General features: G+C 58.8%; 52 protein-coding genes (2 of these 52 cut by a window edge). 31 read left to right on the top strand and 21 right to left on the bottom strand.

Annotated features, from left to right (window positions below; translation table 11 throughout):
* Positions 1 to 327, top strand: the 3' portion of a protein-coding gene (locus GE107_RS18360; protein ID WP_219641506.1) for an EVE domain-containing protein. 216 nt of this gene lie to the left of the window's left edge; the window shows 327 of its 543 coding nt (coding positions 217–543); the start codon falls outside the window, past its left edge; it ends in the stop codon at positions 325 to 327.
* Entirely contained in the window at positions 233 to 679 is a 447-nt protein-coding gene (locus GE107_RS18355) for a MarR family winged helix-turn-helix transcriptional regulator (protein WP_219641448.1), read from the top strand. Before GE107_RS18360 ends, GE107_RS18355 begins: the two co-directional genes overlap by 95 nt.
* Positions 680 to 820: 141 nt before the next feature.
* On the opposite strand, the gene odhB is transcribed toward GE107_RS18355, so the two are convergent.
* Together odhB and GE107_RS18345 are read right to left on the bottom strand one after the other, a co-directional pair.
* Complete coding sequence (odhB, locus tag GE107_RS18350; RefSeq protein WP_219641447.1) at positions 821 to 2143, bottom strand: 2-oxoglutarate dehydrogenase complex dihydrolipoyllysine-residue succinyltransferase; 1323 nt, start codon at positions 2141 to 2143, stop codon at positions 821 to 823.
* Positions 2136 to 5048 (bottom strand): 2-oxoglutarate dehydrogenase E1 component, encoded by a 2913-nt coding sequence (locus GE107_RS18345; RefSeq protein ID WP_219641446.1) that lies wholly within the window; start codon positions 5046 to 5048, stop codon positions 2136 to 2138. The genes odhB and GE107_RS18345 overlap by 8 nt, the downstream gene beginning before the upstream one ends.
* Positions 5049 to 5158: 110 nt before the next feature.
* Between GE107_RS18345 and GE107_RS18340 the strand changes: the two genes are divergently transcribed.
* From GE107_RS18340 to GE107_RS18330, 3 genes are all read left to right on the top strand, one after another.
* Positions 5159 to 5383, top strand: coding sequence for a hypothetical protein (locus GE107_RS18340; RefSeq protein ID WP_219641445.1), 225 nt, complete (start codon positions 5159 to 5161; stop codon positions 5381 to 5383).
* 406 nt (positions 5384 to 5789) lie between these two features.
* Positions 5790 to 7007, top strand: coding sequence for a lysophospholipid transporter LplT (lplT, locus tag GE107_RS18335; RefSeq protein ID WP_219641444.1), 1218 nt, complete (start codon positions 5790 to 5792; stop codon positions 7005 to 7007).
* Between the two features lie 472 nt (positions 7008 to 7479).
* Positions 7480 to 8151 (top strand): DUF559 domain-containing protein, encoded by a 672-nt coding sequence (locus GE107_RS18330; RefSeq protein ID WP_219641443.1) that lies wholly within the window; start codon positions 7480 to 7482, stop codon positions 8149 to 8151.
* Between the two features lie 870 nt (positions 8152 to 9021).
* Here GE107_RS18330 and GE107_RS18325 read toward each other — a convergent pair.
* From GE107_RS18325 to GE107_RS18315, 3 genes are read right to left on the bottom strand one after another with little or no spacing between them, the layout of a single operon-like run.
* Positions 9022 to 10578, bottom strand: a complete 1557-nt coding sequence (locus GE107_RS18325; protein ID WP_219641442.1) for a DUF3369 domain-containing protein — start codon at positions 10576 to 10578, stop codon at positions 9022 to 9024.
* Between the two features lie 4 nt (positions 10579 to 10582).
* Positions 10583 to 12097: a HAMP domain-containing sensor histidine kinase gene (locus GE107_RS27245; RefSeq protein WP_219641441.1), complete on the bottom strand. Its 1515-nt coding sequence runs from the start codon at positions 12095 to 12097 to the stop codon at positions 10583 to 10585.
* Positions 12098 to 12121: 24 nt separating this feature from the next.
* On the bottom strand, positions 12122 to 12499 hold the full coding sequence (locus GE107_RS18315; protein ID WP_219641440.1) for a hypothetical protein: 378 nt from the start codon (positions 12497 to 12499) through the stop codon (positions 12122 to 12124).
* Positions 12500 to 12708: 209 nt separating this feature from the next.
* Here GE107_RS18315 and GE107_RS18310 point away from each other — a divergent pair, with 209 nt between their 5' ends.
* Positions 12709 to 12996: a late competence development ComFB family protein gene (locus tag GE107_RS18310; RefSeq protein ID WP_219641439.1), complete on the top strand. Its 288-nt coding sequence runs from the start codon at positions 12709 to 12711 to the stop codon at positions 12994 to 12996.
* 135 nt (positions 12997 to 13131) lie between these two features.
* Positions 13132 to 14373 (top strand): flagellar filament capping protein FliD, encoded by a 1242-nt coding sequence (fliD, locus tag GE107_RS18305; protein WP_219641438.1) that lies wholly within the window; start codon positions 13132 to 13134, stop codon positions 14371 to 14373.
* A gap of 166 nt (positions 14374 to 14539) precedes the next feature.
* Here the strand turns inward: fliD and GE107_RS18300 are convergent, their stop codons facing one another.
* Positions 14540 to 15244 (bottom strand): Crp/Fnr family transcriptional regulator, encoded by a 705-nt coding sequence (locus GE107_RS18300; RefSeq protein WP_219641437.1) that lies wholly within the window; start codon positions 15242 to 15244, stop codon positions 14540 to 14542.
* Positions 15245 to 15471: 227 nt separating this feature from the next.
* Here GE107_RS18300 and GE107_RS18295 point away from each other — a divergent pair, with 227 nt between their 5' ends.
* From GE107_RS18295 to GE107_RS18255, 9 genes are all read left to right on the top strand, one after another.
* The gene (locus GE107_RS18295; protein ID WP_219641436.1) at positions 15472 to 16341 is read left to right on the top strand and encodes a DUF72 domain-containing protein; all 870 of its coding nucleotides are present in this window, start codon (positions 15472 to 15474) and stop codon (positions 16339 to 16341) included.
* A gap of 14 nt (positions 16342 to 16355) precedes the next feature.
* Positions 16356 to 17924: an NAD(P)H-hydrate dehydratase gene (locus GE107_RS18290; RefSeq protein ID WP_219641435.1), complete on the top strand. Its 1569-nt coding sequence runs from the start codon at positions 16356 to 16358 to the stop codon at positions 17922 to 17924.
* Between the two features lie 113 nt (positions 17925 to 18037).
* On the top strand, positions 18038 to 20023 hold the full coding sequence (locus tag GE107_RS18285) for an ATP-binding protein (RefSeq protein ID WP_219641434.1): 1986 nt from the start codon (positions 18038 to 18040) through the stop codon (positions 20021 to 20023).
* Positions 20024 to 20030: 7 nt separating this feature from the next.
* Positions 20031 to 20699: a PAQR family membrane homeostasis protein TrhA gene (gene trhA, locus GE107_RS18280; RefSeq protein ID WP_255570613.1), complete on the top strand. Its 669-nt coding sequence runs from the start codon at positions 20031 to 20033 to the stop codon at positions 20697 to 20699.
* A gap of 15 nt (positions 20700 to 20714) precedes the next feature.
* A complete protein-coding gene (locus GE107_RS18275; protein WP_219641433.1) occupies positions 20715 to 21677 on the top strand; it encodes a metallophosphoesterase family protein in 963 nt (320 codons plus the stop codon).
* 380 nt (positions 21678 to 22057) lie between these two features.
* Complete coding sequence (locus GE107_RS18270) at positions 22058 to 22204, top strand: hypothetical protein (RefSeq protein WP_219641432.1); 147 nt, start codon at positions 22058 to 22060, stop codon at positions 22202 to 22204.
* 19 nt (positions 22205 to 22223) lie between these two features.
* Positions 22224 to 22394 (top strand): hypothetical protein, encoded by a 171-nt coding sequence (locus GE107_RS18265; protein ID WP_219641431.1) that lies wholly within the window; start codon positions 22224 to 22226, stop codon positions 22392 to 22394.
* A 736-nt stretch (positions 22395 to 23130) separates the two neighbouring features.
* Positions 23131 to 23622, top strand: a complete 492-nt coding sequence (locus GE107_RS27240) for a DUF1904 family protein (RefSeq protein WP_219641430.1) — start codon at positions 23131 to 23133, stop codon at positions 23620 to 23622.
* A gap of 58 nt (positions 23623 to 23680) precedes the next feature.
* Positions 23681 to 23944, top strand: coding sequence for a DUF1294 domain-containing protein (locus tag GE107_RS18255; protein ID WP_255570612.1), 264 nt, complete (start codon positions 23681 to 23683; stop codon positions 23942 to 23944).
* Positions 23945 to 24004: 60 nt separating this feature from the next.
* Here the strand turns inward: GE107_RS18255 and GE107_RS18250 are convergent, their stop codons facing one another.
* The 3 genes from GE107_RS18250 to GE107_RS18240 all read right to left on the bottom strand — a co-directional run bounded on the left by GE107_RS18250 (position 24005) and on the right by GE107_RS18240 (position 26447).
* Positions 24005 to 24832, bottom strand: a complete 828-nt coding sequence (locus GE107_RS18250; protein ID WP_219641429.1) for a hypothetical protein — start codon at positions 24830 to 24832, stop codon at positions 24005 to 24007.
* Positions 24833 to 25041: 209 nt separating this feature from the next.
* The gene (locus tag GE107_RS18245; protein ID WP_255570611.1) at positions 25042 to 25440 is read right to left on the bottom strand and encodes a bactofilin family protein; all 399 of its coding nucleotides are present in this window, start codon (positions 25438 to 25440) and stop codon (positions 25042 to 25044) included.
* Positions 25437 to 26447 carry a M23 family metallopeptidase gene (locus tag GE107_RS18240; protein WP_219641428.1) on the bottom strand — a complete coding sequence of 337 codons (1011 nt, stop codon included), beginning with the start codon at positions 26445 to 26447 and terminating at the stop codon, positions 25437 to 25439. Before GE107_RS18240 ends, GE107_RS18245 begins: the two co-directional genes overlap by 4 nt.
* 138 nt (positions 26448 to 26585) lie before the next feature.
* Here GE107_RS18240 and GE107_RS18235 point away from each other — a divergent pair, with 138 nt between their 5' ends.
* Positions 26586 to 27044: an MFS transporter gene (locus GE107_RS18235; protein WP_219641427.1), complete on the top strand. Its 459-nt coding sequence runs from the start codon at positions 26586 to 26588 to the stop codon at positions 27042 to 27044.
* On the opposite strand, the gene GE107_RS18230 is transcribed toward GE107_RS18235, so the two are convergent.
* The 5 genes from GE107_RS18230 to GE107_RS18210 all read right to left on the bottom strand — a co-directional run bounded on the left by GE107_RS18230 (position 27011) and on the right by GE107_RS18210 (position 34073).
* Positions 27011 to 30202, bottom strand: coding sequence for an ATP-binding protein (locus GE107_RS18230; protein WP_219641426.1), 3192 nt, complete (start codon positions 30200 to 30202; stop codon positions 27011 to 27013). The genes GE107_RS18235 and GE107_RS18230 overlap by 34 nt on opposite strands.
* Positions 30203 to 30263: 61 nt before the next feature.
* Positions 30264 to 30947, bottom strand: coding sequence for a response regulator transcription factor (locus GE107_RS18225; protein ID WP_219641425.1), 684 nt, complete (start codon positions 30945 to 30947; stop codon positions 30264 to 30266).
* Positions 30948 to 31243: 296 nt separating this feature from the next.
* Positions 31244 to 32452, bottom strand: a complete 1209-nt coding sequence (nagA, locus tag GE107_RS18220) for an N-acetylglucosamine-6-phosphate deacetylase (protein ID WP_219641424.1) — start codon at positions 32450 to 32452, stop codon at positions 31244 to 31246.
* Entirely contained in the window at positions 32449 to 33177 is a 729-nt protein-coding gene (gene nagB, locus GE107_RS18215) for a glucosamine-6-phosphate deaminase (protein WP_219641423.1), read from the bottom strand. The genes nagA and nagB overlap by 4 nt, the downstream gene beginning before the upstream one ends.
* Entirely contained in the window at positions 33174 to 34073 is a 900-nt protein-coding gene (locus GE107_RS18210) for a MurR/RpiR family transcriptional regulator (protein WP_219641422.1), read from the bottom strand. Before GE107_RS18210 ends, nagB begins: the two co-directional genes overlap by 4 nt.
* A 183-nt stretch (positions 34074 to 34256) precedes the next feature.
* Here GE107_RS18210 and GE107_RS18205 point away from each other — a divergent pair, with 183 nt between their 5' ends.
* Complete coding sequence (locus GE107_RS18205; protein WP_219641421.1) at positions 34257 to 35060, top strand: IucA/IucC family C-terminal-domain containing protein; 804 nt, start codon at positions 34257 to 34259, stop codon at positions 35058 to 35060.
* A gap of 135 nt (positions 35061 to 35195) precedes the next feature.
* Here the strand turns inward: GE107_RS18205 and GE107_RS18200 are convergent, their stop codons facing one another.
* Complete coding sequence (locus tag GE107_RS18200; protein WP_219641420.1) at positions 35196 to 35696, bottom strand: hypothetical protein; 501 nt, start codon at positions 35694 to 35696, stop codon at positions 35196 to 35198.
* A 262-nt stretch (positions 35697 to 35958) separates the two neighbouring features.
* The gene (locus tag GE107_RS18195) at positions 35959 to 36792 is read right to left on the bottom strand and encodes an ABC transporter ATP-binding protein (protein ID WP_219641419.1); all 834 of its coding nucleotides are present in this window, start codon (positions 36790 to 36792) and stop codon (positions 35959 to 35961) included.
* A gap of 210 nt (positions 36793 to 37002) precedes the next feature.
* Here GE107_RS18195 and GE107_RS18190 point away from each other — a divergent pair, with 210 nt between their 5' ends.
* The 9 genes from GE107_RS18190 to GE107_RS18155 all read left to right on the top strand — a co-directional run bounded on the left by GE107_RS18190 (position 37003) and on the right by GE107_RS18155 (position 47922).
* The gene (locus GE107_RS18190) at positions 37003 to 37683 is read left to right on the top strand and encodes a hypothetical protein (RefSeq protein WP_219641418.1); all 681 of its coding nucleotides are present in this window, start codon (positions 37003 to 37005) and stop codon (positions 37681 to 37683) included.
* 89 nt (positions 37684 to 37772) lie between these two features.
* Positions 37773 to 39047: a stalk domain-containing protein gene (locus GE107_RS18185; RefSeq protein ID WP_219641417.1), complete on the top strand. Its 1275-nt coding sequence runs from the start codon at positions 37773 to 37775 to the stop codon at positions 39045 to 39047.
* Between the two features lie 86 nt (positions 39048 to 39133).
* Entirely contained in the window at positions 39134 to 40147 is a 1014-nt protein-coding gene (locus GE107_RS26675; RefSeq protein WP_255570609.1) for a FecCD family ABC transporter permease, read from the top strand.
* On the top strand, positions 40144 to 41187 hold the full coding sequence (locus GE107_RS18180; protein ID WP_255570608.1) for a FecCD family ABC transporter permease: 1044 nt from the start codon (positions 40144 to 40146) through the stop codon (positions 41185 to 41187). The genes GE107_RS26675 and GE107_RS18180 overlap by 4 nt, the downstream gene beginning before the upstream one ends.
* 171 nt (positions 41188 to 41358) lie before the next feature.
* On the top strand, positions 41359 to 42393 hold the full coding sequence (locus tag GE107_RS18175) for a LacI family DNA-binding transcriptional regulator (RefSeq protein WP_219641415.1): 1035 nt from the start codon (positions 41359 to 41361) through the stop codon (positions 42391 to 42393).
* Complete coding sequence (locus tag GE107_RS18170; RefSeq protein ID WP_219641414.1) at positions 42390 to 43082, top strand: ABC transporter ATP-binding protein; 693 nt, start codon at positions 42390 to 42392, stop codon at positions 43080 to 43082. Before GE107_RS18175 ends, GE107_RS18170 begins: the two co-directional genes overlap by 4 nt.
* Positions 43057 to 44088, top strand: coding sequence for an efflux RND transporter periplasmic adaptor subunit (locus tag GE107_RS18165; RefSeq protein WP_219641413.1), 1032 nt, complete (start codon positions 43057 to 43059; stop codon positions 44086 to 44088). The genes GE107_RS18170 and GE107_RS18165 overlap by 26 nt, the downstream gene beginning before the upstream one ends.
* 55 nt (positions 44089 to 44143) lie before the next feature.
* Positions 44144 to 47029, top strand: a complete 2886-nt coding sequence (locus GE107_RS18160) for an ABC transporter permease (RefSeq protein WP_370636451.1) — start codon at positions 44144 to 44146, stop codon at positions 47027 to 47029.
* A 5-nt stretch (positions 47030 to 47034) separates the two neighbouring features.
* On the top strand, positions 47035 to 47922 hold the full coding sequence (locus GE107_RS18155) for an ABC transporter ATP-binding protein (protein WP_219641412.1): 888 nt from the start codon (positions 47035 to 47037) through the stop codon (positions 47920 to 47922).
* A 20-nt stretch (positions 47923 to 47942) separates the two neighbouring features.
* Here GE107_RS18155 and GE107_RS18150 read toward each other — a convergent pair whose 3' ends face one another.
* Genes GE107_RS18150 through GE107_RS18135 form a run of 4 tightly spaced genes read right to left on the bottom strand, consistent with a single transcriptional unit; the run spans position 47943 to position 52116 of the window.
* Positions 47943 to 49058, bottom strand: a complete 1116-nt coding sequence (locus tag GE107_RS18150; RefSeq protein ID WP_219641411.1) for a GerAB/ArcD/ProY family transporter — start codon at positions 49056 to 49058, stop codon at positions 47943 to 47945.
* 18 nt (positions 49059 to 49076) lie between these two features.
* On the bottom strand, positions 49077 to 49307 hold the full coding sequence (locus GE107_RS18145) for a hypothetical protein (RefSeq protein ID WP_219641410.1): 231 nt from the start codon (positions 49305 to 49307) through the stop codon (positions 49077 to 49079).
* A 5-nt stretch (positions 49308 to 49312) separates the two neighbouring features.
* Complete coding sequence (locus GE107_RS18140; protein WP_219641409.1) at positions 49313 to 50524, bottom strand: Ger(x)C family spore germination protein; 1212 nt, start codon at positions 50522 to 50524, stop codon at positions 49313 to 49315.
* Between the two features lie 41 nt (positions 50525 to 50565).
* The gene (locus GE107_RS18135) at positions 50566 to 52116 is read right to left on the bottom strand and encodes a spore germination protein (RefSeq protein ID WP_255570605.1); all 1551 of its coding nucleotides are present in this window, start codon (positions 52114 to 52116) and stop codon (positions 50566 to 50568) included.
* A 206-nt stretch (positions 52117 to 52322) separates the two neighbouring features.
* On the opposite strand from GE107_RS18135, the gene thrC reads away from it, so the two are divergent.
* On the top strand, positions 52323 to 53717 hold the full coding sequence (thrC, locus tag GE107_RS18130) for a threonine synthase (protein ID WP_219641407.1): 1395 nt from the start codon (positions 52323 to 52325) through the stop codon (positions 53715 to 53717).
* Positions 53718 to 53813: 96 nt separating this feature from the next.
* Here the strand turns inward: thrC and GE107_RS18125 are convergent, their stop codons facing one another.
* Entirely contained in the window at positions 53814 to 54488 is a 675-nt protein-coding gene (locus tag GE107_RS18125) for a cyclase family protein (RefSeq protein ID WP_219641406.1), read from the bottom strand.
* A gap of 206 nt (positions 54489 to 54694) precedes the next feature.
* Between GE107_RS18125 and GE107_RS18120 the strand changes: the two genes are divergently transcribed.
* The 3 genes in view from GE107_RS18120 to GE107_RS18110 are tightly spaced (at most 24 nt apart) and all read left to right on the top strand, a layout consistent with a single transcriptional unit that may run on beyond the window.
* Positions 54695 to 55714, top strand: a complete 1020-nt coding sequence (locus tag GE107_RS18120) for a substrate-binding domain-containing protein (RefSeq protein WP_219641405.1) — start codon at positions 54695 to 54697, stop codon at positions 55712 to 55714.
* Between the two features lie 24 nt (positions 55715 to 55738).
* Entirely contained in the window at positions 55739 to 57556 is a 1818-nt protein-coding gene (locus tag GE107_RS18115; protein WP_219641404.1) for a cache domain-containing sensor histidine kinase, read from the top strand.
* A 3-nt stretch (positions 57557 to 57559) separates the two neighbouring features.
* Positions 57560 to 57671 carry the start of a response regulator gene (locus tag GE107_RS18110; RefSeq protein WP_219641403.1) on the top strand. The gene runs 1109 nt beyond the window's last position, so 112 of the gene's 1221 nt are visible here — the first part of the coding sequence; the start codon lies at positions 57560 to 57562; its stop codon lies beyond the right edge, outside the window.

Below are 57671 nucleotides of genomic sequence, written 5' to 3'. Positions count from 1 at the left end.
GACGAGGCCGTCTATCCTTATCGGATGTCCGACGATTTTGTACCCTTCCGTCGCAACATTCGTTATACTCAGTGTAAGGAAACGAGGATCGGCGGCCTGCTGGACCGCCTGAGCTTCACGCGCGGCAATCGGAACTGGGGCTATCTGTTTCGGACGGGACATTTCGAGATCGGGCGGGAAGACTTCCTGACGATTGCGCGCTGCATGCTAAGCGAGTTGCCGGAGGAATCGAATGGATTCGGAATTCAAAGAAGCGAAGCAAAGCCCGGGTTTCTTGCTCTGGCAGGTGACGAACCTGTGGCAGAGAGAGATCAGGCGGGCCCTTGATCCGCTCGAGCTGACGCATCCCCAGTTCGTGCTGCTTTTCTCGACGAAGTGGCTCAACGAACGCGGGGGCGATGGGGGCGTGACGCAGGTGCAATTGGCGCAACACGCGAAGATGGACGTGAACGTGACCTCGCAGGTGCTGCGCACGCTCGAGAAGAAGGGATACATCAAGCGCAGCCCGCATCCCCGCGATACGAGGGCGAACGTGATTACCACGACCCCGGCCGGAAGCGAATTGGCTTCGCGGGCCGTCCAGGCCGTGGAAGCGGCGGACCGGTCGTTCTTCTCGGGCATCGGAGAAGGCAAGCGGGAATTCATGGGCGTGTTGCTTCAGCTTTCGCAAAGGCCATAAACGATCGGCTGACAAACGATAACGTTGCCTGAGCGTCTTATTTCCGCCTTCTGCTGGATCAAGTGGGCTTGTAGTGAAAATAAAACGGAAGGCCGGGTTCATGCGGAAACATGTCCGGCCTTCCGTTTTTGTTTTGGCTGCCTAACCCTCGAGCAGAAGGGTTTCCGGGTCTTCCAGCATTTCCTTCACCTTGACCAGGAACTGTACGGCTTCCGCGCCGTCCACGATGCGGTGGTCGTACGATAGAGCGATGTACATCATCGGCCGGTTGGCCATCCGCTCCTGGTCGATGGCGACGGGGCGGAGCTGGATTTTGTGCATGCCCAGAATGCCGACCTGGGGAGCGTTCAGGATGGGGGTCGACAGAAGCGAGCCGAATACGCCGCCGTTCGTGATGGTGAACGTGCCTCCCTGCAAATCGGAGAGCTCCAGCGAGTTGCTGCGGGCTTTGGCCGCCAGCTGTCCGATCGTCCGCTCTATTTCGGCGAAGCTGAGGCGGTCGGCGTCTCGGACGACGGGGACGACGAGCCCTTCCTTCGCCGCGACGGCGATGCCGATGTCGTAATATTGCTTGGTGACGATGTCCTCGCCGTCGATCTCCGCGTTCAGAAGCGGGAAAGCCTTGAGCGCGCCGACAACCGCCTTCGTGAAGAAGGACATGAAGCCGAGATTCACCTCGTACTTATCCTGGAACGACTGCTTGCGGCGTTTGCGGACATCGAGGATGGCCGTCATGTCCACTTCGTTGAACGTCGTCAGCATCGCGGCGGTGCGCTGCGCTTCGACGAGGCGCCTGGCGATCGTGGCCCGCCGGCGGGACATGCGCTGACGCTGCTCCGGCTTGCCCGGGGCAGCGGGGAGGCCAACCGCCGCGGAAGGCAGCGCCTGCGGCGGCGGCGTTCGCCCGGCGGGAGCCGGCTGGGCGGCGCCCGCCGAGGAGCGGACGTCGGCCGGGTAGACGCGGCCGAGCGGATCGCGGGCATCGACCCGGTTCAGGTCGATGCCTCTCTCCCGCGCCAGCTTGCGGGCGGCCGGCGAAGCGGACGGTCCCGCCGCAGCATCGCCGGAGGGCGGCGCGTCGATCCGGGCGGCCTGCGTATCCGCCGCAGAAGCCGCCGGTGTTGCCGGGACCGGCGCCTCCGTGGCGGGTGCCGCTGAAGCCGGGCGTTCCGTTGCCGCAACAGGGGCCGAAGGCACCGCCGCGGCGGACGCCGTCCCGACGCCCTCCCGCGCGGAGCCGAGGACGGCAACCACTTCCCCGATCTGCACGGTATCGCCTTCCTGCCGGAGGATCTGTTGCACGAACCCGCTCTGCTCCGCGCTGATCTCCAGGTTCACCTTGTCCGTTTCCAGCTCCAGCAGGAGGTCGCCTTCCTTGACTTCATCGCCGGCCCTGACGGCCCATTTGGAGATGGTGCCCTCGGTAATCGATTCGCCCATGGCCGGCACTTTGACCTCAAACATCCCCGTTCCCTCCCGTCGTCTGAGCAGCGCGCGATTTCGGCGGCGTGAGCGCCTGCGACACGATGAGCTGCTGCTCGAAGCTGTGTACTTGCTGAAAACCGCTGGCCGGACTCGCGCGCTCCGGCCTCCCGATATACCGGACGGCAGCGGCGGCCGGCGTCAACGTGCGGATGCGGGACTCCATGTAGCCCCAGGACCCCATGTTCTGGGGCTCTTCCTGCACCCAGCAAATCTCTTTCACGTTCGGAAACCGCGTGAGCCTCGACGCGATTTCCTCGGCCGGAAACGGATAGAGCTGCTCGATCCGAAGAATATGCAGCCAGTCCTTCGTGTCCTCCGGATCCGCGGCCGTTTTCTCGAGTGCCTCGGCGAGGTCGATCGCGATTTTGCCCGTGCACAGGACGAGCCGCTCCACCCGGTCCGGCCGTTCGCCCAGGCCGGGCTGCTCCAGCACCTTGCGGAAGGTGCCGCCGGTCAGCTCCGACGCGGGCGAGGCCACACGGGGATTGCGGATGAGGCTCTTGGGCGCCATCAGCACGAGCGGCCGTGCGGCTTCGGTTCCGCAGATGGCCGCCTGGCAGCGCAGCAGGTGAAAATATTGGGCGGCGCTGCTCAGGTAGGCCACCGTCCAGTTTCCTTCCGCGGACAGCTGCAGGAACCTCTCGAGCCGGGCGCTCGAGTGCTCGGGGCCCTGTCCTTCGTAGCCGTGCGGCAACAGCAGCGTTAAGCTGGAGCGCTGCGCCCATTTGGAATAACCCGCCGAAATGAACTGGTCGATCAGCACCTGCGCGGCGTTGGCGAAGTCCCCGTACTGCGCCTCCCAAATGACCATCGTGTCGGGCGCGTACACGTTATACCCGTACTCGAATCCGAGTACGCCGGCTTCGGACAGCGGACTGTTGTGGATCGCGAAGGAAGCTTTCGCCTCCGGCAGCAGGTGCAGCGGGCAGAACGATTCGCCCGTCGCGTAGTCGTGCAGCACGAGGTTGCGGTGGGCGAAGGTCGCCCGTTCCGCGTCCTGGCCGCTCAGCCGGATCGGCCGCCCGTCCGCCAGAATGGCGGCGAACGCCAGCGTCTCCGCATGGCCCCAGTCCACGAACTCGCCCTCATCCAAGGCATTCGCCCGGCGTTCCAAAATCCGCTGCAGCTTCGGATACATTCGGAACCCTTCCGGCCTCTTGAGCAGGCCTTCATTGAGGCGGCGAAGCATCCCCGGGTCGACGGCGGTTTCGATTTCCGGTTCCGGCTTGAAACCCGCAACCGGCTGCGTTTGATGAACGGGATCCCGGTGCTCTTGCCGTTTCACCTGCTCGTAGGCTTCCCGGAGGCGGCTTATCTCGTCCTGCTTCATCCGCTCCACGTCGTCGGCGGTTACTGCGCCTTCGCGGACCAGCTTGTCGGCATACAGGGAGGCGACGGTCGGGTGGGCGTTCACTTTGCGGTAGATAAGCGGCTGCGTCGTTTCCGGGTCGTCCGTTTCGTTATGGCCGTACCGCCGGTAGCCGACCAGGTCGATCAGGAAATCCTTGTGGAACCGGGTACGGTAGGCGGCAGCCAACCGCGCGGCTGCGATGCATCCTTCCGGGTCGTCCGCGTTAACGTGAACGATCGGGATTTCGAAGCCTTTGGCCGGATCGCTCGCATAATGGGTCGAACGGGCATCGAAGGTGCCCGTGGTGAAGCCGATCCGGTTGTTCACGATGACATGGATCGTTCCGCCGGTCGAATATCCGCGCAAATCGCTCAGGTTCAGCGTCTCCGCCACGATGCCTTCTCCGGGGAATGCGGCGTCCCCATGTAGGACGATGGCGGCGGCCGCATCCACGTTGCGGACGGGGGCTCCCTTCCGGCTTCGGTCTTCCTGGGCGGCACGCGCGAAACCCGCGACGACCGGGGCGACGAACTCCAGGTGGCTCGGATTGTTCGCCAGCGTCAGTCGGGTTTCGGCCGTCTCGCCGGACGGAATGAACCGGTTCGCGCCCAGGTGATATTTGACGTCGCCTGTCCACCCGTAATTGATGCCGATGGAGCCTTCAGACGGAATAAGGGTTTTATTGGGGGAATGATGGAATTCCGAAAAAATGTTGCCGTACGGCTTGCCCAGCACGTGAGCCAGCACGTTCAACCGTCCGCGGTGGGCCATTCCCATCAGGATGTGGCGCGCCCCGTCGTTCGTCAGCTCGTGCACGATTTCTTCCGCCATCGCGACCAGCACGTCGACGCCCTCCACGGAAAACCTTTTTTGGCCGACGAACGTCCGCTGCAGGAACTCCTCGAACTGTTCCGCCGCGACGATCCGGGCCAGCAGCGCCCGCCGCTCCTCCGGGCCGAGCGAAGCCGACGGGATTTCCGCTTCCGCTTGCCGGTTGAGCCATTCCCGTTCTTGCTCGTCATGGACGTGGCTGAATTCGTAGGCGATGGTGCCCGAATAGGCCTCCCGAAGCTTGCGGATCGCTTCCCACCCGTTCTCCAGGGGATATGGAGCATCCCGCCAAACCCATTCCGCCGGAAGCGCTGCGAGATCGGCTTTGCTCAGGCCGTACGTTTCGGGCTCCAGCATCCGGGTTTCCGCTTTCTTGCCGATATCGAGCGGATCGATGTCCGCGATCAAGTGGCCGTATGAGCGGATGTTCCAGACGAGTTTACCCGCCGAGATCGCTTTCCGGATGAGATTCGGATCCCCGGTGACGGAAGCGGTCAGCGGTTCCGCCGCGGCCGGCTGCCCAACACCGGTCTCCGCCTCGGGAAGCACCGGCGCTCCCAGTCGCGAGAAGAGCTCCCGGTAATGCGGGCTCACGGCTTCGGGATCGCGCGCGTAACGCTCGTATTGTTCCTGAATGTAGCCCAGGTTCGGGCCGTAAAACTGCCTCCAACGGTCCTGAAGGCGTTCTTCGTTCGTAGACATTCGGCACCTCTTCGCGTTCTGTTGGTCGAGCGGGCTAATCCGTATGATTGCCAAACCTTGGTGGAAAGATAACGGAAAAATGAGATGACGGAGAAGGAGCGTGCGAGCGAGTGACACCCCGTTACATTACGATGAAAGGACCGAGAGCCCGGAACGGGCAGCCGGAATGGGATTCCGACGTCAACGAAGACAGCGGGAGGGAGATGCTGCTGGACCGGTCGTTCGACGATTGGGTCGCGGGCCGGATCGAGGATCAGACGGAGCGTCAGGAAGCCATCACTCAGGCCCCGCACGAAAATGCATTCGAGGCGGCGGAGCGTTTGGACGATGAGTAAGGCGTTCGCAATCGCATCAAGATCAATCGACATCGATGGCGATCAAAAACACATGCCCGCGCCGCATGTGTTTTTGATATGATTCAGCTTTTGCATATTTCACGCCTATTTATTTCCGAATGATCTTCGATAAAGACGACATTCTCTGATCTTGGAGGACGGCGAATTCGTTTTTACTTGGTGATTCAGAAAGTATAAATCCGCCATCCCTTGCTGAATCACCTTCGATAAAACGTCTATCGGTCCGTAAAGGACGGCGCAGCCGTTTTACTTGTCGCCGATCCTTATCCTGGTCAAATCATCCCCGCAGCAGGGTGAGATGAGTTATAATACGGAAGTCGGCCCGGGCGGGATTTCTTGCAGAATTCCAAGATGAACGGGCGTTTATGGGGGGGAAAGAACGCAAATGTCCGGAAGGAAATGGCTGTCGCCCATCAACGCGGTCGTTTGGACCCAGTTTTTGAGCGCTTTCGCGGATAATCTGAATTTTTTCTTGATCGTAGGGATGGTGAACCGGGCGGGGGGAGCGAATCCGGACGGCACCGTCGCGTACATCCAGATCGCGTTCCTGTTGGCTTACGTGGTTCTGGCGCCGGTCGTCGGAGCGTTCGCGGATAAGAAATCGAAATCCCGGGTGCTGCTCATCGGCAATTTGCTGAAAGGAACCGGTATCGCGCTGCTGCTCTTCGGCTTGCCGCCGGCAATTTGCTATGTGTTCGTCGGCATAGGAGCGGTCGTGTATTCTCCGGCCAAGTACGGTATTCTCTCGGAGCTGACGAACAGCGAAAGCGAGCTGCTGAAGGCGAACGCCAAAATCGAGGGCACGACGATCCTGGCGATCCTGCTCGGCACGGTGGTCGGCGGCATCCTCGCGCAAAATTCCGATTTGCCGGCGATTCTCACCTGTTTAGGGATCTATGCGCTGTCGCTGATGCTGACGTTCGCCGTTCCCGTACGCGGCGGCAACCCGTCGATCCGCTACGGAGAATCGGCCAAGCAATTCCTGCGGGACACCGCCGCGCTGTTCCGGCTGCGCCGGGCCCGGTTCTCGCTGATCGGAACGGCGTCGTTCTGGCTCACCGCATCCGTGCTGCGCATCGCGCTCGTGGCGTGGCTGCCGGTCAATTTGGGGATCACGGATACGCGGGACCAGTCGCTCATTATCGGCGTGACGGCCGTCGGCGTCGTGGTCAGCGCGCTGCTGACTCCGGTTCTGGTGCCGGCGGGCAAGCTGCACCGGGCGTACTACTACGGCATTTTCATGGTTCTGTGCGTCATGGTCGCGAGTTTGGTGCCCAGCCTTTGGTTTACCGTTAGTCTGCTGTTCGTTATCGGGATTCTGGGGGGCATCTTCCTCATCCCTCTGAACACGATGCTGCAGGAGGAAGGCAGAGACGCCATCGGCTCCGGCAAAACGATTGCCGTCCAGAACTTCACGGAACAGGCGCTGACGGTTTTCGGCCTGACGATTTACCTGGCGATGAGCGAAGCGAAAGTCCCGATCAACCTATCGGTCATCGGTATCGGCATCGTGCTTCTGCTGTTCATTCTGTACCTGGCCACCCAGATCGGCCGGGTACAGGCGGCAGCAAGGCGCGGGGAAGCGGGTGCCCGGTTCGGCTAGACTCGCGTTGCCGCGGGAAGAAACGGAATTCCAGCCCGGCTCGCTTCACACTACCGATGAGAAAATACCGATTTTCAGCTCGGCTCGCCTCACACTACCGATGAGAAGAACCAGGTTCCAGTCCGGCTCGCCTCATACTTCAGATGAGAAGAACCAGGTTCCAGTCCGGCTCGCCTCATACTTCAGATGAGAAGAACCAGATTCCAGTCCGGCTCGCCTCATACTACCGATGAGAAGAACCAGATTTCCGGGACGGCTAACCACGCGCTGCCAACCCGGTGAAGCGGATTTCCACGATGGGATCTCATGAAAAGCTAGTCAGGCCTTAGCTTTTGGATTATTATGTGAACTAGTGACGAAGAACGTCCCTACTTGCTCTCAAGAGCGATAGGGGCGTTTTGTGTTTTTTTCACCTTTGCGGCAGGGGATAGCTTCTTCTTACGTCACAAATTTCGAACAAGGAGGATTCGCGATGAATTTCGAAGAAGCTCACAACACTTGGATTCAGGACCATTTGGAGAAGAGGAAGGGAGAAAGGCGGGGAAGGTTGGAAAGGGGACACCGCCATGCGGAAACCTTGTTTGCCCGGAATGTATGGTGGGAATTGTTCGGCCATTTTGACCATCTGCATCCCGAGTACGAGGTTCCCGATTGGCGCGGGAGATCCTATTTCGCCGACTTTGCGTGGGTGACGCCTTTCGTGAAACTCATCATCGAGATCAAGGGTTATGCGACGCATGTGAGGGACATGGATCGCACGAAATACAGCCAGGAGTTGAATCGGGAAACGTTCCTTACGGCGATGGGTTATACGGTGATATCCTTCTCCTACGACGACGTGGAGCAGCGGCCGGAAGTTTGCGTCGCGCTTCTGCGTATGGTGATGAGCCGGTTTCAGTCCAATCCCTCGCCGGTTTCCCGTGCTGTCATGGCGGAGAAGGAGTTGATCCGGCTGGCGATCCGGTTGATCCATCCTATCCGGCCCAGGGATGTCGTGGAGCATTTCGAATTGGATGTCAAAACAGCCATCTCCATGCTTCAGAAACTATGCGCAAAAGGATGGCTCCGCCCGGTCACGAGGGAAAGAGGGGAGCGGATCGTCCGTTACGAGCTGGTCAAGGGTGTGCACGAGTGTTTAGATTAGTGGGAAAATTGCCCACTAATTCTCGCTGTTTTTGGTCTTTGGGACCAATTAGATGGAAAACCTCCCATTAATATCGCCGGAATGGCCCATTTCGCGGGCAACAGGCGGAATTTATGGGAGGTTTTCCAACTAAATCTGCATATTGCAGATTTATTCGCTATTAGTGGGAGGTTTTCCTACTATTTTGCGAGGAACGCGTTAAGCGAGAAGAGGGTCACGATGGTTTGAGGAGAGCGGGGGAGGCGATCTCCCGTCGGCGTCCTGCTCTCGCGCATGGAGTGAACGGCAGTCGCACGCGACATCGCTCACCACGCGAACAACCATCGTACTAGGCATACCCGTCGCACCAGCACACACCAGCACGCACCAGCACACACCAGCACACACCAGCACACACCAGCACACCCCAGCACACACCCGCACACACCCGCACGCACCCGCACACACCAGCACCCCAGCACACACCAGCACACCCCAGCACACACCCGCACGCACCCGCACACACCAGCACCCCAGCACACACCAGCACACACCAGCGCGCACCAGCACACACCAGCACACGCCGAGCGCACCAGCACACACCAGCACACCCCAGCACACCCCAGCACACACCCGCACACACCAGCACACCCCAGCACACACCCGCACACACCAGCGCGCACCAGCGCGCACCAGCACACACCAGCACACACCAGCACACACCAGCACGCACCAGCACGCACCAGCACGCACCAGCACGCACCAGCGCGCACCAGCACGCACTAGCACATGCCGAGCGCACCCAATATACACCCGTAACCGGCTAAAAGCGGTTTTATCCCCGCACACCCCAGCTCAGAGGCAGCGCTCGTGAACCCCCTTGCCCCGACGTCAGAACGGGTCGCAATGCTGCTCGCGGATTTTCAATATCGCGGGCAAATTCTCGAAGAAAAGGTCGACCAGCTTGGGGTCGAAATGCTGTCCGCGCTCCTGGCGGAAATGCTCGAGAATATCCTCGAGCGGCCAGGCCGTCTTGTACACCCGGTCGCTGCCCAGCGCGTCGAAGACATCCGCGATCGCCGTAATCCGGCCGTAAATGTGGATGTCCTCACCCGCCAGCCCGTTCGGGTACCCGGTGCCGTTATATTTCTCGTGGTGCTGGTAAGCGATGATCGCCGCGGTTTTGATGATTTCGCGGTTCGAGTGGTTCAGCATCGCATAGCCGTAGTTCGCATGCTCCTTGATCAGTTCGAATTCCTCGCGCGTAAGTTTGCCCGGCTTGTTCAGCACCGCGTCCGGAATCGCGACCTTGCCGACGTCGTGCATGGAGGAAGCGAGCCGCACCAGCTCGGCCTCTTCCTCCGGCAGCCCGTACTTCAGCGCCAGCAGCTTCGAATATTCCGCCACGCGCTTGACGTGGTTGCCGGTTTCCCGGGAGCGGGTCTCCGCGATTTCGCCCAGCGTGAAAATGATCTCCTTCTGCGTCGTCTCGACTTCTTCGTTCAAGTACAAATTTTCGAAAGCGACCGATACGTTGGAGCAATAGATTTCGATCAAATACCGGTTCCATTCGGTGAGCGATTTCTGTCCTTCGAAATAGATGACGTTTTCCCGCCCGGTCTTGCTCTCGAAATAACAGGTGAAATGGTCGCCGTCAAACTCGCCTTGCTTGTCCCGGAAAGCCTTCTCGATGCAGTGGAGCACGTGCGGCGGTACGACGTTTTCGACCCGGTCGTTATCGCTGAGCTCGTAGTCCCCCGTGGCCGCCAAGACATAAATTTTCTCTTGCCCCTTCGCGACGGCGAAGCTGTTGCAATGGAGCGCGTTCTTATGCAAATTGAGGATTGAGGTCAGCTGCGTCAGCACGCCGGAGGCGAATTTCTTCATCGATTTCAGCTCGAACAGATCGGCGGACGATTTGATGATTTGCTCCAGCCCGACCTTGTTGTTCTCGATCACCATGATATCCCGGTAAGAACGCAGCGCCGCCATGATCGTCGTGAACAGCTTCTGCGTGGTCAGCTCGGTTTTTTCCTTGTAGTCGTTAATGTCGTAATCCGTGATGACGACCTTCTCCGGGGCTTGCCCCGGCTGTCCCGTCCGAAGGATGATCCGTACCGCCTGGTTTTTCAGCTCTTCCCGGATGTATCTCACGAGCTTCAGGCCCGAATCGTCCTGGTCCATCACCACGTCGAGCAGAACGATGGCGGCGTCGGGATGGTCCCGCAGAACCTGCCGCGCTTCCTCCTCCGAGTAAGCGCTCTGAAACTCGAGGCGTTGGCCGTCGAATTCGAAGTCCGAGAGCACCATCCGCGTCAGGTGATGAACCTCCAGCTCGTCGTCTACGATAATGACCTTCCAATGTTCCTTCCCATGGCCCGCCTCGACCCCTGGGACCTCGTCTTCGTCTGCAAAGGTCAGGAATTCCTCTTGCTGCTCGCTAGCCATTCTGTCATCCCTCATTCATCGGTATTTGAATAATAAAGGCCGTGCCGGCACCCGGCTCGCTCTCGCACTTGATCGTCCCCCCGAGCGACTGCGTGACCAGGTTGTAGACGATGTGCATGCCGAGGCCGGTTCCTCCTCCACCGCGGTTCGTGGTGAAGAACGGATCGAATATTTTCTCCACGACCTCCGGAGGCATTCCCTTGCCGTTATCGGAATAGCGGATCGTCAGCCATTCGCCGCCAGCCGCCGTAATCTCGACCGCCATCTTGCCCTCGGTGTCCGCCCCGAACGCATGGATCAGGGAGTTCATGATCAAATTGGTGATGATTTGCGAGACGGCTCCGGGGTCGCTCAGAATTTCCACGCCGTCAGGGCCGAGCAGTTCCACGTGATGCTTCGTCTTCTTCAACTGCGGATGCAGGCTCACCAAGACTTCCTGTATGTATTCCTTGACATGGAACTTCCGTTTGATCTCTACCGAACGGTCGACCGCGACCTGTTTGAAGCTCTTCACCAGCTCGGAAGCGCGGGTGAGGTTGGTCTGGATCATCCCCGTCGTCTCGCGGACCGCCTTCAAGTAGTCTTCCAAATCGGAACGCTTCATCGTCTGCGATTGGTAGAGCGATTCGAACGCTTTGGACTTCTCGGCCATGTAGGAGGCAGCGGTGACGCCGATGCCGAGCGGGGTGTTGATTTCGTGGGATACGCCGGCGACGAGATTGCCGAGCGCCACCATTTTCTCCGATTCGACCAGCTGCTTCTGCGCTTTCTTGATCGTATCCAACGCTTGCTGAAGTTCATTGTAACGGTTTTCCTGATCGAGCACCATCTCGTTGAAGGCTACGGCCACTTCGTTGATTTCCTGGCTGGCCATGAGCGGGATCGAGCGGTATGGCTCTCCTTTCTTGACGGACAAGGCGGCTTCACGGATCGTGAGGAGCGGGCGGATCAGCAGTTTCCGGATGATGAAATGCAGCGTGACGAGCAGCAGCAGGGTCATCATGAAGCCGACGACGGTAATGAGCAGCGTGCGCTGGTTGATCAGCGCTTCGCTCTCGGAGGTGTTCAGCAAGAGCTCGATGGCCCCGATGATCACCCCATCCTCCTTGAGGGGAGCGGTGAGCCGGTCCTGCGGCATTCCGTCCTCGCCGCGGAACTGCTCGACGAGCGTACGCTGCGAATGCAGCATTTCGATGATTCCGGGCGGCGACGGTTCTCCGATCCGATCCCGGTTGGTGGAGGCGAGGATTTCCTTGGGGCCGTAAAGGGTCAGCTCCAGCACGTTGGCGTTTTTGTACTGAATGTAATCGAAAATCTGTTGGACGTCTTCCATGTTATGGGACTCTTCGTAGCGGCCGTTAATCGCGGTCGTCATGCCGTCCAATTGGCTGATGTAGGTTTCCTGAACGGACCTCTGCAGGCTGTAGGAGTCGAACCATACGATCACGGACATCAAGAGGATGGTTACGGAGCTGACCAAGATAAGGATGCGGGTTTGCAGGCTGAGTTTGCGGGACACGACGGGTCTCCTCTATGCGATAGGTTATCGGATTTCGAATTCGATCGTTTTCGTGACGTCGTAGGGCGTATGGTCGTTGTTGTGCAGAGAGACTTTAAGGACGTGGCGGCCGGGCTTCAAATCTTCAAATTCCTTATGTCCGGCCTTGACCCCGATTTTCTCGCCGTCGTCCAAATACATGTGGATGTGGCCCTCGCCTTCTTTGCGGCCTTGACCGTAATGCTCCGGAGAAATATGCATGTCCGTGATCACGTCCACGATCAGCTTCGAGCCCTCCACCTTCCACTTCACGTCCATGGTAGGCTTATACTTCGTGTGTACGGCGTGTTCCTTTTTATCGCCGCAAGCCGCCAGCGCCAGGCAGCATATGATGCCTAAGATGATGATTCGCCAAGCTTTCATTTTCACACCCCATGTTCGTTCCCCGTGATAGAAATAGCTACGGTATCATTCGACATCTGGTTTGAGAAATCCTTTCTTTTTGGGGAGCGGAATGAGGCAGATTGCGGAATCGTCGAACGGCGTTATTTGCCTCGGATCTTTTTTCCGCTTCGACAAGATGGTAAAGTGACAACTAGGGGGACGGACATCAAATCGCGAGGAGTGTTCCGATGAATCTGAAGAAAGAATTATCCGTGATAAACGCGATGGAGCCCATCGTCATTCAACTATTCGAGGAGCAGTATTTGAAGGAACGGACACTCGCCTGCGGATGCGACAAATGCCAGCTGGATATCCTGCTGCTCACCCTGAACCAGCTGCCGCCCCGCTATACGTCGAGCCAGGCCGGCGAAGCATATATCAAAGCCCTCTATCTCAATCCGCAACTTCAATCCGATATCTTGAAAGTGCTGACCCAATCCGTCAAAGTGATTGAAGACAACCCGAGCCATCCCTGAATTCGTCCCTCGGGGTTCGAACTCGGAACCCGACTGATTTGGAAACAATAGGTTTGAATAACGATCCGGCAGATGGTACATTGACAGTAAATGGTTCTCGAAGCCAGTTCCCTGACATCCGGAAAGGTGGAGGACATGATGCTGTCTGCCGGCAGTTCCGTCAGGAAAATTTTCGCGGCCAGTTACGTCCATAATCAACTCTACTATCAACCGTCCAACCGTTATGATTCCGGAGGACCGCGTTCTTATCTGTCATCGGAGCCTGTGAGCCAATATTACCGGGCTGCGGCGTCGGGTATCGTCTCCATCCTGAAAGCCGCGAAGGAACTGAAAAGCGCTTCGCTAAACGTCCTGAAGCCGGATACGTCCGCGTTCAACTCGAGAACGGCGGTATCGTCCGATCAGGCGTCGGTCTTGGCGAAGGCTTCCGCGGGAGCAGCCTTCGAATCCTATCGCGTCCGCGTGGATCAAGCGGCGGCTTCCCAGGTGAACAGCGGTTCGTTCCTGGCCAAATCCGCGCTGACGTCGGTCCGGAGCGGCACGAACGCGTTCACGATTACGAGCGGCGGCATAACGACGAGCGTCTCGGCGTTTATTTACGGCAACGACACGAATGAGCAGGCGCTGACCAAGCTCAGGGACGCCGTCAACGAAGCGAAGTCCGGCGTCACCGCCAGCATCGTGACCGATGCCAAGACGGGCGGCAAAAAGCTGGAACTGGCGAGCAGCCAAACCGGCGCGAAAAACGCCTTCAGCATCGCGGACGTTACCGGCAACGCGGTCGCGGCGACGGGGATCGGCAACGTGAAAACGATGGCTGCCGACGCGATCTATTCGGTGGATGGGGGAACGGCCGTCACCTCGTCTTCGAACGTGATCGACTTGGAGGAAGGCAAGGCGACCGCCACGCTGCTGAAGCCGACCTCCGATGACGCGGAAATCCAAGTGAAACCGGACGAAGCCGGGGTACTGAAGCAAGTGAAGCAGCTGATCTCGGACTACAACGAGACGCTTGGACGAGTCCGGGAAGCGGGCTCCTACTTGAACGATTCGGTCAAACGCAGCCTGGAGAACGCGGCGAACGGTTACGGATCCGTTGGCATCGCGAAGCAAGCGGACGGCACGCTGAAGTTGGACGAAACGAAGTTCAAGGCGAGCCTGAGCGCGCAGTTCGAGAACACCCGGCGCGCGGTATCCGGACCGGATGGACTCGCGGTCAATCTGTCCAAGGCGGCGGACCGATTGGAGAACATGCCGCCCCATGCCATGCTGAACCCGAGAGTTCGGGCGATGCAATCCTACGCCGCCTATCAATCCTCGGCAGGACTGTATTTTCAGCTGCCGACAAGGGGGCTGCTATTCGACGGGACGTTCTGACTTGTCCGGACGACGAAATCCGCCTGCGAGAGTGCAGGCGGATTTTTCAGTGATTCGGAAAGTATTAAATTCGCTATCCTTTTCTGAATCACCACGATACAACGTTTATCCGTCCGATCAGGACGGCGTAGCCGTTTTACTTGCGTCGGCGGTTGGTTTCAAAGATTCAATGGTACGAATTGCCTTCGGCCAGCCTATGCAATTGCTGGAGATCATGGACGAGGATTTTGCCGCGCTTGCGTTCCAATAGGCCTTCGGAAGCCAGCTTCGTGATGATCCGGTTCAGATGGCGGTAACTGGTGCCGAGCAGCTCCGCGACTTCCGTCAGCTTGGGCGTCCGGATCTCATCCGCTTCTTCTCCGCCGCTTCCGCTTCCCGTAATGGAAACGAGATAGCTGGCGAAGCGGTTTTCGAGCGGATAGAGCATGTTCAGCGTCGAGGCGTTGGACATCGTCATCAGCTTGTTGCTTAAATGCCGGATGACGAATCGGAGGAAACGGGGGTCCTCCAGAGCCGTTTCCCTCATCACGTCCGCCGGAATCGCGATGACGATCGTCGTCCCGACGGATTCCACGCTGCAATTGGCCGGCTGCCCGTTCAGGAGCTCCAAGTCTCCGATCATGCTCAGCGGCCGGTAGAAGCGGATGAGAATCGATCTTCCGTTCGGAAGAAGCCTGGAGAGTTTGAGCTTGCCGGAGACGAGCAGCATGAGGTACGCCAAATCTTCGCCTGCCTGGCAGACGGGCTCGCCCTTGCCGTACGAGAACAGCTCCATGCGTTCCCTCGCCTTCTCGCTCAAAATGTCCTCGAGCCCGTACTGGTTCACCCAGCGGGACAGCGCCGCCGGATCGGACAGTTTCTTCATGGCCATCGGTTTCCTCTCGTCCGCGGAACATCCGTCGCTTCTCCACGGTTGCATTTTAGATCGATTATACTACAGTCCAAAGGACATCTGTCCCCTTGTTGGCGAGGGAAGAAGAAAAAGGCTTCCTTCCCCGGTCTTCGGTCCAAGCGCAGATGCGCAGGTCTTCTGCTGTTTTGCCAGGGTATGTTCGTGAAGGAATAGAGAAAACGGGATCGAAAACGGAGGTTCGCGTCATGATCCGAGTCGGGCTGGCAGGCTGGGGGGAGCATCACCGGCTGTATCCTGCGGGAACGAAACCGCAAGATAAGCTCAAGGAATACGGGAAGAGACTGTCTACGGTCGAAGTGGACAGTTCCTTCTATGCGCTGCAGCCTCCGGAACGGTTTCAAACCTGGGCGGACGATACGCCGCCCTCTTTCCGTTTCGTGGTGAAAGCGTACCAGGTGCTGACCGGCCACCGGCGGGGCATCTCCCCCGAAGGGAGCCTAGATGCGGCCTTCGAGGCGTTCCGGCGATCGCTTCAGCCGGTCCGGGAGGCGGGCAAGCTTGCGGCGGTGCTGTTCCAGTATCCCCCCTGGTTCGATTGCACGCAGGGCAACGTCCGGGTTCTGCGGGAAGCCAAGGAGCGCATGTCGGGCTTCCCTTGCGCGCTCGAATTCCGGCACCAAAGCTGGTTCGTGCCCGAGTACAGGGAGAAAACGTTGCGGTTCATGGAGCGGGAAGGGTGGATCCACAGCGTCTGCGACGAACCCCAGGCCGGCGCCTCGTCGGTGCCGACCGTTCTGCATGCGACGCATCCGGAGCTGACCGTCGTTCGGATGCACGGCCGCAACGAAGCGGGCTGGAATGCCGGCGGCGCGCCGAATTGGCGGGAAGTTCGCTATTTGTACCATTACAGCGAAGCGGAACTCGCGGAGTGGAAGGATCGGCTGGAGCGGCTGGCACGGCAGACGCGCGAGATCCACGTCATCTTCAACAACAACTCCGGGGGCCACGCGGCGGGCAACGCCGTGGACCTGATGCGGCTGCTGGGCCAGGAAGCCCCGCGGTTGGCGGATCCCGAGGCGTTGCCGGAGCAGCTCGATTTGTTCGATTTGCCTTAAAGGGGAGGATGAGGATGCTGCTCGTGACAGCCGAGGAAATGCGGGCGATCGACCGGTACGCCGTAGACGGGATCGGCATTCCGGCATTGGTGCTGATGGAGAACGCGGGGAGGGAAATCGCCGAGGAAATCGTTCGGCGCGAGTCGGCGGGCGCTTGGGGCCGGTGCCGCATTGCCGGTCGCAACGGCGCGCCCCGCTGGGTCGTGCTGGTCGGCAAAGGGAACAACGGCGGCGACGGCATCGTGTGCGCCAGGCATCTCGCGGAGCGGGGCATCGAGGTGCAGCTCCTCTACGCGATGCCGCCCGATAGCTGGGCTGGCGAGGCGGGCGTTCAGCGGGATATCGCCGCGAAGATGGGGCTGCCTTCTGCCGTCTACGGAGAGGGCGGCGGCTTCGATTGGCGGGCATGGGACGGCATCGTCGACGCGCTGCTTGGAACGGGAGCGTCGGGTGCCCCCAGGGAGCCCTACGCCTCCTTGATCAGGGAAGCAAACGCGAGCGGTCTGCCGATCGTGGCGGCGGACGTTCCGAGCGGATTGGACGCCGATACCGGCCAGGTCGCGAACCCCTGCATCCGGGCGAGCGTCACGGTGGCGCTGGCTCTCCTGAAGCGGGGACTGCTGCTGCATCCGGGCGCCGAAGCCGCGGGAGAGGTCGTCGTTCGGCCGATTGGCATCCCGGCTGCGGCCGTTCGGCAGCTGGAATTGAATACGTACGTGTTGGACGGCGATACGCTGCGGGAGAAGCTCGGCATTTCCCTGCCCCTGCGCAGAGACGCCGATACGCACAAGGGCACCTATGGCCACGTGCTGATCGCGGCCGGTTCCCGCGACATGAGCGGGGCCGGGCTGCTGTGCTCGCGTGCCGCCTTAAGGGCGGGCAGCGGACTCGTCACTTGGGCGGTGCCCGAAAGGCTGGCGATGCCGCTGGCCGGGCGCCTCCCGGAAGCTATGATCCGGGGGCTTCCCGATGGCGGAAGTGGGGAATGGCGGAGTACCCCCGCGGCTCAGGTCTCTGCGTTGGCGGAGGGCAAGCAGGCGGTCGTTGCCGGACCGGGAATGGGCCGGTGGACGGGCGACTCCGCCTGGCTGCGCGAGCTGTGGGAAAGCGCGTCGGCGCCGATCGTGCTCGACGCCGACGCTTTGAACATGCTGGCCGATGCCGGCGAATCATTCGCGGAGTGGCCGCGGAGAACGCGGCCTGCCGTGCTGACGCCGCATCCGGGCGAGATGGCCCGGCTGTGCGGCCTCACCGTGCGCGAGGTGCAGCGGGACCGTATCGGCTGCGCCCGCCGGTACGCGGAACTTCATGGCGTTACCATCGCGCTGAAAGGCGCCCGCACCGTGGTCGCGGGACCGGACGGGAGCGCGTACGTCAACACGACCGGCAATCCCGGCATGGCGACGGGCGGGTCGGGCGACGTGCTGGCCGGCGTTATCGGAGCTTTGCTTGCCCAAGGGCTTGACGCGGTGCAAGCGGCGGCCGCCGGCGTCTATTGGCACGGCGCGGCGGGAGACCGCGCTGCCGCCGCCCGGTTTACCTCCGCTTCCCTGATCGCAGGGGACATCGTCGATGCGCTGTAATGGAGCCGGAGTGCAGACGGCATGGCTGGACAAAGAGGAATTCCATGCCGGATATGGAATAGGTAAATAATGTCGAATAGCTATGAATGAAGTCCAACGAGGAGCGGGAGCGCTTGTCTAAAAGTAGCCGAGTCGCGGGTTGGATCGGGATTTTGCTGCTGGTTCTTTATGTCGGATGGGAATTCGGATTCCGGAGCGACTGGTTTGTCGGAAAGTCCGTCGGCAACGTTCTGCAGTCGCTAGGCTCCTTATGCGCCGCCGTCCTGCTCGTTCTTGCCTACCGGGATTCCGGCAGGGCGAAGCATTGGCTCCATTACGCCATCGGCGTCTGCTGCTATTTCGCGGCCCTGACCTACCAGACGGCCGCGTTGATCGCGACCGGCGAAGATCCGAATGCCTTCGGTCCCTCGGAGATCCTCTGGATGCTTCATTACGTTTTCTTCCTGATCGCGCTCTATTACCAGAACCGGAACGCGAGGAATCCCGCGTTTCCGTTTCTGTTCGATATCCTGCTGTTCACGACGGTATCCGTCACCCTGTGCTGGCAGCAATTCATAAGGCCGGCGCCGGCCGAATCCGATTTGACCGCGTCCATGACGGCCTTCCATTTGTTCTGCTCGTCGGTCAATCTCGTCGTGGTCATGTTTCTGTTTATTTTCGACCTGTCCAACGTATCCAAGGGGACGAGGAATTTGCTGCTCGTCGGTTTCTTGTTCAAGACGGCCGGCAATTCGTACTCCTGGTTTCTGGAAGAAAGAACCGACTGGCGGGAGCCCGGGGTGAACGTTCCCGATTTCTGCTGGTTTGCCGGCATGCTGTTGATCGGCTTCGCCGGGGCTTACGGCAGCCGCAAGCCGGGAGAACACGACTGGACCGGGGTGAAAATAGCAACGGGTCTGAGGCGGTACGTCCCGCTCGTGCTAGGCGGCTTGCTGCTCGTCCTGCTGCTCGCGGGATCCTCGCCTCAGACGCCCGTCGCCTTCGGTTGCCTGCTGGGCGTCGTGCTGTTGCTGGTTCGCTTGTTTATCGGGATACGCGAATCGGAGTCCGTGAATCAGGCCTTGCGGGAAACGGACGTGATTTACCAAAATTGGGCGCAGAACGCGCTGGTAGGCGTATTTATCGAGCAGGACGGAAAGCTGGAGTACGTCAACCGGTATTGCGAGGAGATTTTCGGCTATGCGCGGGGAGAGATGGCAGGGCGATCGATCTTGAACCACATCGCCTACTCGGATATTCCCCGGTTTCTGTCGGAAATCGACCAGCTGGGGGAGAGTATTCCGACGGCCCGGTTCGGCGTGACGGGGCTTAAGCGCAACCGGGAAACCCTGTACCTGGAAATGCAGCTGGCCAACGCGGTATTCGAGGGCAAACCCGCGCTGTCGGGCACGCTCCTCGACATTACCGAGAGAAAGATGTCCGAACAATATTTGATCCGGTCCGAGAAGCTCTCCGTCATCGGCCAGCTGGCGGCGGGCGTCGCGCACGAAATACGGAACCCGCTTACCGCGCTCAAAGGCTTTACGCAGCTGCTGCACCAGAATTCGGACGACAACCGCAAGTACTACGAGATCATGCTGACCGAGCTGGAAAGAATCAATTACATCGTGGGCGAATTCATGCTGCTTTCCAAGCCGCACAACCGCCAGCAGCTCAAGGAACACGACATCCACCGCATTTTGACGAGCATCATTCCCATTTTGGAATCCCAGGCGATTCTGCACAACGTCATCATCCGCGTCGAATCGGCCGAGGATCTGCCCAAAGTCAAATGCGACGAGAACCAGATCAAGCAGGTGCTGATCAACCTGATGAAAAACGCGATCGAAGCGATGCCCGGCGGAGGGACGATGTCGGTGCGGTACGAAACAGACGTTTCGAAGCGGGAATTGATCCTGTATATTGAAGATGAAGGGGTCGGCATGCCCCCGGAGCTGCTTGAACGGTTGGGCGAGCCCTTCCTGACGACGAAGGAGAAGGGGACCGGTCTCGGACTCATGGTTAGCTACAAAATCATCCAGGCCCACCAAGGGTCGCTCTCCGTCAGCAGCCGGCCGGGGCAAGGGACGACCGTGAAGCTCGTCCTTCCGGCCCGATAATCCATGCATGCGCAGCAGAAAAGAGGCGATCCCGCATATGGACACGTACGTCTATACGAAGAGGGAAGAAGCTGCCAACGCCATCACCCACGGCATCGGAACGGCGCTCAGCATCGCGGGGCTGGTGCTGCTCATCGTTTTCTCCGCCTGGAAAGGAACGGCTTGGCATGTCGTCAGCTTCACGGTATACGGAGTCACGATGGTGTTGCTCTATACCGCGTCCACGCTGGTCCACGCCTTTCCGGAAGGCAAAGTAAAGGACCTGTTCGAAACGTTCGACCACTCCTGCATTTATTTGTTCATCGCCGGCACGTACACGCCCCTCTTGCTAACCGCGCTGCGGAGCCCGCTCGGATGGTCGTTGTTCGGAACCGTATGGGGGCTGGCGGCGTGCGGCGTCGTTTTCAAAGCGTTTTTCACGAAAAAGTTCCTGGTGCTCTCCACGCTTTTCTACGTGGCGATGGGCTGGCTTATCGTCTTCGCCTGGAAGCCGCTGCAGGCGCTGCTGCACCCCGGGGGCGTCAGGCTTCTCGTCATCGGCGGGCTTCTGTATACGTTCGGGGCGGTTTTCTACGTATGGAGGGGATTTCCGTACCATCACGCAGTATGGCACTTGTTCGTGGTCGGGGGATCGATGTGCCATTATTTCGCGATCCTGCTTTATTTGCTGCCTTAACGAGGGAGGAATGGGATGGACCGGACGCTGCGGTTCCGAGAGGACGGGACGTTCACGATCGTGCAATTCACCGACCTGCATTGGCAGAACGGAGAACCGAAGGATTTGCGCACGCGCGATCTGATGGAGAAGGTCTTGCGGGCGGAGAAGCCGGACCTGATCGTGTTTACGGGAGATATCCTTTACAGTCCGAACTGCAAGGATCCGCGGCGGTCGATGCGCGATGTTCTGTCCGTCGCGGCGAACAGCGGCATTCCCTGGGCCGCGGTGTTCGGGAACCATGATGCCGAGCGGGGGGCGACGCGCCGAGAGCTGATGGCCGTCATGCGGGAGCTCCCGGGATGTATGGCGGAGCCGGGGCCTGCGGAGGTCCACGGGGTCGGCAACTATCGGATCCGGTTGAACGACGGCAGCGGGCGGACGGTAGCGGCTTTGTTTTTTCTCGATTCGGGGGACCGCTCCGAAATTCCCGCGATTCCGGGTTACGACTGGATCCGTACGAGCCAGATCGATTGGTACTTGGATCAAGCCGAGGAACTGGCAAAGACGAACGGCGGAGCGGGAGTGCCTTCGCTGGCTTTCTTCCATATCCCCCTTCCGGAGTACGCGGAGGCATGGCGGACGCGGGTGTGCTACGGTCGTCGGTATGAGCCGGTATCGAGCCCGAAGGTCAATTCCGGTTTCTTCGCGGCCATGTCCTCCAGAGGCTCCGTGCTGGGGACGTTTTGCGGCCATGACCATATTAACGACTATGGAGGCAACCTGCTGGGAACGTGGCTGTATTATGGACGGTCAAGCGGGTATCAGGCGTACGGGAGATGGGGCTTCTCCCGAGGCGCGCGCGTCATCCGGCTCGCGGCGGGGAAACGGAGCTTCAAGACTTGGATCCGGCTGCACAACGGGAAAACCGTCCATCGCCCTCCCGTCCACAGGCCGTGGCTGCACTGGCTGCTGGAACGGGTGAGGAAATGGTTGTAAGGTTTCGCATCCGGGGGACATAACAAAAAATCAGCGCCGTCGCGGCTGCCCTTGTGGCGGCAATGCGATCGGCGCTGTTCTGCTTTGTCGTTCGGCTTGATTTGCGTTTGCGGTTTGCGGGTCCATTCCTGCCGTAGGATGCCGGGTTGGATTCCGCCGGCCCGTTCCCATTTGAGCCGTGCTTTGCGTGTTTTGGTTCTGGACATGGGAAGCACCTCCACACCCACTATATCCCATGGATTTCCGGTCCGCAACCGACTTTTCGATTCGAAATGGCGCGGATGCCGGGAGATTGCTCCCGATACGAATCGTAAAGCATCGATAAAATCTGCCGCGGAGGGGATGCTAGTGTTTAGCAACCAGTCGTGGAGGGATGATTCGTGGCATACACCTGTCAAGATTGCGGACGGGAATCGGAAACGGCACATACGGTCACCATCTACGACGCCACGGGTGTCGAAGACAGACTGGACGTGTTGTGTCCGGAATGTTACGAGGAGTGGCTCTTGTCGATCAAGCACGGCTAACGAAGGGAGAGCGGCATTCATGAGCAACAGCATCGACGCGATCCGCGCGGATCACCAGAACTTCCTGGACGATACGGAAGACGAGGTCAAAGCCGTTCCCTCCAGCACGCAAGGCGGAGAAGCGGTGGAGGCGATGGTCGCCCACATCAACAAATACGACGAGCCTGAAGAGAAGGAAGATCGGCAATAAGCTTTAACGAATGCACAGCCGGCCGAATGGCCGGTTTTTTCGGCGATTCAGAAAGTATAAAATCTGCAATACTTTTGTGAATTACTTCGATAAAACGTCTATCCGTCCGAAAAGGACGGCGTAGCCGGGTTACTTACCCGAAATTACAGGTCTTCGGGGTAGGTATGTGAAAAGAATATCCGGCTTGGGGCGCCAATCACACGCTGGCAGCATCTTAATCGATCGAAAAGGCGAGAGAGTGGCTGAGTAAAGGAAGAAAGTTACTTTAATTGGTTATGATCGAGTTAAGTTCCTTTGTGCCTCAACTCAGGCTCTCCCATGCGGTTTAGGCCGAGTTAAGTCCATTTGTTCCTCAACTCAGGCTCTCCCATGCGGTTTTGGCCGTGTTAAGTCCATTTGTACCTCAACTCCGGCTCTCCCATGCGGTTTTGGCCGAGTTAAGTCCTTTTGTGCCTCAACTCCAGTTCCCCCATGCGGTTTTGACCGAGTTAAGTCCCTTTGTGCCCCAACTCCGGCTCCCCCATGCGGTTTAGGCCGAGTTAAGTCCCTTTGTGCCTCAACTCCGGCTCCCCCATGCGGTTTAGGCCGAGTTAAGTTCCTTTGGAGGAAAAGGCGGGTTACTTTAATCGGTCGAAAAGGCGGGAGAGCGGCGGATTTCTTATACCGGAATTCGTGCATCCCGCCCATTTTTTCGGTATTCTAGATGGGACAGGTTACATCCAAAGGAGTCCTTGCCGTGCCGCACCTTCTCATACGGGGCATACCCGCCGAACAAATCCGTGCCGTCAGCGCGCCGCTTGTTTCCGAACTGGCTGACATTTGTCAATGTCCGGAAGACTACTTTTTGCTGGAATGCTTCCCTACGACCGCCGTCTCCCAGGGTGAAATCGTACCCTCTTATCCCTTTATCGATGTCGCTTGGTTTGACCGCGGTCCCGCCGTTCGGGACCGGTTCGCCGAAGCTGTCGACCGCCATATCCGCGGGTTGGGATTGCCCGAACTGGAAATCGCGTTCCGAGTCTACCGGGAAGACCACTATTATACGAACGGGCAATGCCTCGGAGACAGGGGGGACGAAGACGACAAAGCCGCACTGCAAAAGGAGCTGCAAAAGTTGAAGGAGTCCAACGCCCGCTTGCGGGAACAGCTCCGGAAGACAGCCGGCAAACCGATCGCCGGCGCGGATTCCGCAATGTCCAGTCGGCTGCGGGAAGCGTTGCGGGAATAGCCGTAAGTTGCCAGTATCCCATTCGAAATGATTCCATGAAACTCCGGAGGATACCGTTTTGGACGCATTATGGATCTATTTGGGCATCATGAACGTAACCGCTTATGGACTGATGGCCGCCGACAAATCGAAAGCCCGAAGGAGCGGCCGAAGAATCCGCGAGCGGACGCTTCTGCTTGCAGCGGCAGCCGGAGGGGCGCTCGGCGCCTGGATCGCCATGCGGACGCACCGGCACAAAACGAAACACGCAGCCTTCTATGCAGGCATTCCGCTCATGCTCGCCGTGCATGCAGTCGCCATCGTCTATTGGTTTTCCCGCTAGGATAAGAAAAAAACCTCGATTCCTCTCACCCGGCAGGGTGAAGCGAATCGAGGTTTTTCCTTATTTCAGCTCCGTGATCAGCTTCATCAGCCGCAAGGCTTTGTCCTTGTGCGGAGGTTCGGCCCTCATGACCAAAATTCTCTTCTCCCCGGGAGATTCGATCTGCGTGCCGTCGAAAATCGGACTGCCGGTTATATCGATTCCGTACGGATGAGAACTCGTTTCCTCTTCCGCCAGCACGCTGCGGATTCTTTCGGGCGTTCTGTTCCATTCTTGCCATGGCTCCAGCGTGTCCAGAGGAACGAAGGCTTTCTGCTTGGCCAGCTGCTCGAAATTTTTCTCGTCGAGGATCATCAGATCCATCTTCTCCGTCATGATCGTCAGCATGCCTTTCTGCTGCATGGCGATGTCTTGCTGGGACTGCAACTCCTTGGGGATATAGGAAATGCCGACGTCAATCCGCTTCCAATCCGGGACGAGCCGGAGCAAGTTCCGGGAAAGCAGTTCGCTGCTGTCGTCGTTGTTGTAAAAGTTGCCGAAAACGGTGACGGCGAGATCGAGGGGCGGTTTGTTCGCTTCCTCGTTCTTGCGGTCGATGTACCCTTTCACGGAAACGATGGCCACGATCAGAATGACGATCGCCGCGAGCACGTGATATTTGTAGTAATAGAAGAAATAGTTCACTTTGCTCTGCTTTTCGAGCGTCGTCGATTTCTCCGACTCGACGCCCACGATCAAGTTATAGGCTCGGGTGATCTCGTCGAGATTCAACTCCGTCTGCTTGGACCGGGCTTTCTTGAGGAGGATGAAGTATCGCTGCTCGACCTGCTCCCGAGTCGCGTTTTCCGGCAATCCAAGGGTTTCGTAGGCCTGTTTCAATTCATCCATTCGCTTTCACTCCATTGTCGGCTGTGAGGTCGTGGGATCCCACTATGAATCATACACGAAGGGCCGAAGAACGCGCAAATCGCCCCGACTCTCCGTATTACGGAGAAGCGGGGCGAAAGATTCGCGGAGACGCTGGATTCTCGTTGGCCGGTCTTCGGCGCGGACGCGGAGGAATCCGTGGCAAGGAAAGCGCGGGCGGGTTCTTGGTTTCAGGCCGAAGAAGCTTGCTCTTCCGTTGCGGCGGATTCCCCGCCGTTCTCCATCTTGCTCGTGCCCTGGAAAACGCCGCCGGCTTCGATCGACAGCTCCCGGGCGGACAGGTTGCCGTTCAGCTTGCCCGTTGCCTTGATCGTAAGCGTGCCGGAAGCATGGACGTCTCCCGTCACCTGGCCGGCCAGGATGACATTCCGGGCCCGGACATGGGACCGGGCCGATCCGCTTTCGCCGATCGTCACGTCTCCCGTACATTCGATATCCCCGGTCAAATGACCTTCGATTCGGATACTGGCTTCGGATTTGATTTTGCCTTCGAAATGGGTGCCTTCGCCGATCAAGGTGTCGGTCATGTTCGGATCGATTTTGAACTTCTTGTTTTTGAACATCGTCATGGCCTAATATCCTCCCTGCTGTTTTGAAGGTAGGGCTGAGGATCGACTTGCTTGCCGCCAACGTAAACTTCGTAATGAAGGTGAGGGCCCGTGCTTCGGCCGGTCGACCCCATCTCCGCGATGAGATCCCCTTTACGGACTTTGGTTCCGGGCTTCACCAGGATTTTGCTGAGATGGGAGTAATGCGTGGCGATCCCGTTTCCGTGCAAAATCATGACGTTATTGCCGTGGGAACCGTCATAACCGGTATGCGTCACCATGCCGTCCGCCGCCGCGTAAATCGGATCGCCGATGTCGCCGCTGATATCCAGGCCGGCATGGAACCGGGCCCGATGGGTGAAGGGATCCCGGCGGACTCCGAACGGGGACGTGATTTTCCGGGAGTCCGCCGGCCAGATCGTGGGCGTTACGCGCAGCCGGTTTTGCATGTTCAGAACGGCGTCCTTCGTTTGTTCCAATCGCGGTTTCATCTCATCGATCATGCCGGCGATGTCGGAGAAATCGCGGGTGGTCTGAAGCAGCAGGCCGTCGATCTCCTCATCGGTAACCGGAAGTTCTTCTCCTCCCGTACCTTCTCCGTCCATCGCGTACGCATCCTGGTTATCTGCGGAGGCTTTGGTCCCGGAAGCGGATCCGGCGTTCGGAATGCCGGCGATTTTCTTGAGCTGGGATTCGAGCTTATGAATATCCGCCATTTTGTTTTGTATCTTCTTCGCTTGATCGGACAGTCCGGCGACTTCCGTCTGCAGGTCCCCGATGTGCCGGTCTTTGTCGGAGATGATCTTCTCGTACTGTCCGGTCGATGAAGCCAATTCTTGCTGGAGGCGGCCGACCTCGTTCGCTCGCTTCCCGTACATGACCATCGATGCGGCAGCCGTTACGGCTAGTACCACCAGCAAGATCAGCGTGGACAGCAGGGTAGCTCCCGATAGCTGAAAACGAACCACCTGCTTGTTGGCCTCGTCCGGAATAACCATAAAAGTAAACTTATGACGTCTCCATTTCATGACTTTCCTCCTGGGCTTGCTTAGATCGCTTTCTTTCATTCGACTTTGGGTCCCTGTTTTCCTTTATTTCGGGAAAAAATTGCGCGAAATTTTGTTGAAAGAAGAAGGAATTTGTCATAATAAGGCGTATCGATCATCTTGAGCCTGCATATCATGCCGAATCTCACCCGGCTCACGGACCGGCTTAACCGCGGCTTCATTATTCCGGACTCGATCCTGACGGCGGGGCTCGCGTTTCTGCTCATCCCCTTGGCCGGCGGTTTATTCGCGATCGCGCTCCTCAGCGCCGTCATGGGAGTGGGCCTCGTCTGCAGGCAGCCGCTCTCCATAACCACCGCCTGCAACGCGTCTCCCATAACGAGAACAGGCGAAGTCCTGGGACTCCGCCTGGCCGTCAACCGGCTGTCGCAAATGATCGCGCCCTTGTTCTTCGGATTGCTCGGAACGTCGGCCGGGGTGGTTTCGGTCTTCTGCGTCAGCGGAGAGCAGCCCGCCATGGCCGCAGAAAAATGGTTAAGGGCGATTCTGACGAACCGCCCGCACGACCCGTTGCCGGAGGTCTCCTATCTCCCCGCTTCCTCCACGTATTTGCTTTGAGTCCTCCAATCGAGCGGGATGTCGATGGACAGCAGCGTCCCCCGCTCCCCCGTCGATTCAAGCGTCAGCTGTCCGCCCATACGGCGGACGTTGTCGTCCATCGCCGACAGACCGAAGCCGAACGCCGAGCCTTCCGGGACCGGTTCCCCGTCGCTCGAGAGCCGGAAATACATTTTTCCGTTCCCGTGCGTAAGCGTAAAGGTGAACGAGGCGCTGCCCCCGTGCCGGATCCCGTTCGTGAGCCCCTCCATCAACGCATGGTAGATCGTCTTTTTCTGGAAGGAACCGAGCGCGGGCAGCGGAGCGATATCCGCTTCGATACGGACGCCCGCGGACTCCTCGGTTTCCCGGATCAGGCGCATGAGCTTGTCGGATAAGTTCTCGTCCGTGCTTTCCAGCTTGAGCATCCGGATCGACTCGCGGATTTCGTTCAAGCCTTTGCTTACCAGTTCGCGGGACGTGTCGAGCTTCGGAAGGGCGAGCTCCGTCCGGCCGTGCGCGATGAGCATTTTGGCCGCTTCCATCTGGGCGATGCATGCGGTAAGCGTATGGCCGACGGTATTGTGGATCTCGAACGAGATCCGGTTTCGCTCCTCCAGAATAGAGGCTTCGGCCAACGCCTGAGCCGTCTCCTGCATGGCGGCCTGCAGTTCGACGTTTTTCTCGTGCAGCTCCCGCGTACGTTCCTGCACTTTGCGTTCAAGGGATTCGGTCAGCTCGCTGAGCTGGAGATGCAGCTCGATCCGGGCGAGCAGCTCCCGCTTGGCGACCGGTTTGATCAAATAATCGTTCGCTCCCGCGTCGAACCCTTCCACCAGGTCGGTTACCTGGTTTTTGGCCGTCAGCATGATGATCGGGAGCTCGCTTGGTTTGTATCGCTCCCGGATTTTGCGGCTCAGCTCGTAGCCCGTCATGCGGGGCATCATGAGGTCGGTCAGCACCAGATCCGGCCGGATTCCCTGCTCCAACATCCGAAGCGCTTCCACGCCGCCCGCCGCCTTGAGGATCGAGTAAGGCTGGGTAGACAGGAAATTGGTCAGCACCTGCAGGTTGACCGGATCGTCGTCGACGAGCAGGAGGCACGTTTCGCGGCGCGTCCAGGCTTCTTCTTCCAGGGGGAGCGGATCCGTCCGTTCCACGGCCGCGGCGACGAGGGGAGCGGCAGCGCGAGGCTGCGCGACTGCGGGAGAAGGAGCCTGCAGGTTCGGGTCCCCGATCGGCAGCGTGAACGTGAAAGTCGACCCTCTGCCCGGAACGGACACGAGGCCGAGCGATCCTCCGTGCAGCTCCACCAACTTCTTCGAGATCGCGAGGCCGAGACCGGCTCCTCCGTATTCCCTCGCGGCAGAGCCTTCTCCTTGCTCGAACGGCTCGAAGATGGCTTCCATCTTATCCGCCGGAATGCCGATTCCCGAGTCGGATACCGATACGTAAATCCAGGGTCCGTCGACATGCGCCGTGATTTCCACGTAACCCTGCTCCGTGAATTTGAGCGCGTTGCCGACCAGGTTGTATAAAATTTGCTGCACCCGGTTCTCGTCCGCCGCCGCGAGAGGAAGCCGGTCGTCGATCCGGTTGGCGAGCCGGATATCCTTGAGCTGCGCGAGAGGTTGAAGCACGTTCGCCACGCCGTCCGCGGATCGCTTCAAATCGACGCCCTGGATGAAGAGCGCGACTCCCGAATGCTTCAGTTTGGAAAAATCGAGAATGTCGTTGATGAGGCCGGAAAGCCGTTTGCCGCTCGACACCACCATGGACAAATTGCTTCTGGCCAATTCGTTTAATGGTCCCGCGACTCCCTCCAAGAGCGATTCGGTGATGCCGATAATGCCGTTCAAGGGCGTCCGGAGCTCGTGCGAGGTGTTCGCCAGAAACTCGTCCTTCAGCTTGTCGATCTCCTCCAGCTTCCGGTTCTTCTCCTCCAGCTCGCGGGAATAGCCGTGCACCTGCCGATGGACTTCGTTTTCCCGCATCAGGACGATTGTGCCCATGCAGCAGAGGAAGATGAACATGCCGGTGAAGACCGGAAGCTGGTCGTCCCGGACATAAGGGGTGAGCCAGGGAACGTGGTGCTGCAAATACGTCCGCAGCGAAGGAAACAGCAGCAGCATCGAGGACAGGAACGTCGAGAAGTTCGAGACGGCGTAACCGAAAATGATGATGACGGACTCCTTGCTGCGCTGTCCTCTATGGATGCGGGAGTGCATTCGCATGGAGGAGAAGATCAGGATGAGAAACAGCACCGGGAACACATAGAAAAGAAGCGTGTGATAGGCTTGGTTGTCCCAGAAGCCGACGCCGAAACAAATGAAAGTAAACGCCAGCATGCAGTAGCGGGCCGACCGGTGAAAGCGGGTGGCGACGCCGTACAGATGATGGAAAAAGCCGTTAAACGCGAACGATCCGAGCGGAAGCATGAGCTCGTGATAATAGATCATGGAGGGGGCGTCGACGAACAGCCCCAGGGCGAAAGTGCGGCATATGCTCGCGTATGCGGCGCAGAAGGCGAGCAGGCTGAAGTAGAAATACATTTTTTTTCTCGTGTTGAAATAGAACAGCGCCGCCACGACGGACAGCAGCGTGAAGATGACCCCGAACAGCAGCTTGTCGCCGTCCTTGTGGAGGATCCGCACGATGAAGTCGGCCGCGTTGCCGACCCGGATCGTTCCCGTTTTGACCACTCCGTCGTCGGAATAGACGCGAAGCAGCAGCGGTTCCGCGGGGTATCCGAAGGAGAAGGACACGAGATTCCATTCGTAATATTCCAGCATGCGGGGATCGCGGTCCGCGAAATTGGATTCGATGAGCAGCTTCCCGTTATAGTAGGCTTCATAATGGCGAAGATCGTTGATGAACAGATGGGGATCGCGGTACGGCTCGGAGCGGATGTCGATCTTCAGCCAATAATAGCCGGGTTTGGAAAGACGTTTGTCCGTCTCCCGGAGCGGAGTCCAGTCCGCGCTGATCGACTGGGGGTTCATCACGACGCTCAGCGGCAAATCGCCTTCGTGGAACTGCCATTCGGGGCTGGCGCTCAGATCGGTCGTCCGTACGTTTCCGTTCTCGGACAGAAACAGGATCGGGACCGTCCACCCGGTAACGAGCAGCAGGACAAGGCCCAGTCTTCGCATCCATTTTTTGAGTTTGGCGGGCAGCAACGGTTCAAACCTCCGATGGGGCGATTGGGATTGGGACGCGTTCAGGAATGCTCACGAACTTTCAGGAACGCGGGGGCAGCCAGTCCCTTAGCAGGCCCACGGCTTTGAGGCGGTCGTTCACCCCAATCTTGCTGTAGATGATGCTGATATAGTTGCGGATCGTCCCTTCGCTGATGTAGAGCAAGCCCGCGATCTCGCGGTTGCTGCGTCCCTCGGCCATCAGCTCGATGATTTTCAGCTCCCGCTCCGTGAATCCGGGATCCTGGTCCGGGCGGATCGGCTGGAGGGGACGCGCCGAGGGCGGCGCGGCGGCACCGGAGGCCAGACGTGCCGCGAGCTTCGCCGATATCGCGGTCGGCATCAGGAGGGTGCCGTCCATCGTGTCGCGGATGGCGGCGATGATTTTGTCGCCGGGCAAGTCTTTGAGCAGGAATCCGCTCGCTCCCGAGACCAAGGCGTCGATAATGTAATCATCCTCGGGGTAAGTGGTGAGGATGAGCACCTTCGTATCCGGATAGAGGGAGAGGATTTTTCTCGTGCTTTCGATGCCGTCCATCTCGGGCATCTGGATATCCATCAGAACGAGATCGGGGCGCAGCGTCTCCGTCAGCTCCAGCGCCCTGCGCCCGTTCTCGGCCAGCCCGACCACTTCCATGCCTTCGGACAGGTTAATCATCGTCTGAAGGCCGTCGCGCAGAAGCCGTTGGTCGTCGGCGATCACGATTCGGATCATCGGTCTCCCCATTTCTTCGAATTCCTCGATTTCCTGTGATTTCCGTACGCTTCACTCTTTTACCATTATAAGCGATACCGTAGTTTCTTGCTGAAAAATGTGGAAAAGCGGAGGGTGGCGTGATTGCAGTGGAGGGCGTGAAGGAATTGTGCAAGAAAGTTGCATAAGTCGGGCCAGATGGCGGGGAGCGGCGGAGTTGTGCAAGAAAGTTGCATCATTCGGACGCGAAAGAGCGGCTGCATAGACAACATGTAAATCAGCCCGCGGAGCCACACCATTTCCGTGTACCCCGCGGGCCGCTTTCCTCGCTATTCCCTCAGCTCGGAACCTCCGACCCAGACGCCGCGCAGCGTTAGCGAGCCGTCGAGCAGCAGCACGTCCGCGCGTTTGCCGGCTTCGAGCGTGCCGACCTCGCGGGCCAGGCCGAGCTGCCGCGCCGGATTGGCGCTGGCCATCTTGCTCGCGTCCGGGACGGAAACGCCGACTTCGCGCACCATGAACCGGAAAGCGTCGACCATGGTGAGCGTGCTGCCCGCGAGGCTGTCCCCGTCCTTCAATCGGGCGACCCCCATAGCCATGACGACCGGAAGCCCGCCGATTTCGTAATCGCCGTCCGGCATGCCGGCAGCGGCCATCGCGTCGGTGACCAATATGACGCGGTCGACCCCTTTGGCCGCCACGAGAAGCTTGATGCCCGCGGGATGGACATGGTGGCCGTCGGCGATCACTTCCGCCATGATCCGGTCATCGGTCAACACGGCGCCTACGGTACCGGGTTCCCGATGGTGGTAAGGGCGCATCGCGTTAAACGTATGGACCGCATGGCGGAGCCCGCGATCGGCTGCCTTAACCAGCTCGTCGTAGGTGGCGTCCGTATGCCCGCATGCGGGCACCGCTCCCGCGGCGGCCAACCGTTCGATGTAGGCCGGGGCGCCTTCCGTTTCGGGAGCCAAAGTCTGCATGCGGATGAGACCGGGATAGTCGCGTATCCAATCCTCCAGCCAATCCAAGCGGGGGGGCAGAATGTAGGCCGGATTTTGCGCGCCTTTCCATTTGAGGCTGACGAACGGCCCCTCGATATGCACGCCGAGCAGCCGGGCGTAAGGCATGCCCGCGCCGATGAATCGGCTGACCCTTTCGAGCACGCGGGACAGATTCTCCCGCGGCGCCGTCATCGAGGTGGCGAGCATGCCCGTCGTGCCGTGCCGCCCGTGAAAACGGGTGATCGCGCGCAGCTCCTCGTCCTCCGCGTCCATGAAATCGTGGCCTGCCCCGCCGTGCACGTGCATGTCGATAAACCCGGGCAGCACCCAGCCGCCCGATCCGGCTACGCGTACTGCATTCTCTGCCTCGGCCGGAGGGCGCTCCGCGCCGGCAACGCCGCCGTCCCCGCGTACGCCGCCGAGCCCGGCGATGATCCCGTGACGCATCCATAACCAGCCGTCCTCCAGAATCCCGGCCGGCGTGACGATCTTCGCCCCGACGATCAAACGATCCATTCCGATCGCACCGTTCATCCGAGTTTCTCCGCGGCCGCCCGGTCGAGCAGCACGATCAGGTTGGGATGCGTCTGCAGCAACGAGGCGGGACAATCGGTCGTGATCGGGCCTTGGAGTGCTTTCGCCACGATGTCCGCCTTATCCGCTCCTTTGACGACGAGCAATATTTTCTTCGCTTTCAGGATCGTTCCGACGCCCATCGTGATCGCCTGGCAGGGCACTTCGTCCAAGGAGAGGAAATAACGGGCGTTCGCCTTTCTCGTTGCCTCGGCGAGCTCGACCACATGGGTTCCTTTGGTCAGGGCGTGGGCGGGTTCGTTAAAACCGATATGCCCGTTGTGGCCGAGCCCGAGCAGCTGCAGGTCGATTTGGCCGTGCCGTTCGATCAGCTCGTCGTAACGGCGGCATTCCGCTCTCGGATCGGCCGCATTGCCGTTCGGAAGATGGGCTTGGGCGTCCGGCAGGTCGATGTGGCGAAACAAATGGTGCCTCATGTAGGAATGGTAGCTTTCGGGGTGATCCTCCGGCAGGCCGACGTATTCGTCGAGGTTAAACGTGACGGCGTTGCGGAAGCTGAACATCCCCCGCTCGAAATCGGCCGCCAGCTGCCGGTAGATGCCGATGGGCGTTCCGCCGGTCGCAAGTCCCAGCACCGCCCTCGGACTTGTCTGGACGATGCCGGAAATGATGTTGGCCCCCGCCTCGTTCAGCTTGTCGTCCGTGTCGAATACGAGTACGTTCATCGCGGATTCCTCTCCTCTTTGCCCGTGTATTTGCGAACGGTCTGGAACGACCGTTCCAGCCGCGGGACATATTCGCCGAAATGCTCGCTGACGAGCCCCGTAAACAGAATGTCGACCACGTGCAGCGCCGCCATGCGGGACGCCATGTCTCCCCGGCGCATGCCGGCTTCCGCCGATGAGGTGAACAACCGGATGTCGGCCAAAGCGGCAAGCGGATTCGTGCCTAGGCGGGTAATTGAAATCGTCACGGCCCCCTGCTCCGAGGCGCATTTCAGCGAATGGATCGTTGCGGTCGTTTCGCCCGAGTAGGAAATGCCGACCGCGACGTCCCGCGACGTGAGGGAGGCCGCGGAGGTCAGCTGCATATGGGGATCGGAGAATGAAGCGGCCGCTTTGCCGATGCGGATCAGCTTGCTCCAGAAATCCTGGGCGACCAGCCCCGACGTCGCGACCCCGTACAGGTCGATCCGGCTTGCCCGGTGCAGGGCCACGATCGCTTGCCGGAGTTGATCCAAATCGAGCAGCTGCGTCGTATCCGACAACGAACGAAGATGGTTTGCGGTAATGGCGGATACGATGTCGGGCAGGGGATTGCCCGCCACGATGTCCTGGTACTGCATCGGCGCGGCTTGCCCCGCCAATTCGGCTGCCAGCTTGCGCTTGAATTCCGGAAAGCTGCGGAAATGGAACGTCCTGCAGAAGCGCGATACCGACGAGGAACTGCTGCCCGCGCGCCGGGCCAGCTCCGTGATGTTCAATTGCGCGGCTTCCTGAGGCTGTTCCAGCACGAAAGCCGCGAGCTCGCGTTCCTTCGGGTGAAGGCTGTCTATCTTCTCACGAATGGCGGATAAAATGCTCAAGCTGCCACAGACCTTTCTTGGGAAAATTAATTTCATATTATTTCGAGAATATAAGAAAATTATTTCCGCACACCCTAACACTAAGATACCGGATAGCGGATCCGTTCGCAACAGCGAATTCAAATGTCGTTCCGCGGCAGGAACCGAGTTGATTCAGGACTTGAGAACGATTATCATAATCATTAAAATATTCGAATCTCTAAATGAAGGAGTATGGGGATGGGTACGAGTTCGAGCATGTCTCCGGTTGATCCGGTTTTGTTAAAAGACCGTCACGATATATCGCTGGGTTCCGGGATCGAGAAGGGCATGACGGATAAGGTCGGTCCGGAAACGGAGGATCAATTTCCCGATCTTCTCGAAAGGTTCGGCGCTTATATACGAAGCCCGAACTTGAAGGTGACCGGTTCGATATGGATCAAACATTACAGCCCCTTGGTCGTGGGTGCTCTATACGCCTGGATCCACCATTCTTACGGAATGGACGTATCGTGGAGCAACATGAAGATCGCGCTGGATGAGGAAGGCCTCCACTTTCATGTTTCCGATCCCCGCCCGCTCGCTGAACTGGATTCGGCCGGCAGTGAGGAAGAACGAACCGAACTCTATTTGCGGCATCTCTTTGCCGTCAACGTCACGCCCGTCGTGAACATGGCGGTCCGGTATACCCGGATCCAGGAGCCTCATTTATGGGCAACGCTTTCGTATTCGATGGCCTATTGGAAAGAGGTTTGGATGCGGGAAGCGAAAACCGGCGAAGATCGCCGGCGTATAGAGGACGTCTATCGGAGGATGACTGCGCCCGGGAAAGCCGCGTGGTTCCCGGACAAAGAAGCGAATCCGCTGCTGCCCGGCTTTCGCAGCATTGGAGATCCGCTTCATGAGGGACGCCGAATCATGGTCCGGGACAAATGCTGCTTAAACTATTGTTTGCCCGGAGAGGACCGCTACTGTTACACGTGTCCGCTGATCACGGACGAGCGGAGAATCGAAAAGTATTTGGCGGTTCATGCAGGCAAATGAAAGGCTGTCCCCCAAGGTCCTCACGGACTGCTCTTCTTAGGGGGACAGCCTTCTTCAACAGGATAAAGTTTATAAGTTTGCGAGGAGCGGTTGTGGGGAAGCGACAGGGAAGCCGTTACGTTCCGGCGCTCCCGTTCATGTTCTGCTCGTCTTGCGAAGCGGATTTTGCGACTGACAGGTGGTGTCTTCCGGAACTGCGAACACTGTAGTGACTTCCGGAGGCGTTATTTCTGCGAAATCCCCGACTACGAGCGCTGCAGCGACTTGTGGAGACGTTATTTCTGCGAAATCCCCGACTACGAGCGCTGCAGTGACTTCCGGAGACGTTATTTTTGCGAAATCCCCGACTACGAGCGCTGCAGTGACTTGTGGAGACGTTATTTCTGCGAAATCCCCGACTACGAGCGCTGCAGTGACTTGTGGAGACGTTATTTCTGCGAAATCCCCGACTACGAGCGCTGCAGCGACTTCCGGAGACGTTATTTCTGCGAAATCCCCGACTACGAGCGCTGCAGCGACTTCCGGAGACGTTATTTCTGCGAAATCCCCGGCTACGAGCGCTGCAGCGACTTCCGGAGACGTTATTTCTGCGAACTCCTTAGGTATGCTATATGTTGAGAAAGCAGAACCGCGCAAGGGGTCTTTCTTGATCGGCGAACGGCTCGGAAGAGTCGAGTGAATCAAGCTTAGTCGAGTGAATCAAGCTTAAATGAGAGAACTCCCGGTAAATCTGTATGAAATATCGAATAGAATCGTGGTGTAGGTGGAGAATAGGGCAGATTCTATATGATTTTTCAAATAGATTTATCCAAGTTTACCGCCTTCGGAAATTTTCTATATGAAATTTAATACAGAATCGTACGTGCCCGCTAATGGAAGCGTTCGATCGTTCCGTTCGTCAAGCGAGCTCTTTCCACAGGGGATCGGACTCCGGAACTTCCCCGCCGGATCTGCTTTTGCCGTAAGGAATGCAGAGCGGGGTGCCGTAGACGGGATCCAGGATCATTTGGCATTTCATTTCGAATACCGCTTCGATCATCTCGGCCGTTACGACCTCTTCCGGCGCTCCCTGAGCGTAAACGCGCCCGTTTTTGATGGCTACGATTCGATGCGCGTACCGGCAAGCCAAGTTGATATCGTGCAGGACCATGACGATCGTCCGACCGTCTCTTTCGTTCCGTTCGTAGAGCAGGTCGAGCACCTCGAGCTGGTGCGTCATGTCGAGATAGGTCGTCGGTTCGTCGAGCAGAATCATGTCCGTATCCTGGGCCAGCGTCATGGCGATCCAAGCCCGCTGCCGCTGCCCGCCGGACAATGAATCGACGCTCTTTTCGGCCCATTCGGAGAGGCCGGTCACTTCCAGGGCCCGGCGAACCATCTTCTCGTCTTCGCGGGACCATTGCCGGAGCCAGCTTTGATAGGGGTAGCGTCCTTGCTTGACAAGCTGCAGCACCGTCAGCCCTTCAGGTGCGGTTGGTCCTTGCGGCAGCAGAGCCATCCGTTTGGCGACTTCTTTCGTCGGCAGCCGGGCGATGTCGCCGCCGTCCAAGAGGATGGCGCCCTGCTCGGGCTTCAGCAGCCGGGCCATGGAACGAAGCAACGTCGATTTTCCGCAGCCGTTGCTTCCGATCAACACCGTGATTTTCCCCGTTTCAACGGATAGGTTCAAGTCCTGGAATATCCGATGGCTTCCGTAGGACAACCCCAAGCTTTTCGCTTCTAACGCGTTCAAGCGCCGACCCCGCCTTCCGTTCGTTTCTTGCCTCATCACGTATGAGAGGAATCCTCTTATTGGATTTTAGGCGCTCGGAACTCAAGCTGTCAATGACAATGAGATTCATTCTCAAAAAAAAGATTGAAAAACGAAATCGCCGACTATAGAATAGGGACTTGGAAACCATGACCAGCCGATGGCACAGGTCAAGCAGGGAGGAATTGAGAAGTGAAACGCATTATCGGACTTTGCATGTTAGCCGGATCTCTCATCGTATCCGGTTGCGGCGCGTCGTCGGGCGATCAACCGTCCGAAGCCGAAATCGCAGCAGGGGCCCGGACGCCGGCGGCTGCGGAACAAACGGAGTCGGCAAACGCGGAGCCCGCCGGGCAAGAACCGCAGGCGACGGCAACGGCTCCGGCCCAACCGGCGGAGCAACCCGTTTCGGAGCCGGCTGCCGAAGAAGTGAAGAAAGAAGAGAAAGAAGCCAAGCCGACGAGCGCTGCCGAGAAGGCAGCCGTGGAAAATAAAGAGGCGAGCAGCGCGGTAAAAGATTCGATCATGGAAAAAAGCGCGGGCGGAGCGCCGGAAAAGAAAGACGATCGGGCGACGCGGGCGGCGGAAGCCGTCGCCGGACTGAAATCGCTCGCGAAAGACCTGAAGCAAAAAGCCGAGGATCAAGACGCCGCCCAAGTCCAGTCCATTGCCGGTGAAATGGCGAAAAATTGGGACTCCGTCAAACCCGACGTCCAGACGCTAGCGCCGGACATGGTCTCGTTTCTGGGGGAGAAGATGGCTAAGCTGGCTGAATTGACGGGTTCGGACAAGATCGACATGGATGCCCTCCTGCAGCTGGATTATCAGCTTTATCAGGGATTCCGCCAGCTTTCCGACCAATTGAACGGTTGACGCTTGACAGGAAGAGGGCCGTATTTTATTATCACAAATGATAATGATTATCAATTTCATACATAAACCGAAAGGCGGTTTGCGGTTCCATGTTCAAATCCATGTTTCGCTCGGCTGCAATCGTGTTATCCTTCATTCTCGCGTTCGGCATCGTTCCTCTGACGGCTTCGGCTGCGGGAACGGTTAAAGTCGTGCTCGACGGCAAAGAAATTTCGTTCGGCGTCGCGCCGCAAGTGATCAACGGGCGCACGATGGTTCCTTACCGCGTCCTCGCGGAGAAGCTCGGCGCGAAAGTCGGATGGGATGACAAGACAAAGAAAATCACGGTTGCCAAGGGAACTTCCAACGTCGTCCTGACGCTGAAGAGCAACAAAGCGACGGTTAACGGGCAAACGGTCACGCTGGACGCGGTTCCCGTCGTGAAGAACGATACGACGCTCGTGCCGCTCCGGTTCCTCGGCGAGTCGCTCGGCCTGTGGGTGAAATGGTCGTCCTCTTCGAATACGGCGACGTTGGCGAGCCAAAAAACGATCACCCACGCAATGGGCCAGACGACGTTGAACGCGGTTCCGAAAAAGGTAGTCGTGCTGTTTAACGGGATGGTCGACATTTCGCTTACGCTGGGCGTGAAGCCGGCGGGAGCGGTCGAATCCTGGGTTCAGCAGCCTTGGTACCACTATCTGAGAGCCGACATGGGCGGCGTCAGAAACCTCGGGGACGAGAATCAGCCGAACATGGAAGCGATCGTCGCGCTGAAACCGGACCTGATCATCGGTTCCAAGCTGCGTCATGAGAAGATCTACGGCCAGTTGTCCAAAATCGCTCCCACGATCATGACGACCGACGTGTTCAGCTGGAAAACGAACATGCAAATGGCCGCGGAAGCCTTGAACAAGGAGGATGTCGCCATCGCGTTCCTGGAGAAATGGAATAAGCGCGTCGCGGATTTCAAATCGAAAATGGGCGGCAAACTCAAAACCGAAGTTTCCATCATCCGATTCCAGCCGGACGGAACCGCGCGGTTCTATGTCACCGGATACGCGGGCACGATTCTCCAGGAACTGGGCCTCTCCCGTCCGAAAGCGCAACAGGTTGAAGGCAAAACCGTCGTCGGCGTGACCTCGAAGGAACAGATCCCGCTGCTCGACGGAGACGTCATCTTCGATATTACGTCCGACTTGGGAAGCGACGAGGAGTCGTTCAAGTCGCAGCAGGATTGGCAGTCCAATCCGCTCTGGAGCAACTTGAAAGGCGTCAAAAACGGCAAGTACTACAAGGTGAACGACGTCACCTGGAACATGTCCGGCGGCGCGACCTCGGCCATGATGATGCTGGACGATCTGTACTTCTACTTCGACCTGTGATCGCAAGGAATCGTCAATAGGCAGCGCATAGAAGAATGGGCGTGAACGCTCATTCTTCTGCGCGTCGTGGAAGCGGAGAGGGATATATGGGAAACATGTTGCCGGGCTCTATGGCGAAAAGTCTGGGACTCCTGATCGGATTCGCGCTTCTCTTGATTTGCATGTTTGCGAGTCTCGCCTATGGAGCGACGGATATCGGCTGGAAAGACGTCGTCGATTCCTTTATTCATTACGATACGGGCTCGAATGAGCAAGTGATCGTACAAACCTCGCGGACGCCCCGGACGATGATCGCGGCGGCCGTCGGGGCGAGCCTCGCCATCTCCGGGGCGTTGATTCAGGCGGTGACGAGAAACCCGCTCGCAGAGCCGAACGTGTTGGGCGTGAATTACGGAGCGGTTTTTTTCGTCGTATTCGCCGTTACCGTGTTGTCCGTGACCTCCCTGGCGAAGCTGATGTGGATTTCGTTCGCGGGAGCCGTGTTCGGCGCGGCGGTCGTGTACTTGCTGGGCTCCGCCGGCCGCGACGGGCTGACGCCTCTGAAAATCATCCTGGCCGGAGCGGCCGTCAGCGCATTGTTCACGTCCTTTACGCAAGGGATGCTCGTACTGAACGAACAAGGGTTGAATGATGTGCTGTTCTGGCTGACCGGCTCCGTCGCGGGGCGCACGATGGAGATGCTGTCCGAAGTTTGGCCCTTCATGGCGGGATGCTGGATCGTCTCCTTGCTGCTGGCGAGGCATCTCAACGTTCTGACGATGGGGGAAGACACGGCGCAGGGACTGGGGCAACGAACCTTGGCCGTCAAACTCCTGGCCGGAGCCGTGATCGGACTGTTGGCCGGGAGCTCCGTGGCCGTAGCGGGCCCCGTCGGATTCATCGGGATGGTCATTCCGTACGTCGCGCGATTCTTCACGGGCCCCGATTACCGCTGGATCATCCCGTTCAGCGCTTTGCTCGGCGCGATTCTGCTGCTGATCGCGGATATTGCGGCTCGGTTCGTCATCATGCCGGAAGAGCTTCCCGTGGGCGTCATGACGGCATTCGTCGGCATCCCTGTCTTCATCTATCTTGCGCGGAGGGGGCTGGAGAAATCTTGAGGAATTACACTCCGCTCCGCGTCGCCAAGCTGCCGGTTTCCTTTTTGTTTCACAAGAAAACGTTGTTTTGGGCGCTTCTTCTGTTGCTCGGCAATGTTGCCGCGATTGCGGTCAGCACGGGGATGGGCGACATGTACATTCGGCCGTTGGACGCGGTGAATGCGATACTGGGAAAAGGAACCGAAGAGCACGAACTGGTCGTGCAGACGCTGAGGCTTCCGCGCACAATCGCCGCGTTTCTCGTCGGGGCTTCCCTTGCGGCGGCCGGGGCCATCCTGCAGGGACTGATCCGCAATCCGCTCGCTTCCCCGGACATCATCGGAATCACGGGCGGCGCGTCCGTCGCGGCGGTCGCTTTCATTACGTATTTCGCGGGCACGGTGAGCATCGGTTGGCTCCCGGTCGCCGCCATGATCGGGGCCGGCATCACGTCTCTCATCATCTATCTGTTAGCCTGGAAGAAAGGCGTATCTCCCATCCGGCTCGTCCTGATCGGGATCGGCGTCAACTTTCTGCTGCAATCCGCTGTCAAAACAATGCTGGTCCTTAGCCCGATCCAAACGGCCGGCCAAGCGTATGTCTGGCTGACGGGCACGGTATACGGGACACCCTGGGAAATGGTATGGGCGATGCTTCCCTGGACGCTCGTTCTCCTGCCGCTGGCGATGGTATGCGCGAGGAACGTGAACGTTCTTCAGTTGGGCGACGACATCGCGACAAGCGTAGGAAGCGCGGTGCAGCGCCAACGCTTCGTCTTGATGCTGATCAGCGTGGCACTGGCGGGCAGCGCGGTTGCGGCGGGCGGCGGGATCAGCTTCGTCGGCCTCATCGCGCCTCATATGACCCGTAAGCTGATCGGCCCCTCCTTCGGAGGCGTGCTTCCCGTTTCCGCCTTGATCGGCGGATGGATCGTCGTCGCGGCGGACCTGGTTGCCAGAACCGCTTTTTTACCGCACGACGTTCCGGTCGGGGTATTTACCGCCGGCGTCGGCGCTCCGTTTTTCATTTATTTGCTGTACCGTTACCGCAACTCCAGATGATGGCCGCTGTCAGCACGGATCCTCGGATCCGTGCTTTTGCTATAATTTCTGAGGTTGACACGCTCCAAGTTTACCAGTAAATTGAAAAATAGGTTTCGCAAACGTTTGCAGAACGGTGCGAAAGTGGTGATTTAGATCGCGAATCCAATCAAATCAAACCCCTTGGGCGAAGTGGGGATCAAGGACATCGCCCTTCGGCTGCAGCTTTCCCCAAGTACCGTTTCCCGGGCGCTGAACGGGATGTACGGCGTCAGCGCCGCGACGAAAGCGCGCGTTCTCGAGGCGGCCCGGGCGCTCGGTTACGTGCCGAACCTGGGGGCAAAGCAGCTTGTGGGCAAAGGAAGCGGATTGGCCGGCTTATTCGCGCCCATTTTGGAGGAATTCGAGCATTCCGGATTTTTGGATTTCTATAACCGCATGCAGCAAGAATTGCGCAGGTACGGGAAGGATACGATTCTGTTCACGCTCCCTTATGTCGGCTATACGCGGGGCAAGCTCGCGGAATATGCCGGATCGAGGGGACTGGAAGGCTGCATTCTGCTCCATCCGTTCGGAGAAGGCCATCCGCTTGTGGAAGAAGCGCTTTCGATCCGTCTGCCTTGCGTGAATTTTGAAAGCGTTACCGGGGAAAGCTGCGCGTCGGTCGTATCGGACGATGCGGAAGGCGGGAGGATGGCCGGCCGGTATTTGCTTGAACGCGGTCACCGCAGCTTTGCCTACGTGGACGGTCCTCCGTCACGGGTGTGCCGCGAACGGCTTGCCGGATTCCGGGAGGCGCTGAAGGCCGGCGGCATCGATCCGGCCGGCATATGGATCCTGCAAGGCGACTTCTCCGGGGAGAGCGGAGCAAATGCCGCGGAACGAATCGCGGAACGGGCCGGAAGCGCAAGGCCCACCGCCGTTTTCTGCGCGAACGACCGGATGGCGGCAGGAGCCGTCATGCGGTTCGCCGAGCTTGGCCTCCTCGTGCCCCGTGACTTCTCGGTGATCGGATATGACGGGGATGCCTACGGGGCTTACCTGAATCCGCCGCTTACGACCGTTCGCCATGCCCGGCTTTCGATTTGCTCGATGGCGGCAACACGTCTCGTCGAAATGATCGAAGGGGGTTCCGGTACCCTGGACCGGGTTCGGCCGGAGCTTGTCGAACGCAAATCGGTCGCGAACCGGTTTTATTCCCATCCACAATCGGAGGATGCAAGATGACGACTGGAGAGCAAGACATCATCCGGGCTTCCGGGATCAAGCGGACATTCGGCAAAGGCCAAGGGGCCGTTACGGTGCTCAAAGGGGTCGATCTCGCCATCCCCGCGGGCAGGCTGATCGCCTTCAAGGGCAGGTCCGGCTCCGGCAAAACGACGCTGATCAACCTGCTCGGCGCGCTCGACCGCCCGACGGAGGGCAAGGTGTATTTCGCGGGGCGGGAAATGTCGGCGCTTTCCGACCGGCAGAGGGACGAAATCCGGCGGAAGGAGATGGGGCTCGTATTCCAGTCTTTCGCTCTCATTCCGCTCATGTCCGCTTACGAGAATGTGGAATTCATCCTGCGGATTTCGGATTTCCCCGCGAAAGAACGGAAAGACGCCGCGATTCGCGCCTTGGACCAAGTCGGCCTGGGGCCGAGGATGCATCACCGGCCGTTCGAAATGTCGGGAGGCGAGCAGCAGAGGACGGCGATCGCCCGGGCCATCGCCCACCGGCCCAAGCTGCTGCTCGCGGACGAACCGACGGCCGAGTTGGACAGCCGGACCGGTCTGCATATCATCAAGGTGTTTCGGGATTTGGTGCAGCAGCAGGGAATGACGGTCATTCTGACGACGCACGATCCGGCTATTATGGAAATCGTCGATCAAGTCTACGAACTGGAGGATGGACAAATTGTCGCGCAGCTTTAAGCATCCGCCGGCGTTGGCACTGCTTGCCGTACTGTCGGCAACCTTGGCCGGCTGTTCCCTGCTTCCCAAGGAAGAAAACGCCCTGAAGCCCCCGCTGGTGAAGCCCGCCCAGGAAAACTACCGCACCGTCAAGGTGGAGAGAGGGACGATCGTCAAGCAGATCAAAGGAATCGGATCGCTGGAATCGGTCTCGACCTACGTCGCGCAGTTCACCGGACAAGGCGGGCGGCTCCAGAGCATTGCCGTCAAGTCCGGGGATAAGGTGAAGAAAGGCGACGTGCTGGTGCAGCTGATCATGGACGACCTGGATCTGAAGCTCAAGGAGCAGGAACTGTCGCTGGAGAGAGCCAAGCTGGCCTTGCGCCAGGCCAAAGCCGCGGGCAGCGGCCAGCTCCGCATCGCTTCCCTCCAGCTCGAGATCGAGCAGATCAAATACGACCGCCTCAAGGAACAGTTGGGTGGCAAGCAGCTCCGCTCGAACATCGACGGTCAGGTCATTTTCGTGGAAAGCCTGAAGGAGGGCGATTTCGTCGAGCCTTACCAGACGCTCGTGACCGTGGCCGACCCGACGAAGCTTCGCGTGTCGCTGCGCGTAGAGAACGCGGCGGACATCCGGGATGCCGAAGTGGGCATGTCCGCGGAAGTAACGGTCCGGGATGCCAAGGTTGTCGGGAAAGTCGTGCAAACGCCGAGCTCCGCCCCTCAGACGCTGAACAAGGATCTGCAGGAGAAGTACGGCAAAACGCTGTACATCGAAATTCCGGATCTTCCGAAGGATGCCGAAATCGGCTCGATGGCCGACGTCGCGATCGTCACCCAGAAGAAGGACAACGTGCTGCTCATTCCGAGAAGCGGCCTGAGGTCTTACCTCGGCCGGAATTTCGTCCGGGTTCTGGAGGACGGAAAGCGGATCCGCGAACTCGACGTCGAGCAGGGGCTGACGGGTTCCACCACCGTCGAGATCGTCCAAGGCGTGGAAGAAGGCCAGGACGTCATCCTGCAATAGTCCCCGATTCTGCAGGAGTCCCCGATTCGCAATCGAACTGCAGGGAGGCTTGTCAGTGGCCTTATTCGTCATGATCATCCGCAAAATGGCGCAAAACCGGTGGCTCGTGTCGAGCCTTTTCTTCGGCATGCTGATGACCGTGGCGCTCGTCAGCACGATGCCGATTTATTCCGAGGCGATCCTGTCCCGGATGCTGGTCAAGGATTTGGAGACGTATCAGACCGAATCCGGCATCTATCCGGGGACGCACTGGTCCGTGCTCAATTTCTATGATCAGACGGAAGGGAAGCGCCGGGAAATTCTGGCCCGCATCGACGGTTATATGGACAGGGACGCCGCCCCCGGATTCGGCATCCCGGTGAAAGAGCTCGTCAGGGAACGCCGCACGAAGTCCGTCCTGTTCACGTTCGAGGAGAAGGCTCGCAATACGAGCAAGAACAAACCGAGCACGACGCTGAGGATGTTCAGCGGCCTTGCGGGCCATATCCGGCTCATCGACGGACGGATGCCGGAAGATCGACCCGCGGACGGCGTCTACGAGGTGCTCGTCACGGACCGGGCGCTTGGATACTATAAGCTGGTGCTGGACACGGTGCTCGTTCTGGAAGATCCGAAAATCAAGGGAACCGTGAAAATCAAACCGGTCGGCGTCTTCGAAAAGAAGGAGGACGACGACCCTTACTTCCGGGATGCGAGCCTGTCCGAGCTGAGCAACACATTCGTCATGGGCGATAAGCTGTTCCAATCGGAAATCATAGATCAAGGCAAAGTCCCGATCGCCTCCGCCGGCTGGTATTTCGTGATGGATTACGCGAAGCTCGAGCTGCGCGGGATCCAGAATTTCCTCGATACCGACAAGCAGATCCGGAACACGCTGACCGCCGCGGCGGGACGTTATCAATCGGATTACCGAGTGCCGGCTCTGAAGACGATCGAGCAGTATTTCGACCGGGCGAAGAAGCTGAGGACGTTGATGTGGTCGTTAAACGTGCCCGTTCTGATCATGCTCGGGTTCTACATGTTCATGGTTTCGAATTTGATCACGGAGAGGCAGAAGAACGAGATCGCCGTCTTGCGAAGCCGCGGGGCCGCCCGTTGGCAGATCGTCCTGTCGTTCGCGGCCGAAAGCTTGCTGCTGTGCGGGGTCGCGTACGCGCTTGGGCCGCCCATCGGCCTTGCCCTGACCAACGTGCTGGGCGCGTCGAACGGGTTCCTGGAGTTCGTGCAGCGGGCGCGGATGCCCGTCCACCTGAACCGGGAGGCTTATCTCTACGGGGGGCTGGCGGCTGTCGTCTCTTTCCTCATGACGATGGTTCCCGTCCTGCTGGCGACCCGGGTGTCCATCGTCGGGCACAAGCAGCAGCTGGCCCGCTTCGTGAAACTCCCGCTGTGGCACAAAGCTTTCCTGGACATCCTCGCCCTGGGGGTTGCCATCTATGGCTTATTTACTTTCCGTACCAAGCTGAAGGACATCCAAAATCTCGGACTGGATGCCGATTCTTTGCGGATCGATCCGCTGCAGTTCGTCGTCCCCGCGCTGTTCGTGCTCGGAACGGGCTTGCTGCTGCTGCGGCTATACCCGTTCGTGCTGCGGCTTATCTATTGGCTCGGACGCAAATGGTGGCCTCCTTCCCTGTACGCCACCCTCATTCAAGTCGGGCGGTCCAATAGCCAATACCAGTTCCTGATGGTGTTCCTCATCATGACGATCGCGATCGGCGTGTTCAGCGCGGGCGCCGCCCGGACGCTGAACGGCAATACGGAGGACCGGATCCGCTACGGCAACGGCGCCGAGTTCGTGCTGCAATCCGAATGGCCGAACGACAAGCCGCCGGAAACGCCTGTCGGTCCTCCGGGGGCAGCGCCAACCGCATCCGCCGTGCAGAAAGGCCCCATCCACTATTTGGAGCCGCCTTTCGATCCGTACCCGAAGCTGCCGGGCGTCGAATCCGCGGCGAAGGTGTTCGTGAAACGGGACGCTTCGTTCAGCTCGGGCGAGGCGACCGGCTCCGCCACCCTGATCGGCATCGACACCGACGATTTCGGTCGCACCGCCTGGTTCCCGGAAGGTTTGAACGCGTATCCGTTCTACGAATACCTGAACTTGATCGCCTCCGATTCGCGGGCGGTGCTCATCTCCCGTACGCTGGCGGAGCAGCGGAACGTGAAGTCGGGGGACACGATATTCGCGGGATGGGGCGAGACCGACAAGCAGCCCTTCATCGTGTACGGAATCATCGATTATTTTCCGACGTTCAACCCGAATCCTCCGCTGGGCTCGGTGGATGCGTCCGACAAGGAGACCGAGCGGAATGCCCCGATGCTGATCGTCGGCCACCTCTCGCGCATCCAATTGCAGCTGGGGCTCGAGCCGTACCAGGTATGGCTGAAGCTGAAGCCGGGGGCGTCTACCGAGGAATTGTACAAGGCGATCGAGAACTCCGGCCTGAGCGTGACGAGCATCCTGAACACGAGGGCGGATCTGGTGAAAGCGAAGAACGACCCGTTCCTGATGGCGCTGAACGGAGTGCTGACGCTCGGCTTTATCATTTCGATCCTGGTCAGCTTCGTCGGATTTCTGCTGTACTGGATTTTGTCGCTGAAGGGAAGGACGCTGCAGAACGGGATTTTGCGCGCGGTCGGCCTGTCGCTCCGGCAGCTGGTCGCGATGCTCGCGCTGGAGCAGCTTCTCACCTCGGGAGTCGCGATCCTGATCGGGGTCACGGTGGGCAATCTCGCGAGCCGGCTGTACGTGCCGAATTTCCAGATCGCCTTCAATCCGAGCAGCCTGGTGCCGCCGTTCCAGGTGGTGTTCGACCCGCTCGATTTCGTGCGGCTCTATTCCACGGTCGGGTTCATGCTGCTGCTGGGCATCGGCATTCTGACGTACATGCTGTCCCGCATTCGAATCCATCAAGCGATTAAGCTCGGGGAGGACTGATGGGCGTGATCCATTGCGAAGGCTTGGTCAAAATTTACAAAGCGGCGGACCTCGAGGTTTTCGCCCTTCAAGGATTGGACCTGCACGTGGAAACCGGCGAACTGATGGCGATCATCGGAAACAGCGGGAGCGGCAAGTCCACGCTGCTCAATATGCTGGGCGGGCTTGACCGGCCCTCGGCGGGATCGCTGACGGTCGACGGACGCAACATGCTGAAAATGTCGGAGTCGGATCTCGTGCGCTACAAACGGGAAACCGTCGGGTTCGTCTGGCAGAATAACGCGCGCAATTTGATCCCTTATTTGACGGCGCTCGAGAACGTGGAGCTGCCGATCCTGCTGCAGGGGCGCCGGAAGCGGATGCGCGCTCTAGAGCTGCTCGAGGCGGTTGGGCTCACGCACCGCAAGAACAATAAGCTGCACCAGCTGTCCGGCGGCGAACAGCAGCGAGTGGCCATCGCGATCGCGCTCGCCAACCAGCCCAAGCTGCTGCTTGCCGACGAGCCGACAGGCTCGGTCGACTCCAAGATGTCGGACCAGATCCTCGACTTGTTCCGCGAGCTGAACCGGACGATCGGCATTACGATCGTCATCGTCACGCACGATCCGCACCTCGCCAAGAAGGTCGACCGGGTGGTCGCCATCCGCGACGGAAAAATTTCCTCGGAGATGCTGAGGCGGCGCTCCTATGCGGAAGAGCTGGCCGAGCTGGAGCGGGGAATCGCCCCTTCGGAGGAGGATTCCCACGTCGAATACGCCGTGCTCGACAAGGCCGGACGGCTGCAGGTGCCCGCCAGTTACCTCGAATCGATCGGCGTGAAGGACAAGAACAAGGTGAAGGTGGAGCTCGTGGAAGGGAAAATCGTGCTGACGCCGCCGGAGGAAGCTTCGTGACGGCAGGGGCTAATCGGATGTCACGAAGGCGATGCTTCGCCGGAACGGCGGCCGCTGCCGCGCCGGACGGCTGCCAACGCCAGCAATACCAGGATCAGCAAGCCGTAAGTCAGCGTATAACTGGACCACGTCGATCTTGAGAAATCGATGAGATAACTGATGCTGGGAGCGATCAACTGCGCGAACGCCGTCAACAGGAAAGCCATCGGGAAAACAAGCGGGCGGTAGTCGGTCAATCGAAAGATTTGCGCCAAAATCGTAATCGCGACATAGAAGCAGATGACCACCTGGAAATAGATCGTGATGAACCACATCAGCGCCATAATCGCTTCTACGCGTTGAACGAACATGCCGATTTCGATCGTTTTCGCCATCTCGTAGGTCGGGAACAGCTCGTTTGCGGTCTCCGGGCCTCCCAATACCGCTACGCACAGCAGCGTGAGAATGCAGAGACTGCCGCCGCCCAGCAGCGTACCCTGCAAAAACGATTTCGCCGCCTGCCTGGAATCGGAGACGAACGGAAAGATCGGCAGCAGCAAAACCAGGTTCATATACGGAAAACCCGCCACCTGGTAGGCTCCCGACAGGACCGGTGCCATTCCTTTGGCCAAGACGGGCTGCAGTTTTTCCGCTTCGATCTGCGGGGTCACGAAGACCACGAAAATGATAAAGAGGGCGACGACCAGCGGGTAGAAGACATCCGCGGTTTTTCCGATGTTTTCGATTCCTTTGCGCGCGCCGACCGCGGCAATGAACAAATACAGTCCTATGATCCATTGAATCGGCGTCTCGGGCATCATCGTGGAGGCCATGAAGACGCTGAGCGAACGCGTGGTGAGCGAACAGAGAAGGAGGGCGTGAAGGAAAAACAGGAAAGCGACGGCGCTGCCCGCCCAGCGCCCAAGAATCCCCTGGCTGTATTGCGGTAGAGTGCTTTCGGGAAACCGCGTCCCCATCTTGCGAAGCAGCAATACGATCAACACGCCGAAAAGCAGACCGGCGGCCGCGGAAATCCAGGCGTCCTGCTTGGCTTGTTCGGCGAGGAACGTCGGGGTGATCAGGATCGCCCGACCGAGAATGAAAAACATAACCAATTTGCGGAATTGGGCAGGTTCGATTTTTCCGTTGTCCGGCATGCAAGGTACCCCGTTTCGTTAGTGCCTCAGGACGAACTTCCCGATGGGTTCGAAGACGGCTTTGAGCGCGTCCAGCGGAGTGGGAAGGTCCTCGGGCAGACCTGCCGCAAGATTGGAGGCGATTGCCGCTGCAAGCAGCACCAAGAACATCCAGAGTTCTTTGGTCTTTTTTCTGCGGAAGAGACCGGGGGCTTCGACGAGCCCGATAACGGCCCCCAGAACGAGCACGCCGATCGTACCCCATGACATGGCGGTTACTCCCTCATTTGCCTGATCAATGATCTTTTCGTTTTGAAGATTTCCCGGATTTTGGTCGAAACGGATACTTGAACCCTTATTTCCGGAAAGGCTTCGGACCATTTCTTCTCCACGCCGCTCCAGTATTTCGGTTTGGAGCGGGCAAAGGCGGAGCCGAAACCGAAAATATCGGCCTTGTAATCGGTCTGCGCGGTTTTCACCGCATCCTTGACGGTATCCCGAATCTCTTCGTTAACCAGCTTCTCGATCGCATTGATCGTTGCCGGGTTGGACATGTCGATGTTGCATTGCGCGTCGGCGATGCTCGCCTCGGCGCTTATCTTCACGTTGACGGCGGGTTCTCCGTTTACCAGCTTCGGCTTCATCTTGGCCTTCGTGTTCAACAGCTCGACCGTTATCGTGTGTTTTCCCTCCGGGCAAGGAACGCTGACGGAGGTGCTTTTTATCTTACCCCTGACGTAGTTGACCCCTTTGCTCTCGCGCTGGTTCAACCATCCCAACAGTCTATCCTTTTTGAAGACGGCGTAACCGGTATACGCAAGCTCCGACCTCACTTGAATCCGTGCTACGCTCTCTTTCTCGCTGCCTTCCTCCGGATTTCCCTGGATCGTAACTCCGGACAAGACCGGATCTTGCCCTTTGGCCGTCAAGGCAGACAGGAACTCGCCGATTTGAATCGCGCCGCTGGCGCCCCAAGCTTTCGAAGACGAATCCAGCGAATCGCGCAGCTTGTTGGCCGGAATGCTCTCAAGCGGCGTGAATATGCGCAGTACTTCATTGGCGGTCATGCCCTTGGCGACGATCACGAAGAAATCCCTGCGGTATTCGTGGTCTCTCGCGATATGATCAAGGACGTCGGCAACGCCGGATCGGGCCAGCTTCTCTCCGAGCACGAGGATTTGCAGCTGGCCGACGTAAATTTTTTTCGAGACCTTCATCGTCATTTTGCGAGCGGCGAGCTGTATGCCTTCCCCCGTTTCCGATAACAGGGTGACGGGGGCCCGATCGCCTCCGCCTCCTCCGCCGATCGGGGAAATCGCGGGGGCATACAGGAGCTGGTCGGAGAGCAGGATGTTGCCGTCGTTTAGCCGATCGAGCCCAATGGTGGTGGTAACCGCAATTTCGTTCAGCTCGCGGCGGTTCCAGCACCCGGAGAGGAATGCGGCCGCGAGGGCCCAGACGAGGGTCAGCCGGATCGCTTTGTACATAGAGACCTCCTCGAACGGAGCGGTCGATTACCGCCCATAATTCACGTAGGCGGGGTGTCCTCCCGGTCGGGATTTTGAGGGGACAAGAATCGAGGGCGCGAGAACAATCCCCATAGAGGGGCACGCGCGATCGTGTCCTTCTGATCCGACAGGGAGACGGGGCTGAACGGCGTCATGTAGGGAACGCCGAACGAACGCAGTCCGCACAGGTGCTGGATAATGAGAATCAAACCGACGATCATCCCGTACAGGCCGAAGGAGGCGGCCAGTCCCATCAATCCGAAACGCAGCATCCGAACCGCAATCCCCATGTTGTAAGCGGGAATCACGAAGCTCGAGATCGCGGTGATCGCCACGACGATGACCATCGCCGCCGAAATGATCCCCGCTTCCACGGCCGCTTGTCCGATAACAAGGGCACCGACGATCGACACCGCTTGTCCGACCGCTCGGGGAAGCCGTACCCCGGCTTCGCGCAGCAGCTCGAACGTCACTTCCATCATCAGCGCTTCAATGAAAGCCGGAAAGGGTACCCTTCCGCGCTGAGCGATGAGGCTGATGAGCAGAGGCGGAGGAAGCATCTCATGATGGAAAGTCGTAATCGCGATGTACAGGGACGGGCCCAGCAGGGCGATGAAAAAGGAGATGTAGCGGAGAATCCGCAAAAACGTCGCGATATCGGAACGTTGGTAATAGTCCTCGGCGGCTTGGAAAAATTGCGGGAACAAGGCGGGGACGAGCAGGACGAACGGCGTCCCGTCCACGAGGATGGCGATCCGCCCTTCCAGCAGGCCAGCCGCGATAACGTCCGGTCTCTCGGAGTGAAACATGGTCGGAAACGGAGTAAACGTTCTGTCTTGAATCAGCTCTTCGATGTACCCGCTTTCCAGGATGCCGTCGATGCGGATGCGTTCGAGCCGGGATCTGACCTCTTGGATGACTTCCTCTTTGGCCGTGCCCTTCAGGTACATCACCGTAATTCTCGTGTGGGTCATCCGGCCGATCCGAAACTCTTCCAACCATAGCCGCGGATCTCGGATTTTGCGCCGGACCAGGGCGATGTTGGTCGACAGATCCTCGGTAAAGCCTTCTTTCGGTCCCCGAATGACGGTCTGAGCGGAGGGCTCCTGTACGCCGCGGTCCTCTCCGCCTTTCATGCCGATCAGAATGACCCGGGAGGATCCGTCGGCCATGATTGCCGCCTGGCCGAACAAGAGGCCCTGCAGAAGCGGCGTCATCTCCGACACCTCGAGGATCTGCCCGACGGGAAGGACGGAGCGCGCCAACCGCTGCAATAGATCCGCGTTCGGTTCCGCCGCAAGCTCTTGCGGGAGATCCCGGATTGCAAGCAACAAGGGATCCAGGATAAAGTGGTTGATCGACTTGGCATCCGTCAGCCCGTCGACGTAAATCACGGCGAATTTCCGTTCGCCGCCGTCCGGGAGTTCGATTTCGCGGATCACGAGATCGGGGCTGTTTCCGCAGGAGGACCGAATGGCCTCTAGATTGCCGGACAGATCGGGTTGAAGCGAAATACCGTGCTTTGCCGGCCTGTGTTGCGGTTCCAAAGACGGGGACGTTCTCTTCAACATTCGCTGGATCATCCTGTGGAGTCCCATGAGCCAACTGCCTCCTTCCCGGTCCGCCTATCCGTCCGTGTTAGATTGCCCGCTTGTCCGGGAAATATTACCACATGCCGGCTCAAGCAGCCCAAGGGTGTCCCTCGTGCAAAAAAAGTCTTGAAACCGGCCCATGATCTCTTCACAATAAGAACAAATGAGGCAAAAAGGAGAACGAGATGAACTTTATCAGCACCCGCGGACAAGTTGGCAGCAGCGGATTTATCGACACTTTTTTGATGGGGCTCGGCAACGACGGCGGCCTGATGATCCCGGAAACGATTCCGGAGATATCCGGGCAAACGCTGGAGGAATGGAAGGATCTGTCGTATCCGGAGTTGATGTTCGCCATTTTCTCGCTTTATACGAACGGCGAAATCCCTGACGAGGATTTGAAACAGCTGATCCGGGAGAGCTACGCCGGATTCCGGAGTCCGGAGGTGGCGCCCGTCATTCGATTGGACGAATCGCTCTATCTCTTGGAGCTCTTCCACGGGCCGACATTCGCCTTCAAGGATGTCGCCCTGCAGTTTATGGGCAATCTGTACGCCTACGCGGCTCAAAAGAAAAACCAAGTGATCCACATTCTAGGGGCGACCTCCGGCGATACGGGAGCGGCGGCGATCAGCGGCGTCCGTTCCAAGGACGGCATCCGCATTTGCATTCTGCATCCGCACGGCAAGGTGAGCCGCGTTCAGGAGCTGCAGATGACGACGGTTCAAGACGACAACGTCCTCAATTTGTCCGTGCGGGGCAATTTCGACGATTGCCAGCAAATCATCAAGGAGCTGTTTGCGGACATCGGCTTTAAGGCGAAGTACCATCTCCGCGCCGTCAATTCCATCAATTTCGTGCGGATTTTGGCGCAGACGGTCTACTATTTCTACGCTTATTTCCGCTTGCCGGAGCGGCAGCGGGAGCAAGGCGTCAGCTTCAGCGTCCCGACCGGCAATTTCGGCAACATCTTCTCCGGATATTTGGCCAAACGGATGGGGCTGCCGATCCGCAAGCTGATCTTGGCGACCAACGAGAACAACATCCTGGAGCGGTTCGTCCGTGAAGGCGTCTATCAGCCGGACCAATTCCGCATGACCTACAGCCCTTCGATGGATATTCAAATCGCGAGCAACTTCGAGCGTTACCTGTATTTCCTCTGCGGTAGCGATCCGCTGGAGACGGCTCGGCGGATGGAGCGTTTCCGCGCCGAAGGCAGGCTGGTGTTTTCCGAAGGGGAGAGGGAGCAAATCGGCCGGGATTTCGCGGCTTACAGCGTGAACGGGGAACGATGCCTGCGAACGATACAAGCCTGCAAGGACCGTTACGATTATTTAATCGATCCGCATTCGGCTTGCGGGATCGCGGCTTACGAAGCCTGCGGCGGGGAGGATGTCTGCATCTCGATGGCGACCGCTCACCCGTCCAAATTCGATGAAGCGATCGGCTTGACCGGCATCCGGCAGACATTTCCGGACGAAATCCGGCAGCTGTTCGACAAACCGCAGCGCCAAACGGTTGTCGAGAACGGCAAACAAGCCGTCGCCGAGCAGCTCGAACGGTTTTTCCGGATCGGATGAACGTGAGCTCTCTTCGCCAAGCGAAGAGATAGACCGCAGGCCACATGTTCTTCTGACCGCAACCGAAGCATTCACGCGCGGCCGCTTGTCGGCCGCTTATCTTTTTTCACCGAAAATCGTCGCTTGACTGCTGTCAACGCCCTCGATGAACCAGGGCACCGCGTAGACGGTGCGGATTTGCGACAGATCCCGATTTAAATTCAGATCTTCCATGATCAGAATGAAGCGGCCGTCCTTCCGGCCTTTGCCGAGCATGATTTGATGGAACAGGATCCCTTCTTCCGGTTTTTGCGCGGCCGCGGCCGAGATGAAATCCACCCCTATCGCCCGCAGGGAATCGAAGGCCATCAGAAATCTGGCAGCGGACGCGGCGAAGCCCGGGTTGCGGTTGCCGTACCGAAGCGGATCCGAGCCGCGGATTCTGCCGAAGCCGGTGCGGATCAGCAGCAGGTCGCTGCCGGCGATCCGGTCCGCCCATGGCATCAAGTCCGCGGCCGTGATCAATTCATCCTCTCTTTTGGGGACATCGATTACCGAGACCCGGTTGAAGACAAAGTAGTCGAGCGGGATTTCGCTCAGTGTTTTGCCTTGCGGGTTAAAATGCCGAGGTGCGTCGATGTGCGTCCCGTTGTGGTTGATCGTTTGGATGACATACTGGTTATACGGGCTGCCGTTTTCGATGAGGGTTTGCGGCCATATTCTGACAGGCGGGTTGTCTTTGTAAACGGGCGTATTCACGCTCAGCGGATAAGATAATACGACACGATTCATGCCTTGGTACTCCTTGTGGTCGAGATGGTGAATCCCGGTTGCGGTCCTATCATAATATGCTCCCGCCCATTGACGGGTGCCGGTCTGTCGACCGATAATCCGGCCGCTTGAAGTTAAAAAATCGAAAAAAATGTGCAGAATGGTGAAAAGACTCGGCCCTGCGCCTTTTCTATGATGAAATTAAAAAGCCGACAGGTGGGATTCCGTTGAAAAAAAGACTGCCGCTCATCGTGTACGGACTGTGTACGGTTTCTTTCCTGTTGTTCATTTGGTATTACGGTATTCGCGACGGCAAGGGCGACGATTGGAACGAAAGCCCGATCGGGCTTGCCGGAGACATCGAGGAGAAATACGTGATGGTCACGTTCCAATCGGGGCTCGACTATTGGAGGCCGATCATGAAGGGGTTCGAGGACGCCGCGCAAGGACTTAACGTATCCGTCGAATTCCGAGGCGCCACCCAATACGACGCGAACGAGGAAATCACGGTGCTCGAGCAGGTCATCGCGAAGAAGCCTGCCGGAATCGCCGTAACGGCGATCAACCCCGAAGCCCTGAACGTCACGATCGACAAGGCGGTGCGCGCCGGCATTCCGATCGTGCTGTTCGATTCCGGCGCCCCCGGCAGCAAGGCCTATTCTTTTCTCGGGACGGATAATTACAAGGCGGGGGCGACGGCGGCACGCGAGATGGGCCGGCTGCTTGCCGGCAAAGGAAAAGTCGCGGTCGTGACGCAGCCGAACCAGCTCAACCATATCGAGCGGACGAATGGGTTCCTGGAGACGCTGAGCAAGGAGTTTCCCGGCCTTACGGTCGCAGAAGTGGCGGATGGCAAAGGGGACGTGACGGTTTCGGGCCTCGTGGCGGACAGCTTGTTGGACCGCTTTCCGGATTTGGACGGCTTCTTCGCCACGCAGGCGAACGGCGGTGTCGGCATTGGCCAAGCCTTGAAGGACAAGGGACTTGCGGGACGCAAAGTCATCATCGGCTTCGACACGGACAAGGGCACGCTCGACATGGTGAAGGACGGGACGATCAACGCCACGCTCGCGCAAGGAACGTGGAACATGGGCTATTGGGCGTTGATGGAGCTGTTCCACCTCCGCCATAAGATCGTGCAGCCGAACAGCGAAGCCGCGGGCGGAGCCGCTCCGCTGCCGCCGTATATCGATACGGGAGTTACGGTCGTGACCCGGGCCAACGTCGATAATTATTACGCAAAATAAGCTGAACGCGGAGGGGGAACTTCGATGCATCCGAACGAGGCCAGAGCGGCGAAAGCGTCTTTTCTCCGCCGATTGTTGCCGGGCAACTTGCCGATCCGCTATAAGCTGCTCGTCCATTTTCTGCTCATTACGATTCTGCCCTGTCTTGCGCTTGGCGTGATGACCGATTGGGTCGTCAACCGGATCATCGATCGGCAGATGAACGACAATACGCAGCAATTGATTGCCAAAGTAAACAGGACGCTGGAATTTTACGTCGGAAACGTTCAAAACACGACGTACCTTCTCTCTTCCAATCCGCAAATCCGCAAGTTTCTGTACGAGGACCGGCTGGACAGGCAAGCGCGGGACGACGCTTTGGCGTTCATGCGCTCCTTTCCGACGCTGCAGACGGAAATCGCCGGCATGATGGTCGTCAACTCCAGGGGCGATTATTTGAGCAACGACATGTATGCCCGATCATCGCAAGATTTGACGCTGGAAACCTGGTATCAGGAAGGCGTGGCGGGCAAAGGCATTTTCAAGATGATCGGACATCCTGTCGGCCGCAGCGTTACGACCCACGCGAACTATAAGGACAGCGAGGTAGTGTCGGCGGTGCGCGCGGTCGTCGATCCGGAAACCCAGAAGGTGATGGGCGTCGTGCTCATCGACCTGAAGCTGCGGGTGATCGTGGAGACGGCTCAAGACGTAAGGCTTGGCAAAACGGGTCTGCTCATGGTGATGGACGAGAGGGGCGAGCCGATTTACGTCCCGAAGCAGCTGGGGTTCCAGTCGATTCCGCTCACGTGGCTCAAGGGACAGACTTCCGGCGATTTCGTGGAAACGGTAGGCGGCCGGAAGCTGCAATTTATCTTTCTCAAATCGGCTTTCACCAACTGGTCGACGATCGGCGTCTTCTCCACCGCGGAAGCGGCGCCGGAAGTGCGGCAAATCCGCTTGTACGTGGGAACGTTCGTCTTCATCGTTTGCCTCCTCGGCATTACGGCGTCGTTTGCCTTGTCGCACAGCATATCCCGTCCGATATACCGGCTGATGGCGTTCATGCACCGGGCGGAATCGGGGGATTTGACGACCCGCTATTGGGGAGACGCGATGGACGAGATCGGGATGCTCGGGCGGAGCTACAACAGCATGCTGTCCAAAATCAGCGATTTGCTGCAGCTGACGGAGAAGCAGGAACGGCAGAAGCGTGAAGCGGAGCTGCGGATTCTGCAGGCGCAGATCAAGCCGCATTTTCTGTATAACACGCTCGATACGATTCATTGGATGGCCCGCAAGCAGGGAGCCGAGGACGTGGCGGAAATGGTGGAGGCGCTTTCGAAGCTTTTCCGGATCGGGCTCAGCAAAGGAAACGAGTTCGTTCCGCTCGCGGAGGAATTCGACCATATTCGAAGTTACTTGCAAATCCAGAAGCTCCGCTACAAGGACAAGCTGAAGTATTCGCTCGATCTCGACCCGGAAATCGCCCATATGCCCGTGCTCAAGGTCATTTTGCAGCCGATCGTGGAAAACGCGATTTACCATGGTATCAAGGAACGGCGAGGCCCGGGCAGAGTTACCGTCAAGGGCGAAAAGGACGAAGACCGGGTCCGGTTGACCGTCACCGACGACGGGGCGGGAATGGACCGGGAGAAGCTGGAGCGGATGCGGGAAATGCTGGCGCGGCGGTACGTTCAATCGGATTCGGCGGCCGCCGGGTCAGGGTACGGGCTGGTCAACGTGGAAGCGAGAATGAGGCTGACTTACGGAGAGGAAGGCTGCTCCATGACAATCGAAAGCGAACCGGGGATCGGAACGACGGTCTCGCTGACGTACGCCATATCCGGAGAGGAGGGTTGACCGTTGGATCGACAAAATGGACGCTGGAAAGTGCTGATCGCAGACGACGAGCCCATCATCCGCGAGGGGATTCGGGATGCGGTTGACTGGGGGGCCCTCGATATGGCCGTCGCGG

This window comes from Cohnella sp. CFH 77786 (genome assembly GCF_019400745.1).
GTDB lineage: Bacteria > Bacillota > Bacilli > Paenibacillales > Paenibacillaceae > Cohnella.
The sequence above is the reverse complement of the archived record's forward strand: the minus strand, read 5'-3'. Positions and strand labels throughout refer to the sequence as shown.

Coding starts and splice junctions, on each gene's coding strand:
- GE107_RS18355 (WP_219641448.1), top strand. CDS start 233: ATGGATTCGGAATTCAAAGAAGCGAAGCAAAGCCCGGGTTTCTTGCTC.
- odhB (WP_219641447.1), bottom strand. CDS start 2,143: ATGTTTGAGGTCAAAGTGCCGGCCATGGGCGAATCGATTACCGAGGGC.
- GE107_RS18345 (WP_219641446.1), bottom strand. CDS start 5,048: ATGTCTACGAACGAAGAACGCCTTCAGGACCGTTGGAGGCAGTTTTAC.
- lplT (WP_219641444.1), top strand. CDS start 5,790: ATGTCCGGAAGGAAATGGCTGTCGCCCATCAACGCGGTCGTTTGGACC.
- GE107_RS18330 (WP_219641443.1), top strand. CDS start 7,480: ATGAATTTCGAAGAAGCTCACAACACTTGGATTCAGGACCATTTGGAG.
- GE107_RS18325 (WP_219641442.1), bottom strand. CDS start 10,578: ATGGCTAGCGAGCAGCAAGAGGAATTCCTGACCTTTGCAGACGAAGAC.
- GE107_RS18315 (WP_219641440.1), bottom strand. CDS start 12,499: ATGAAAGCTTGGCGAATCATCATCTTAGGCATCATATGCTGCCTGGCG.
- GE107_RS18310 (WP_219641439.1), top strand. CDS start 12,709: ATGAATCTGAAGAAAGAATTATCCGTGATAAACGCGATGGAGCCCATC.
- fliD (WP_219641438.1), top strand. CDS start 13,132: ATGATGCTGTCTGCCGGCAGTTCCGTCAGGAAAATTTTCGCGGCCAGT.
- GE107_RS18300 (WP_219641437.1), bottom strand. CDS start 15,244: ATGGCCATGAAGAAACTGTCCGATCCGGCGGCGCTGTCCCGCTGGGTG.
- GE107_RS18295 (WP_219641436.1), top strand. CDS start 15,472: ATGATCCGAGTCGGGCTGGCAGGCTGGGGGGAGCATCACCGGCTGTAT.
- GE107_RS18290 (WP_219641435.1), top strand. CDS start 16,356: ATGCTGCTCGTGACAGCCGAGGAAATGCGGGCGATCGACCGGTACGCC.
- trhA (WP_255570613.1), top strand. CDS start 20,031: ATGCGCAGCAGAAAAGAGGCGATCCCGCATATGGACACGTACGTCTAT.
- GE107_RS18275 (WP_219641433.1), top strand. CDS start 20,715: ATGGACCGGACGCTGCGGTTCCGAGAGGACGGGACGTTCACGATCGTG.
- GE107_RS18265 (WP_219641431.1), top strand. CDS start 22,224: ATGAGCAACAGCATCGACGCGATCCGCGCGGATCACCAGAACTTCCTG.
- GE107_RS18250 (WP_219641429.1), bottom strand. CDS start 24,832: ATGGATGAATTGAAACAGGCCTACGAAACCCTTGGATTGCCGGAAAAC.
- GE107_RS18245 (WP_255570611.1), bottom strand. CDS start 25,440: ATGACGATGTTCAAAAACAAGAAGTTCAAAATCGATCCGAACATGACC.
- GE107_RS18240 (WP_219641428.1), bottom strand. CDS start 26,447: ATGAAATGGAGACGTCATAAGTTTACTTTTATGGTTATTCCGGACGAG.
- GE107_RS18225 (WP_219641425.1), bottom strand. CDS start 30,947: ATGGGGAGACCGATGATCCGAATCGTGATCGCCGACGACCAACGGCTT.
- nagA (WP_219641424.1), bottom strand. CDS start 32,452: ATGAACGGTGCGATCGGAATGGATCGTTTGATCGTCGGGGCGAAGATC.
- nagB (WP_219641423.1), bottom strand. CDS start 33,177: ATGAACGTACTCGTATTCGACACGGACGACAAGCTGAACGAGGCGGGG.
- GE107_RS18210 (WP_219641422.1), bottom strand. CDS start 34,073: ATGAAATTAATTTTCCCAAGAAAGGTCTGTGGCAGCTTGAGCATTTTA.
- GE107_RS18205 (WP_219641421.1), top strand. CDS start 34,257: ATGGGTACGAGTTCGAGCATGTCTCCGGTTGATCCGGTTTTGTTAAAA.
- GE107_RS18185 (WP_219641417.1), top strand. CDS start 37,773: ATGTTCAAATCCATGTTTCGCTCGGCTGCAATCGTGTTATCCTTCATT.
- GE107_RS26675 (WP_255570609.1), top strand. CDS start 39,134: ATGGGAAACATGTTGCCGGGCTCTATGGCGAAAAGTCTGGGACTCCTG.
- GE107_RS18170 (WP_219641414.1), top strand. CDS start 42,390: ATGACGACTGGAGAGCAAGACATCATCCGGGCTTCCGGGATCAAGCGG.
- GE107_RS18165 (WP_219641413.1), top strand. CDS start 43,057: ATGGACAAATTGTCGCGCAGCTTTAAGCATCCGCCGGCGTTGGCACTG.
- GE107_RS18150 (WP_219641411.1), bottom strand. CDS start 49,058: ATGCCGGACAACGGAAAAATCGAACCTGCCCAATTCCGCAAATTGGTT.
- GE107_RS18145 (WP_219641410.1), bottom strand. CDS start 49,307: ATGTCATGGGGTACGATCGGCGTGCTCGTTCTGGGGGCCGTTATCGGG.
- GE107_RS18140 (WP_219641409.1), bottom strand. CDS start 50,524: ATGTACAAAGCGATCCGGCTGACCCTCGTCTGGGCCCTCGCGGCCGCA.
- GE107_RS18135 (WP_255570605.1), bottom strand. CDS start 52,116: ATGTTGAAGAGAACGTCCCCGTCTTTGGAACCGCAACACAGGCCGGCA.
- thrC (WP_219641407.1), top strand. CDS start 52,323: ATGAACTTTATCAGCACCCGCGGACAAGTTGGCAGCAGCGGATTTATC.
- GE107_RS18125 (WP_219641406.1), bottom strand. CDS start 54,488: ATGAATCGTGTCGTATTATCTTATCCGCTGAGCGTGAATACGCCCGTT.
- GE107_RS18115 (WP_219641404.1), top strand. CDS start 55,739: ATGCATCCGAACGAGGCCAGAGCGGCGAAAGCGTCTTTTCTCCGCCGA.